30 protein-coding genes are annotated in these 48,369 nt (G+C 71.2%); 14 read left to right on the top strand and 16 right to left on the bottom strand.

The window, feature by feature from the left end:
* Together ABZ370_RS42990 and ABZ370_RS42995 are read right to left on the bottom strand one after the other, a co-directional pair.
* Positions 1 to 11,465, bottom strand: an 11,465-nt coding sequence (locus tag ABZ370_RS42990) for a type I polyketide synthase (RefSeq protein WP_358633704.1), incomplete at its 3' end; no start/stop codon positions are given.
* A gap of 47 nt (positions 11,466 to 11,512) precedes the next feature.
* Positions 11,513 to 12,082: a hypothetical protein gene (locus ABZ370_RS42995; RefSeq protein ID WP_358633707.1), complete on the bottom strand. Its 570-nt coding sequence runs from the start codon at positions 12,080 to 12,082 to the stop codon at positions 11,513 to 11,515.
* Between the two features lie 246 nt (positions 12,083 to 12,328).
* Here ABZ370_RS42995 and ABZ370_RS43000 point away from each other — a divergent pair, with 246 nt between their 5' ends.
* The gene (locus ABZ370_RS43000; protein WP_358633710.1) at positions 12,329 to 13,708 is read left to right on the top strand and encodes a M28 family peptidase; all 1,380 of its coding nucleotides are present in this window, start codon (positions 12,329 to 12,331) and stop codon (positions 13,706 to 13,708) included.
* A 93-nt stretch (positions 13,709 to 13,801) separates the two neighbouring features.
* Here ABZ370_RS43000 and ABZ370_RS43005 read toward each other — a convergent pair whose 3' ends face one another.
* The gene (locus tag ABZ370_RS43005; protein WP_358633712.1) at positions 13,802 to 15,814 is read right to left on the bottom strand and encodes a M6 family metalloprotease domain-containing protein; all 2,013 of its coding nucleotides are present in this window, start codon (positions 15,812 to 15,814) and stop codon (positions 13,802 to 13,804) included.
* A 276-nt stretch (positions 15,815 to 16,090) separates the two neighbouring features.
* Here ABZ370_RS43005 and ABZ370_RS43010 point away from each other — a divergent pair, with 276 nt between their 5' ends.
* The gene (locus ABZ370_RS43010; RefSeq protein ID WP_358633715.1) at positions 16,091 to 17,722 is read left to right on the top strand and encodes an AMP-binding protein; all 1,632 of its coding nucleotides are present in this window, start codon (positions 16,091 to 16,093) and stop codon (positions 17,720 to 17,722) included.
* A 130-nt stretch (positions 17,723 to 17,852) separates the two neighbouring features.
* On the opposite strand, the gene ABZ370_RS43015 is transcribed toward ABZ370_RS43010, so the two are convergent.
* Positions 17,853 to 18,221 (bottom strand): arsenate reductase family protein, encoded by a 369-nt coding sequence (locus ABZ370_RS43015; protein ID WP_358633718.1) that lies wholly within the window; start codon positions 18,219 to 18,221, stop codon positions 17,853 to 17,855.
* A gap of 143 nt (positions 18,222 to 18,364) precedes the next feature.
* On the opposite strand from ABZ370_RS43015, the gene ABZ370_RS43020 reads away from it, so the two are divergent.
* Complete coding sequence (locus tag ABZ370_RS43020; RefSeq protein ID WP_358633721.1) at positions 18,365 to 18,643, top strand: hypothetical protein; 279 nt, start codon at positions 18,365 to 18,367, stop codon at positions 18,641 to 18,643.
* A 74-nt stretch (positions 18,644 to 18,717) separates the two neighbouring features.
* On the opposite strand, the gene ABZ370_RS43025 is transcribed toward ABZ370_RS43020, so the two are convergent.
* Together ABZ370_RS43025 and ABZ370_RS43030 are read right to left on the bottom strand one after the other, a co-directional pair.
* Positions 18,718 to 20,052: an MFS transporter gene (locus ABZ370_RS43025; protein ID WP_358633724.1), complete on the bottom strand. Its 1,335-nt coding sequence runs from the start codon at positions 20,050 to 20,052 to the stop codon at positions 18,718 to 18,720.
* A gap of 5 nt (positions 20,053 to 20,057) precedes the next feature.
* Complete coding sequence (locus ABZ370_RS43030) at positions 20,058 to 21,056, bottom strand: 2-hydroxyacid dehydrogenase (protein ID WP_358633727.1); 999 nt, start codon at positions 21,054 to 21,056, stop codon at positions 20,058 to 20,060.
* Between the two features lie 126 nt (positions 21,057 to 21,182).
* On the opposite strand from ABZ370_RS43030, the gene ABZ370_RS43035 reads away from it, so the two are divergent.
* A complete protein-coding gene (locus tag ABZ370_RS43035; protein WP_358633730.1) occupies positions 21,183 to 22,070 on the top strand; it encodes a dihydrodipicolinate synthase family protein in 888 nt (295 codons plus the stop codon).
* Positions 22,071 to 22,187: 117 nt separating this feature from the next.
* Here ABZ370_RS43035 and ABZ370_RS43040 read toward each other — a convergent pair whose 3' ends face one another.
* A complete protein-coding gene (locus ABZ370_RS43040) occupies positions 22,188 to 25,190 on the bottom strand; it encodes a SpoIIE family protein phosphatase (RefSeq protein WP_358633733.1) in 3,003 nt (1,000 codons plus the stop codon).
* Between the two features lie 250 nt (positions 25,191 to 25,440).
* On the opposite strand from ABZ370_RS43040, the gene ABZ370_RS43045 reads away from it, so the two are divergent.
* Both ABZ370_RS43045 and ABZ370_RS43050 read left to right on the top strand, forming a co-directional pair.
* Positions 25,441 to 25,914 (top strand): hypothetical protein, encoded by a 474-nt coding sequence (locus ABZ370_RS43045; protein WP_358633736.1) that lies wholly within the window; start codon positions 25,441 to 25,443, stop codon positions 25,912 to 25,914.
* Positions 25,915 to 25,980: 66 nt separating this feature from the next.
* Positions 25,981 to 26,625 (top strand): DUF305 domain-containing protein, encoded by a 645-nt coding sequence (locus ABZ370_RS43050; RefSeq protein WP_358633739.1) that lies wholly within the window; start codon positions 25,981 to 25,983, stop codon positions 26,623 to 26,625.
* A 30-nt stretch (positions 26,626 to 26,655) separates the two neighbouring features.
* Here ABZ370_RS43050 and ABZ370_RS43055 read toward each other — a convergent pair whose 3' ends face one another.
* Together ABZ370_RS43055 and ABZ370_RS43060 are read right to left on the bottom strand one after the other, a co-directional pair.
* Positions 26,656 to 27,567, bottom strand: a complete 912-nt coding sequence (locus tag ABZ370_RS43055) for a M56 family metallopeptidase (RefSeq protein ID WP_358633742.1) — start codon at positions 27,565 to 27,567, stop codon at positions 26,656 to 26,658.
* Positions 27,564 to 27,932, bottom strand: coding sequence for a BlaI/MecI/CopY family transcriptional regulator (locus tag ABZ370_RS43060; RefSeq protein ID WP_358633745.1), 369 nt, complete (start codon positions 27,930 to 27,932; stop codon positions 27,564 to 27,566). Before ABZ370_RS43060 ends, ABZ370_RS43055 begins: the two co-directional genes overlap by 4 nt.
* Positions 27,933 to 28,172: 240 nt before the next feature.
* On the opposite strand from ABZ370_RS43060, the gene ABZ370_RS43065 reads away from it, so the two are divergent.
* The 3 genes from ABZ370_RS43065 (at position 28,173) to ABZ370_RS43075 (ending at position 32,615) form a co-directional block, all read left to right on the top strand.
* Positions 28,173 to 28,703, top strand: a complete 531-nt coding sequence (locus ABZ370_RS43065) for a TerD family protein (RefSeq protein ID WP_358633748.1) — start codon at positions 28,173 to 28,175, stop codon at positions 28,701 to 28,703.
* A 229-nt stretch (positions 28,704 to 28,932) separates the two neighbouring features.
* Positions 28,933 to 31,737, top strand: a complete 2,805-nt coding sequence (locus ABZ370_RS43070) for an alpha/beta fold hydrolase (RefSeq protein WP_358633751.1) — start codon at positions 28,933 to 28,935, stop codon at positions 31,735 to 31,737.
* Positions 31,734 to 32,615, top strand: coding sequence for an ABC transporter permease subunit (locus tag ABZ370_RS43075; protein ID WP_358633754.1), 882 nt, complete (start codon positions 31,734 to 31,736; stop codon positions 32,613 to 32,615). The genes ABZ370_RS43070 and ABZ370_RS43075 overlap by 4 nt, the downstream gene beginning before the upstream one ends.
* Positions 32,616 to 32,680: 65 nt before the next feature.
* On the opposite strand, the gene ABZ370_RS43080 is transcribed toward ABZ370_RS43075, so the two are convergent.
* Positions 32,681 to 33,838, bottom strand: coding sequence for an FAD-dependent monooxygenase (locus ABZ370_RS43080; protein WP_358633757.1), 1,158 nt, complete (start codon positions 33,836 to 33,838; stop codon positions 32,681 to 32,683).
* Positions 33,839 to 34,471: 633 nt separating this feature from the next.
* Here ABZ370_RS43080 and ABZ370_RS43085 point away from each other — a divergent pair.
* The 3 genes from ABZ370_RS43085 (at position 34,472) to ABZ370_RS43095 (ending at position 38,863) form a co-directional block, all read left to right on the top strand.
* Positions 34,472 to 36,859 carry a glycosyltransferase gene (locus ABZ370_RS43085; RefSeq protein WP_358633760.1) on the top strand — a complete coding sequence of 796 codons (2,388 nt, stop codon included), beginning with the start codon at positions 34,472 to 34,474 and terminating at the stop codon, positions 36,857 to 36,859.
* A complete protein-coding gene (locus ABZ370_RS43090) occupies positions 36,856 to 38,106 on the top strand; it encodes an acyltransferase (RefSeq protein WP_358633763.1) in 1,251 nt (416 codons plus the stop codon). Before ABZ370_RS43085 ends, ABZ370_RS43090 begins: the two co-directional genes overlap by 4 nt.
* Positions 38,107 to 38,230: 124 nt before the next feature.
* Positions 38,231 to 38,863: an extensin gene (locus ABZ370_RS43095; RefSeq protein ID WP_358633766.1), complete on the top strand. Its 633-nt coding sequence runs from the start codon at positions 38,231 to 38,233 to the stop codon at positions 38,861 to 38,863.
* Positions 38,864 to 38,927: 64 nt separating this feature from the next.
* Here ABZ370_RS43095 and ABZ370_RS43100 read toward each other — a convergent pair whose 3' ends face one another.
* The 5 genes from ABZ370_RS43100 to ABZ370_RS43120 form a co-directional block, all read right to left on the bottom strand.
* Entirely contained in the window at positions 38,928 to 39,713 is a 786-nt protein-coding gene (locus ABZ370_RS43100; RefSeq protein WP_358633769.1) for a lysozyme, read from the bottom strand.
* Between the two features lie 353 nt (positions 39,714 to 40,066).
* A complete protein-coding gene (locus tag ABZ370_RS43105; RefSeq protein WP_358633772.1) occupies positions 40,067 to 40,687 on the bottom strand; it encodes a TetR family transcriptional regulator in 621 nt (206 codons plus the stop codon).
* Between the two features lie 10 nt (positions 40,688 to 40,697).
* A complete protein-coding gene (locus ABZ370_RS43110) occupies positions 40,698 to 42,872 on the bottom strand; it encodes a xanthine dehydrogenase family protein molybdopterin-binding subunit (RefSeq protein WP_358633774.1) in 2,175 nt (724 codons plus the stop codon).
* Positions 42,869 to 43,870 (bottom strand): xanthine dehydrogenase family protein subunit M, encoded by a 1,002-nt coding sequence (locus tag ABZ370_RS43115; protein WP_358633778.1) that lies wholly within the window; start codon positions 43,868 to 43,870, stop codon positions 42,869 to 42,871. The genes ABZ370_RS43110 and ABZ370_RS43115 overlap by 4 nt, the downstream gene beginning before the upstream one ends.
* On the bottom strand, positions 43,867 to 44,463 hold the full coding sequence (locus ABZ370_RS43120) for a 2Fe-2S iron-sulfur cluster-binding protein (protein WP_358633781.1): 597 nt from the start codon (positions 44,461 to 44,463) through the stop codon (positions 43,867 to 43,869). The genes ABZ370_RS43115 and ABZ370_RS43120 overlap by 4 nt, the downstream gene beginning before the upstream one ends.
* A 50-nt stretch (positions 44,464 to 44,513) precedes the next feature.
* Between ABZ370_RS43120 and ABZ370_RS43125 the strand changes: the two genes are divergently transcribed.
* Both ABZ370_RS43125 and ABZ370_RS43130 read left to right on the top strand, forming a co-directional pair.
* Complete coding sequence (locus ABZ370_RS43125; RefSeq protein ID WP_358633783.1) at positions 44,514 to 45,665, top strand: XdhC/CoxI family protein; 1,152 nt, start codon at positions 44,514 to 44,516, stop codon at positions 45,663 to 45,665.
* A 180-nt stretch (positions 45,666 to 45,845) separates the two neighbouring features.
* Positions 45,846 to 47,132 (top strand): MFS transporter, encoded by a 1,287-nt coding sequence (locus ABZ370_RS43130; protein ID WP_358633789.1) that lies wholly within the window; start codon positions 45,846 to 45,848, stop codon positions 47,130 to 47,132.
* A 52-nt stretch (positions 47,133 to 47,184) separates the two neighbouring features.
* Here ABZ370_RS43130 and gndA read toward each other — a convergent pair.
* On the bottom strand, positions 47,185 to 48,369 hold a 1,185-nt coding region (gndA, locus tag ABZ370_RS43135), incomplete at its 5' end, for an NADP-dependent phosphogluconate dehydrogenase (RefSeq protein WP_358633786.1).

The following is a 48,369-nucleotide window of genomic DNA, read 5'->3' on the forward strand; positions in this document are numbered from 1 at the left end:
GCGGCGATGCTGACTTGGCCGTCGCTTGAGGCGAGGTCTTCGGTGAGTTCGTCGGGGGTGGCGGCGATGGTGGCCATGCCGCCGCCTTCCGGGAGCCTGCCCATGAGGGTGGCGCGGGCGGCGACGAGTCGGCAGGCGTCGGGGAGGTCGAAGACGCCTGCGATGTGTGCGGCGGCGACTTCGCCGATGGAGTGGCCGATGACGGCGTCCGGGGTGATGCCGGTGGAGGCGAGGAGTCGGGCGAGGGCGATGTGGAGGGCGAAGAGTCCGGCTTGGGCGTAGGTGGTGTGGTCCAGTAGCTGTGCTTGCTCGGGGTCCTGGTTGAAGACGACTTCGCGGAGTGGGTGTTCCAGGTGGGGGTTGAGGAGGGTGCAGACTTCGTCGAAGGCTTCGGCGAAGACGGGAAACCGGTCGTACAGTGCCGCGCCCATGCCGGGGCGTTGGCTGCCCTGGCCGCTGAAGAGGAACACCGTCTGACCTGAAACGCTCGCAGTGGCTCCGGGGTGTACGACGGCCGGGTGCGGTGCACCGTTCGCCAGGGCCTGCAAGCCCGAGACCAGCTCGTCGCGGTTTTCGCCGACGATGACGGCTCGGTGGTCGAAGAGTGAGCGGGTCTTCAGTAGCGACCAGCCCACCTCGACCGGCGTCGTGTCGTCCTCGGAACAGACGTGCTCGGCCAGGGCGCCCGCCTGCCCTCGAAGGGCCTCCGCGCTGTGCGCCGACACCAGCCACGGCACAACACCGCCCACGGCGGGAACCGGCGCTACCGGAGGGGGAGCCTGTTCCAGGATCAGATGGGCGTTGGTGCCGCTGATGCCGAAGGACGACACACCTGCCCGGCGTGGCTGTTCACCCTCCGGCCACGGGACCGGCTCGGTGAGCAGCCGTACGTCACCCTCGCTCCAGTCCGCGTGGGGGGTCGGTTCGTCGATGTGCAGCGAGGCGGGCAGGAGCCCGTGCCGCATCGCCATCACCATCTTGATCACTCCGGCCACCCCGGCGGCGGCCTGGGTGTGGCCGATGTTGGACTTGATGGAGCCGAGCCACAGTGGCTGATCGTGCGGCCGGTCCTGTCCGTAGGTGGCCAGCAGCGCCTGGGCCTCGATGGGGTCGCCGAGGGTGGTTCCGGTGCCGTGTGCCTCGACGGCGTCCACCTCGGACGGCGCCAGGCGGGCGTTGGCGAGCGCTTGCCGGATGACCCGCTGCTGCGACGGCCCGTTCGGCGCCGTCAGGCCGTTGCTGGTGCCGTCCTGGTTGACTGCCGAGCCTCGTACGAGTGCCATCACCCGGTGGCCGTTGCGACGCGCGTCCGACAGCCGCTCCAGCAGGACGAGGCCCACGCCCTCGCCCCACACCATGCCGTCGGCGGCCGCGGCGAACGACTTGCACCGGGCGTCGGGGGCCAGGCCGCGCTGGCGGGAGAACTCGATGAACGCGCCCGGGGTGGCCATCACCGTCACACCACCGGCCAGGGCGAGGGAGCATTCGCCCTGCCGTAGCGCCTGCGCGGCCAGATGCATCGCCACCAGCGACGACGAACAGGCCGTGTCGACCGTGACCGCGGGCCCTTCCAGCCCGAACGAGTAGGCCACCCGACCGGACACCACACTGCCGATGTTTCCCGTGGCGACGTAGCCTTCGACATCGCTTGCCGTATCGCCGGTGAGCGACAGATAGTCCTGGGAGGTCACCCCGGCGAAGACGCCGGTGTTGCTGCCGCTCAGTGCGTCACGGTCGAGTCCGGCGCTTTCGAAGGCCTCCCACGCGGTTTCGAGGAGCAGCCGCTGCTGGGGGTCCATCGCGACGGCCTCGCGCGGGCTGATGCCGAAGAACGCGGCGTCGAACGCGGGCGCGTCGTGCAGAAACCCGCCCTCGCGGACGTAACTCGTACCCGTGTGGTCGGGGTCGGGGTGGAAGAGCGCGTTGAGGTCCCAGTGCCGGTCGGTGGGCATCTCCGTGATGGCGTCGTGGTGTGCGACGACCAGCTCCCACAGATCCTTCGGATTGCGTGCGCCACCGGGATAGCGACAGGCCATGCCGACGATCGCGATGGGCTCGTCGAGCGCGGCCGCGGTGGGCGCGTGGGCGGCGACAGCCGTCTGCTGCCCCATGATGTCGGCACACAGATGGGTCGCGAGGGCCTGTGGTGTGGGGCGGTCGAAGATGAGAGAGGGCGGAAGGTCGAGGCCCGTGAGGGTGGCGAGCTGGTTACGGAGTTCGACGGCAGTGAGGGAGTCGAACCCCAGCTCCTGGAACGGCTGGCCGGGCGGAATGGCATCGGGCCCGGCGTGGCCCAGGATCGCGGCCGCCAGGAACTGGATCTGATGGACGAGCAGCTGATGCCGCTGGGCGGGAGTACTGGAATCGAGCTGCTGGCGCAGAGGTGTGACAGCGGACGTTGCGGACCGGGAACGGCGATGGTCCGCCGGATGCACGTCGGGCGCGATCAGACCGGAGAGCAGCGGACTCGGCCGTTGCGCCGTGAAAGTGGCGGGGAACCTATCCCAGTCGATATCCGCGATGGTGACGGTGGTGTCGCGGTGGTTGAGCGCATGCTGGAGCGCCGCGACCGCGAGGTCGGGGGCGAGCGGCGACAACCCCCGCCGCCCGTAGAAGGAGAGCGCCGTCTCGTCGGCGGCCATGCCCGCCTCGCTCCACGGGCCCCAGGCGATGCTGGTGGCGGGGAGTCCTTGGGATCGGCGGTGTTCGGCGAGTGCGTCGAGGTAGGTGTTGGCGGCGGCGTAGGCGGCCTGCCGACTGCCGCCCCAGGAGGCTGCGCCGGAGGAGAAGAGGACGAACGCGCTGAGGTCGAGTCCCCTCGTGAGGTCATGCAGATGCGCGGCGGCCAGGGCCTTGGGCTCCAGCACATGCTGGAGGCGTTCCGGCCGGAGGTCGGCGATCAGCTCGGTGTCGGAGGCGCCCGCGGCGTGGATGACGGTGGTGAGGGGGTGTTCGGCGGGGGTGGATTGGATGAGGTGGTGGAGGGCGGTGCGGTCGGAGACGTCGCAGGCGGTGATGGTGACGGTGGTGCCCAGAGCGGTGAGTTCTTCGTTGAGTTGGGTAGCACCGGGTGCGTCGGGGCCTGTGCGGCTGGTGAGGTGGAGGTGGGGTGCGCCGTTGTGGGCGAGCCAGCGTGCGAGGTGGGCGCCGAGGCCGCCGGTCCCACCGGTGATGAGCGTCGTACCGGTCGGCCGCCACGGGAGACGGCTCGCAGGTGGCAGGGGAGCGCGACTGAGGCGGCGGGCGTACGTGCCGGTGGCGCGGATCGCGGCCTGGTCCTCGGGGTCCCCGGGGTGCTCGGGTTGTCCAGGCTGCCCCGGTGCGAGAAGCGCCGCGAGACGGTCGGAGGTGTGGTGATCGATGACGGTCGGGAGATCGATCAGGCCACCCCAGCGACGGGCGTGTTCCAACGCGGCCGCACGGCCGAGCCCCCAGGTCTGCGCCTGGCGCGGATGGGGAAGCGGATCGGCGGGATGGATGGCGACGGCCCCCTGGGTGAGACACCACAGGGGCGCGACGACATCGGCGTCACCGAGAGCCTGGACGAGGGCGGTGGTGGCCACGAGCCCGGAGGGAACCGCGGAGTAGTCGGGATGCGGCTCCTGGGCGAGCGCGAGCAGGCTCACGACCCCCGTCGGCTCGCTGTCGGCGGTGAGCCGGGTGAGCGCCTCCACCAGATCACTGCGCCGGGCCTGACGGGTGTCGAGCGTGTGAGGGAGGGGCGTGGCGCCGTGCGTGGTGAGGGCCTGTACGACGGTGGCCACGGCGGCGTGGTCGGCATGGTCGGACGGGATGAGCAACAGCCAGGTGCCGGAGAGTTCGGTTGGCGCGACGGGCGCGGAGAGTTGTTTCCACGTGGTCCGATACCGCCAGGAGTCGACGACCGCCTGCTCGCGATGCTGCCGCCGCCAGGCCGACAGCGTCGGCAGCACAGCGCCCAGCATGGGCTGCTGATCGGCGGGGGAGTCCAGGGTTGCTGCGAGCGATTCCAGATCCTCGCGCTCCACGGCTTCCCAGAACGCCCGGTCCGCTTGCGCGGTCTCGGTGACGGCCGTGGCCGTCTCGGAGGAGGCGAGCCAGAAGTGCTGGCGCTGGAAGGCGTAGGTGGGGAGTTCGACGGTGCGGGGCGTCGGGACGGCGGGGAACCAGGGTGTCCAGTCGACCGTGATCCCGGCGGTGTGGAGCCGTGCGAGGGCGTTGGCGAAGGCTTGGGTTTCGGGTTGTTTGTGGGTGAGGGTGGTGGTGAGGAGGGGTGTGGGGTGGTTGTGGTGGTGGAGGGTGTGTTGGGTGGCGGTGGTGAGGATGGGGTCGGGGCCGAGTTCGAGGTAGGTGCCTGTGTTGGGTGCGGTGTGGGTGATGGCGTGGTGGAAGTGGACTGGTTGGCGGATGTGTTGGGCCCAGTAGTCGGGGGTGGTGATGTGTTCGTCGGCGGGTTGTCCGGTGAGGTTGCTGATGAGGGGAATGGTGGGTGGGTGGTAGGTGAGGTCGCTGATGGCCTCGGTGAAGGGGTCGAGGATGGGGTCCATCTGGGGGGAGTGGAAGGCATGGCTGACCGTCAGGGCCTTGGCTTTACGGCCCTTGGCGGCCCAGGCGTCGCTGATTCGGGCCACCCGTTCGGCGGGTCCGGAGATGACGGTGTTGCCGGGTGTGTTCAACGCGGCGATGGTTACGTGGCCGTCGTGCTCGGCGAGGTCTTCGGCGAGCTCGTCGGGGGTGGCGGCGATGGTGGCCATGCCGCCGCCTTCCGGGAGCCCGCCCATCAGCGTGGCGCGGGCGGCGACGAGTCGGCAGGCGTCGGGGAGATCGAAGACACCGGCTACCTGCGCGGCGGCGACTTCGCCGATCGAGTGGCCGATCACCGCATCGGGGCGCAGTCCGAGCGAGTCCAGCAACCGGGCGAGGGCGATGTGCAGCGCGAAGAGTCCGGCTTGGGCGTAGGTGGTGTGGTCCAGCAGTTGGGCCTGCCCGGGGTCCTTGCTGAAGACGACATCTCGGAGGGGGTGTTCCAGGTGGGGGGTCAGGAGGGTGCAGACTTCGTCGAAGGCTTCGGCGAAGACGGGAAACCGGTCGTGCAGTGCCGCGCCCATGCCGGGGCGTTGGCTGCCCTGGCCGCTGAAGAGGAACACCGTCTGACCTGAAACGCTCGCAGCGGCTCCGGGGTGTACGACGGCCGGGTGTGGTGCACCGGTGGCCAGGGCCTGCAAGCCCGAGGCCAGCTCGTCGCGGTTTTCGCCGATGATGACGGCTCGGTGGTCGAAGAGCGAGCGGGTCTTCAGCAGTGACCAGCCCACCTCCACCGGCGACACATCGTCTTCAGCGCAGACGTGCTCGGCCAGGGCGCCCGCCTGGCCGCGCAGCGCCTCCGTACTCCGTGCCGACACCACCCACGGCACGACGCCGCCCGACTCGGCTACCGACGGTGCGGACTCCGCCACGTCCGGGGCCTGCTCCACGATCACGTGGGCGTTGGTGCCGCTGATGCCGAAGGAGGACACCCCCGCGCGGCGCGGCCGTTCAGCCCGTGGCCACGGCACGGGCTCGGTGAGCAGCCGTACCTCACCAGCGGTCCAGTCCACGTTCGGACTCGGTTCGTCGATGTGCAGCGAGGTGGGCAGCAGCTCGTGCCGCATTGCCATCACCATCTTGATCACACCGGCTACGCCTGCGGCGGCCTGGGTGTGGCCGATGTTGGACTTGATGGAGCCGAGCCACAGTGGCTGATCGTGCGGCCGGTCCTGTCCGTAGGTGGCCAGCAGTGCCTGGGCCTCGATGGGGTCGCCGAGGGTGGTTCCGGTGCCATGCCCCTCCACCACGTCGATCTCGGTGGGCGAGAGGCGGGCGTTGGCGAGTGCCTGGCCGATGACTCGCTGCTGGGCGGGCCCGTTCGGGGCAGTCAGGCCGTTGCTGGTGCCGTCCTGGTTGACTGCCGAGCCTCGCAGGACCGCCATCACCCGGTGGCCGTTGCGCCGGGCGTCCGACAGCCGCTCCAGCAGCAGAAGCCCGGCTCCCTCGCCCCAGCCGGTGCCGTCGGCGGCGGAGGCGAAGGGCTTGCAGCGTCCGTCGGCCGCCAGACCGCGCTGGCGGGAGAACTCGATGAAGGTGGTCGGGGTGGCCATCACGGTGGCCCCTCCGGCCAGCGCCATATCGCATTCGCCCTGGCGTAGCGCCTGCGCCGCCAGATGCATCGCGACCAGCGACGACGAGCACGCCGTGTCCACGGTCACCGCCGGTCCCTCCAGACCGAAGGTGTAAGCCACCCGCCCCGACATCACACTCGGCGTGCCGCCTGCGAGGAGATAGCCCTCGACCTCCTGGGCCGACGAACTTCCGGCCGCGCCATAGCCCTGATAGGTGCCGCCCGCGAAGACGCCGGTGTTGCTGCCGCTGAGGGCGTCACGGTCGAGTCCGGCGCTTTCGCAGGTCTCCCACGCGGTTTCGAGGAGCAGCCGCTGCTGGGGGTCCATGGCAAGCGCTTCGCGCGGGCTGATGCCGAAGAACGCCGCGTCGAACGTGGCCGCGTCATACAGGAAGCCGCCCTCCCGCGCATAGCTGGTGCCCAGATGCTCCGGGTCGGGATCGAAGAGCGTGTCCAGGTCCCAGTGCCGGTCGGTGGGCATCGCCGCGACGGCGTCCCGGCCCTCGGCGACCAGCTGCCACAGCTCCTCCGGGGAGCGCACCCCGCCGGGGTAGCGGCAGGCCATACCGATGATGGCGATGGGCGCGTCATCAGCGGCCACGGCGGACGCAGGGACGCCGACAGCGGCCTTCCGGCCGGTGAGTTCGGCACGCAGAAAGGTGGCGAGCGCGCTCGGCGTGGGATGGTCGAAGACGAGGGCGGGGGCGAGTTCCAGACCGGTGGTGGCGACCAGCTGATTGCGCAGTTCGACGGCGGTGAGCGAGTCGAAGCCGAGTTCCTGGAAGGGCTGCGTGGGCGGGACCGCGTCGAGGTCGGGATGGCCGAGGATGGTGGCGGCAAGGGTCTGGATGTGGCGCACCAGGAGCTGCCGCTGTTGGTCCGCGGTGGCGGCGGCGAGCCGGCGCCGCAGCGGAGTGGCCGCGGCGATGGGTGCCGTGGTGCTGGTGTCCTCCCGGGCAGGTGCGGTCACGGGGTTGAGAAAAGGACTCGGGCGCTGTGCCGTGAAGGCGCCGGAGAACCTCTCCCAGTCCACATCGGCCACCGTGACGGTGGTGTCGTCGTGCGTCAGGGCGTGGTGCAGGGACTTGATCGCGAGATCGGTGGTCAGCGGGGAGAGACCGCGCCGCCGGAGGTGGGAGAGCGTGTTCTCGTCGGCGGCCATGCCCGCCTCGCTCCACGGTCCCCACGCGATGCTGGTGGCGGGGAGCCCCTGGCCCCGGCGGTGTTCGGCGAGGGCGTCGAGGTACGCGTTCGCCGCGGCGTAGGCGGCCTGCTGCCCGCTGCCCCAGGTTGCGGCGTTCGACGAGAAGAGCACGAAGGCGTCGAGACCGAGGTCCCGGGTGATCTCATGCAGATGAGTGGCGGCCAGCGCCTTGGAACGCAGCACGTACTGCAGCCGCTCGGGGTCCAGCTCGGCGATCGGGCCGAGGTCCATGGTTCCGGCGGTGTGGATGACGGTGGTCAGCGGGTGTTCGGCGGGGATGTAGTCGATGAGGTGTTGCAGTGCGGCGCGGTCGGAGACGTCGCAGGCGGTGATGGTGACCGAGGCGCCCAGAGCGACGAGTTCTTCGCTGAGCTGGGCAGCCCCGGGCGCGTCGGGGCCGGACCGGCTGATGAGGTGGAGACGCGGTGCGCCGTTGCGGGCGAGCCAGCGTGCGATGTGGGCGCCGAGTCCGCCGGTGCCGCCGGTGATGAGTGTCGTACCGGTCGGCCGCCAGGGCGCGGTGTTCGCGGACGATCCGGGAGCGGCGTGGCTGAGGCGGCGGGCGTACGTACCCGTGGTGCGGATCGCGGCCTGGTCCTCGGGCTGCCCGGGGACCAGCAGGGCGGCCAGCCGGGCGGCGGTGCGGTGGGTGATGGTGGTGGGCAGATCGATGAGCCCGCCCCACCGTTGCGGGTGTTCGAGGGCGGCGACCCGGCCCAGCCCCCAGACCTGGGCCTGGCCTGGGTGGGGGAGTAGATCCGTACGGCTGGTGGCGACCGCGCCGTTCGTGACGCACCACAGGGGAGCGGCGATATCGGCGTCGCCGAGCGCCTGGAGCAGGGTGACGGTGCCGATGAGCCCGGCGGGGACGGCGGAGTGTTCGGGGTGCGCCGCGGTGTCGAGGGCGAGCAGGCTGAGTACGCCCGAGACCGGGTCGTCCTCGGCCGGCCGGGTCAGCCGCTCGGTCAGGGCGTCGCGCCGCACGTCCTCAGCAGGGAGCACATGGACGGAGGCGGTGGCACCATGGGCTTGAAGCGCCTGGACGACGGTCTGGACCGTGAAGTGGTCCTCATAGCCGCCGGGGACGACCACCAGCCAGGTACCGCTCAGGGCCGCCGTGGTGGAGTCGGGCAGCTGCTGCCAGGTCGTCCGGTAACGCCAGGAGTCGATGACCGCCTGCTCGCGGTGTTGACGTCGCCAAGCCGACAGGACGGGGAGCGCGGGCAGTAGCGCGTCCATGCCGGGGCTGTTCTTCTCCAGCCGCAGTGTGCTGGTGAGGGCGTCGACGTCCAGCTCTTCGATGGCGTGCCACAGCTGTGCCTCGGCCGGGTCCGTCCCCGTACCGGTGCCGCTGATACGGGGCTGGGGCGGGGCGAGCCAGAAGCGCTGGTGCTGGAAGGCGTACGTCGGCAACGCGACGAGTCGCGGGGCTGGGGTGGCGGGGAACCAGGGCGCCCAGTCGACCGTGATCCCGGTGGTGTGGAGCCGTGCCAATGCGTTGGTGAGCGCCTGAACGTCAGGTTGTTTGTGGGTGAGGGTGGTGGTGAGGAGGGGGGTGGGGTGGTTGTGGTGGTGGAGGGTGTGTTGGGTGGCGGTGGTGAGGATGGGGTCGGGGCCGAGTTCGAGGTAGGTGCCTGTGTTGGGTGCGGTGTGGGTGATGGCGTGGTGGAAGTGGACGGGTTGGCGGATGTGTTGGGTCCAGTAGTCGGGTGTGGTGATGTGTTCGTCGGCGGGTTGTCCGGTGAGGTTGCTGATGAGGGGGATGGTGGGTGGGTGGTAGGTGAGGTTGCTGATGGCCTCGCTGAAGAGTTGAAGGATGGGGTCCATCAGGGGTGAGTGGAAAGCATGGCTGACGGTGAGCATCCGCGTCTTGCGGCCGCGTTCGGCCCAGACGGTGCTGATCTGCTGGACGAGCGCGATGGGGCCTGAAATGACGGTGTTGCCGGGTGTGTTGAGGGCGGCGATGCTGACTTGTCCGTTGCTCGCGGTGAGGTCTTCGGTGAGTTCGTCGGGGGTGGCGGCGATGGTGGCCATGCCGCCGCCTTCCGGGAGCCTGCCCATGAGGGTGGCGCGGGCGGCGACGAGTCGGCAGGCGTCGGGGAGGTCGAAGACGCCTGCGATGTGTGCGGCGGCGACTTCGCCGATGGAGTGGCCGATGACGGCGTCCGGGTGGATGCCGGTGGAGTTCAGCAACCGGGCCAGGGCGATGTGCAGCGCGAACAGCCCTGTTTGAGCGTAGATGGTGTGGTCCAGCAGTTGGGCTTGCTCGGGGTCCTTGCTGAAGACGACTTCCCGCAGTGGGTGTTCCAGGTGGGGGTTGAGGAGGGTGCAGACTTCGTCGAAGGCTTCGGCGAAGACGGGAAACCGGTCGTACAGTCCCGCACCCATACCGGGACGCTGACTGCCCTGACCGCTGAACAGGAACACCGTCTGCCCCGAAACGCTCGCAGCGTCTCCGAGGTGTACGACGGCCGGGTGCGGTGCACCGTTCGCCAGGGCCTGCAAGCCCGCGACCAGTTCCTCGCGGTTTTCGCCGACGATGACGGCTCGGTGATCGAACAGTGAGCGGGACTTGAGCAGCGACCAGCCCACCTCCACCGGCGACACATCGTCCTCGGCGCAGAAGCGCTCGGCCAGGGCGCCCGCCTGGCCGAGCAGCGCCTCCGTACTCCGTGCCGACACCACCCACGGCACGACGCCGCCCGCCTCGGCAACCGACGGTGCGGACTCCGCCGCGTCCGGGGCCTGCTCCACGATCAGATGTGCGTTCGTCCCCGAGATGCCGAACGACGACACCCCTGCCCGGCGTGGCTGCTCACCCCGAGGCCACTCCGCCGCCTCGGTCAGCAGCCGCACCGCACCCGCGCTCCAGTCCACATGCGGGGTCGGCTCGTCGATGTGCAGCGAGGCGGGCAGGAGCCCGTGTCGCATCGCCATCACCATCTTGATCACACCCGCGGCACCCGCCGCCATCTGGGCGTGGCCGATGTTGGACTTGATGGAGCCCAGCCACAGTGGCTGATCGTGCGGCCGGTCCTGTCCGTAGGTGGCCAGCAGCGCTTGAGCCTCGATCGGGTCGCCGAGGGTGGTTCCGGTGCCGTGTGCCTCGACGGCGTCCACCTCGGACGGCGTCAGACGGGCGTTGGCGAGCGCTTGCCGGATGACCCGCTGCTGCGACGGCCCGTTCGGCGCCGTCAGACCGTTGCTGGCACCGTCCTGGTTGACCGCCGAACCCCGGATGACGGCCATCACCCGGTGGCCGTTGCGCCGGGCGTCCGACAGCCGCTCCAGCAGCAGGACACCGACACCCTCGGACAGGGTCATGCCGTCGCTGTTCGCCGAGAACGCCTTGGACCTGCCGTCCGGGGCGAGCCCCCGCAGCTCGCTGAAGCCGATGAACCCGGCTGTCGACGCCATCACGGCGACCCCGCCCGCAAGCGCCATATCGCATTCGCCCTGCCGGATCGCCTGGCAGGCGAGATGCATGGCCACCAGCGACGAGGAGCACGCGGTGTCCACCGTCACCGCGGCCCCCTCCAGGCCCAGGGTGTACGCGACCCGGCCGGACACCACGCTCGCGGAGCTGCCGATGGTGAAGTACCCGGCCGAGCCTTCGGGCACCTGGGAGGCGTCCGTGCAGTAGTCGAGGTGGTCGCAGCCGATGAAGGTGCCGGTGGGGCTGGACCGCAGCGATTCCGGATCGATGCCCGCGTGCTCGATGGCCTCCCACGACGCCTCCAGGGCGAGCCGCTGCTGCGGTGCCATGCCCAGGGCCTCGCGCGGGCTGACGCCGAAGAACGCGGCGTCGAATCCCGCGGGGTCGTCGAGGAAGCCGCCCTCGCGGCAGTAGCTGGTGCCCGGGTGCTCGGGGTCGGAGTGGAAGAGGCCGTCCAGGTCCCAGTCGCGGTCCGTGGGCAGTTCCGTGATGGCGTCCCGCTCGGTGGCGACCAGCTCCCACAGCTCTTCCGGGGAGCGCACTCCGCCCGGGAACCGGCACGACATTCCCACGATGGCGACCGGTTCGTGCCCGGCCGACTCGACATCCTTCAGACGGCGCTGTGTCTGACGCAGGTCCGCCGTCACGCGCTTCAGATAGTCGAGAAGCTTTTCCTCATTGTTCGCCATTGTCGGCGCACCCACTTCCCTCGGCGAGAACCAGCGACCTCGAACCGCTATGAGCGATGGCAGTCGTAGCTGCCGCGCAACGTCGTTCCGTCGGGGAAGGTGAAGCTTGTGGCGTCCTTGAAATGTCCCGGACCGAGCACCTGGTAATCGTCCACCACGTCCATGTTCACGCCGTCGGTCTTTCCGGTGGCACTGGGCGTGACCACCTGGCTGAGCGGCCCCTTGAACACCAGATGGCCGTTTCTCCAGCCGGGCGAGGAGTAGTTCGCGGACGATCCCCAGTTGTCGTGGTACTGGACGATGAACTTTCCGTCCACGGGGTCCCAGCCGAAGGACGACCGGCCGACCAGCCGGCCGGGCTCCAGGGTCGCGTCGGTGTAGTAGTAATGCCCGCCCATGACCCGCTTCGTGGTCAGGTGCATCACCGCCGCCTTACTGCCCGGCGGAGGTGTGTAGTCGCACCTGTAGGACCCGAGGAGGAAATCCAGTGCGCGCATCTGGGGCGGTGCGGGCAGCGGGTCCGCGGGGCGCGACGGCTTGTCGGCGGCCTCGGGTTCGGCGTTCACCGGAGTGACGGCGAGCGCCACGAGACCCACGGCGACAAGGCCTGTGTGCACTGCCTTCCGGGTACGCATACGCAACTCCCATCGGTCATCGGGTTTGATCGGGCGCTGACCTGCGGCTGAGCCACCTGGCAAGCGCTGGAGCGGATACGGCGACCATCATTTGTGCCGTCCCTAAAGGTGCTCTAACGCGCGGCTTGGCGCCGCGCGTCATTAGCCCGGCTTTAGACCGGCCGCCGAGCATGAACCGGCCGAGCATGAATCGGACGTCGGGATGAGGCGGGACGAAGGAGGATGGCGATGAGCGGCTGGCCGATGCTGGAAAAGTACGTCGATCGGGCACCCACCTCGAAGGAGATGATGGGCTGGATCGAACTGATCGTCAGCCAGGGCATTCGCCGGGCGGGCTATTCCGCCGACAGCTGGACCGAGGAGTGGGCCGCCGAACAGTTCCGGGAAACGGGGCTGGACGATGTCCGGCTGGAGCCGCTGGACACACCGGTCTGGCGCCCGCGGTCCGCCGCGTTCGAGATCTGGCCCGCCGACCGTCCCGGGGAGGTCACCCGCTTCACCGGACTCGCTTTGCCGTACACCACCCCCACCGAGGGCACCGAGGGGCGGCTGGTGCGGATGGAGGACGGGGAGGTGGGCGGTGGCATCGCCGTCCAGGAGATCGGCTTCACCCAGCTGCCGCAGACGGAGGTACAGGCCCGGGCCACCGATGCCTACGACCCCGAGGGCGTCTTCCCCGACCTGGTCCAGACCGTGCCGTTCGACCTTCCGCATGTGCTGGACTTCGACATCGCCATCAAGGACGGGGCGACCGCCTACGTCGGGCTGCTCACCGGTGTGCCCTGGGAGACCAGCGACTTCTACTGGCCGTACGACGCCGAGCCGCGCTCGGTCCCCGGTATCTGGCTGAGTGGCGGCGACGGTGCGCGGGTCCGTGAGCTGATGGCTTCCGGCGCGTGCGAGGGCCGGATCATCTCCGATGCCACCATCACCGAGGAGACCACCCACAATGTGGTGGGCACCCTGCCCGGCGCCTCGGACCACTGGGTGATCATCGGGTCACACCATGACGGCCCGTGGGCCTCGGCGGTGGAGGACGCCTCCGGGGTGGCGCTCGTCCTGGCGCAGGCGAGGTTCTGGGCGTCGGTGCCCCAGGAGCTGCGCCCGCACAACATGCTGTTCCTGCTGACGTCGGGCCATATGGCCGGGGCCGCGGGAACCCAGGCGTTCATCGCGGCGCATCCGGAGCTGTTCCCGCAGGTCGTCCTCGAAATGCACCTCGAACACGCCGCCCGCCAGGCTGTCGTGGTCGACGGCCAGGTCGTGCCCACCGACGACCCGGAGGTGCGCTGGTGGTTCACCACGCAGGCGCCCGCGCTGGAGCGTCTGGTGGCCGATTCGATCGCGGCCGAGGATCTGCGCCGTTCGTGGATTCTGTCGCCGACCGCCTTCGCGCCGAACCCGGCCACCGACGGCGCGTACTTCTACTACACGGGTGTGCCGCTGGTGCAGCTGATCACCACGCCGATGTACATCTTCGACCCCAGGGACACCCCCGACAAGGTGGACCAGCAGAGCCTGGTGCCGCTCACCATGGGCGCGGCGCGGATCATCGCGGGGACGCACGGCTGCGAGCCGGACACCCTCCGGGTGCCGCTGGAGTCCTGACGGGACGTACGGGAGCGGCCCGCCGGGGTTTCCCGGCGGGCCGCCCTCACATTTCCGTACCCGCGGCTGCCGCCCCTACCGTGTGCGCAGCCCCTACCGTGTGCGCAGCGCGCACGTGGCCCTGGCCGTCTTGCGCGGGTCGCTCTCGGAGCGGGCGGTGAGGACGACCTTGCCGTGCCGGTCGGCCCCGCTCTTCGCGGTGACGGCCACGTCCACGTCGGCCGAGGCTCCGGCCTTGGCGGTGGCGAGCTGGTTGGGCAGCCACGCGGACCAGCCCCGGCCGGTGGCCGTGGCCGACAGCCGGTAGACGTCCGCGTCCAGATGGGCACCGGCGTTCCCGGCCCGGCCGGTGTTGGTGAGGTCGAAGGTGCACATGGCGCGCCCCTTCGAGGGGTGGCCCTTCGCCACGCCACGGTCCAGGTCGACGCCACGCCGCTGTGGCCCGGAGCCGTCCAGGGATTTGACGGCGAGGGTGTACGAGAGCACCCCGGACCGGTCCCGCTTGAGGTCCAGGACGTAGAAGTGCAGCCGGTTGGCCTTGTCGATGTACTCGTACTGGCTGCCGGAGTTGGCCCCGGCGTGGAAGAGCGCGTCGCTGAGCTGCCGGTAGTCGCCCATGGTGATCTTCTGCGTGGTGCCGTCGGGGCGCTGGAAGTCCGTCATGCCGATGTCCTCGGGGTGGGCGTCGACCACCCAGGCGAACGGGGCCTGGTCCTTGTTCTTCGTCTTGCTGATCAGCACACCGTTGTCCGGGGTGAACGAGTCCATGCCCATGCGGTCCACGACCTCGACGGTGTAGTTGTCGTAGCCGCCGCCGTCGCACAGGGGGTCGGTCTTCCGGTCGCAGGTCGGCGAGAGGTCGCCGCCCAGGGTGATGTTGACGCCCGCGAGCCCCTTCTCGCCCGGTGGTGCGGAACGTGCCGTCACCCGGGCGACGGCGACTCCGGAGTCCTTCAGGGTGTTCCGGTCCAGGCGCAGGACGTTCTTCTCGTCCACGATGCCCAGCTTCAGCTTGTCGCGCAGCACATGCTGGGCGCCCATCGACCCCCCGGCGGTGGCGGGTATCCGCCACCGGGTGTGCGGGCCGCCGGGGCCGTTGAACGAACCGCGGGAGAGCATGCCCCAGATGCCGGTGTAGGAGCGGCTGAGGGGAGTGCCGTAGGGGTTGTTGTAGTTGTCGCCTATGCCCAGGATATGGCTGAGTTCATGGGCGTACACGGCCATGCCGGAGCTCTCGGTCTGGAGGGACGAGCCGTCCGTCGCGTTGGGCCAGATGCGGGCCGCGGCCTGCCACGACGTCCACGGTACGTAGCGGGTGGCCGCCGCGTTGCCGCCGGTCCCGATGGGAAGCGGCGGGCCCCACACGGCCGGTACGTCCTGCCGGTCGGCGAACTTCATCTGGCCGAACTCCTGCCAGGTGGACGACTCGTCCTGGCCGGCCGCGAGGTAGAAGACGAAGTCGAACTTCCCGGTCTCCCCGGCGCCCACGTCGGCGGTCCATGCCGCCTTTCCATCAGCCCGGATGTCCTTGTCGCAGGTGTCCCCGGCCGGGCAGGCGCCCGGGTTCATCGAGTCCTCCACCCCGTACTGGTAGGACTTCGACGGCATCCGGTACACACCGAATGCCGTCAGGTCGACGCCGATGCGGCCACCGGAGTCCTCCATCCAGTACTCGTTGATGGTGTGACCGTTGTTGAGCGCACCGGGCTTGTTGAGGAAGTCCTCGTAGAACCGGGGCAGGCGGTCGCGCGGTATGCCGGAGGCGGAAGGCTGCGGATTGCCGAACAGCGTCGATCCCGCCGGTTGGCTGACCGTGAACTCCTCGTCCGGGTAGTCGAGGAGCACCAGCGCGCCCTTGAAGGTGCGCTGGGTGGGCTCGACATCCGGGTCGGCCCAGCGGGTGCCGGGGACCGCGCGGTAGTCGGCCCACGTCATGTCGTCGGGGTTGCGCCAGCGCTGGGGGTCGATCGGGTCGACGAGGGGCGGCCGGGCGCTCGGTGTGCGGTCGGGCGCGGCCCCCGCGGGCCCGGCTGCGACGGCGGCCAGGGCGGCGAGGAGCGTGGCGACGACCGTTAATCGGCGGACTCGTCTTCGGCGGAGGAACAAGGCTCACCTCTTGTCCGGAAGTTGTGCTCAGACAGGACCAGCCGTGCGGATGACTACCGCAGCCACGGTAGGCCGGGGGCCGAGGTGACGCCAGAGTGCCGTTGTGGCACCGGCGAGGGAAACCGGGCGTGTTCACACCGCGCTGACGAGCCGGAATCGCACCGCACACGGCTGCGGAAGCACATCGAAAAGCGCGATAGCGTGTACAGGCCAACGGGAAGGTACCGCCGACCTCCTGTATGGCGCGACGTGTGGAAACCAGCCCAAGGAGCCCTCTTGACCAGCCCAGAACAGCGCATGGCTGACCTGCTCAAGACCTTCGGTGAGCCAGCGGCGTGCACCGCGTACCTGCTGTGCGACCGGCACCCGGTCGACGACGTGGCGTTCACCGTGGTGAGCAAGGACCTGACCAGCCATGACATGACGTTCAGCGAGCTCCGCGACCGCTCGTCGCGCATGGCGAGTGCCCTGGCCGCCCAAGGCGTCGGGGCCGGTGACCGGGTCGCCACCCTGATGGGCAAGTCCGCCGAACTGCTCATCGTGTCCCTCGCCATCTGGCGGCTCGGGGCCGTCCAGGTGCCGCTGTTCACCGCGTTCGCCCCACCGGCCGTCGCGCTGCGCATCAGTGGCAACGGCACCAAGGCTGTGATCACCGACGCCGACCAGCGCCCCAAGCTGGACCCGGAAGCCGGTTTCCCCGGTGAGCGGCCCTGGCAGATCATCACGACCGGTCCGGCCACCGGCACCGACCTCGCCTTCTCCGAGCTGCTGGCGTCGTACGACCCGCAGCCCGAGCCGGTGGCGGTGGGCGGCGACGCCACCATCGTGGAGCTGTTCACCTCCGGCACGGCGGGCTCCCCGAAGGCCGTGCCGATCCCGCTGAACGCCATCGCGGGCTTCGCGATGTACCAGGAGTTCGCCCTCGACCACCAGCCCACCGACGTGTTCTGGAACGCCGCCGACCCGGGATGGGCGTACGGCCTGTACTACGCCATCATCGGACCGCTCGCCCTCGGCCGCCGCAGCCTGCTGTTCAACAGCCTCTTCTCCGCCGAGGACACCTGGACGGTGCTGTCCCGCTACGGCGTCACCAACTTCACCGCCGGGCCCACCGTCTACCGCAAGCTGCGCGCGTCCGGCGCCGCCCCCGGCGACCTGCGGCTGCGCAGCGCCTCCGCGGCCGGTGAACCGCTGCCCCCGGACGTCGTGGAGTGGGCGCGGGAGGCGCTCGGTGTCCCCGTACGCGACCACTACGGCCTGACCGAGACCGGCATGGTCATCGCCCACGCCTGGAACCCGGCGCTGCGCACCGAACTCAAGACCGGCTCCATGGGCCGTCCGCTGCCCGGCTGGTCGGTGAAGATCCTGCGCGAGGACACCAACTCCGCCGAGGCGGCGACGGGCGTCCCCGGCCGGGTGGCGATCGACGTCGCGGGCAGCCCGCTGATGTGGTTCACGGGCTACCTCGGCGCCCCGGAGCGTACGGCCGAGAAGTTCAGCCCCGACGGGCGCTGGTTCTACACCGGCGACACCGCGGCGCAGGACGAGGAGGGCGTGCTGTTCTTCTCCGGGCGCGGCGACGACGTCATCCTGATGGCGGGCTACCGCATCGGCCCCTTCGAGGTGGAGAGCGTGCTGCAGGAGCACGACGCCGTCACGGAAGCCGCCGCGGTGGGCATCCCCGACGACGAGTACGGCGAGGTCATCGAGGCCTTCGTCGTCCTGGGCCCCGGGGCCCGGCCGGGCGAGGCGCTCGCCGCCGAGCTGCAGCAGGTCGTGCGGGACCGGTTCGCCAAGCACGCGTACCCGCGGCAGATCCACTTCGTGGACGCGCTGCCCAAGACCTCCAGCGGCAAGACGCAGCGCTTCCTGCTGCGCCCGCAGCCGACCACCGGCCGGGGCCGCTGAGGCGGCGGCGACACCACAGCCTTGGGCCCTGGTCCCCGTGTGCGGCACGGGGCCAGGGCCCAAGGGGTCTGTGAGGGAGGGGCGAAGGGGGCAGTGGCGGGGCCGCCCAACGGTCAGTGGCGCGCCACGGTCACCCCGTGGAGCGCGACAGCGCCTCCCGCACCGCCTCCTCCGTACGTCCCACCACCGCGGAACCGTCGTCGGCGGTGATGATCGGCCGCTGGATCAGCTTGGGGTGTTCGGCGAGCGCCGCGATCCAGCGGTCGCGCGCGCTCTCGTCGCGCGGCCAGTCCTTCAGCTCCAGCTCCTTCGCCGCGGCCTCCTGCGTCCGGGTGATGTCCCACGGCTCCAGTCCGAGCCGGGCCAGCACGCCGCGGATCTCGTCCTGGCTCGGTACGTCGTCGAGGTAACGGCGGACGGTGTACCCGGCCCCCTCCGCGTCGAGCAGACTGAGCGCGCCGCGGCACTTCGAGCACGCCGGATTGATCCAGATCTCCATGGCGCAACCGTACCGCGAGACCCCTCCCGGCACACCTGTCGAATCCGGGTCACGTGGCGCCTGACCAGGCTGCTTTGTCAGTGCCCCACCGTAGAATGGAGGCATTGGAAGAGAGCGTTACCGACCGTCCCAGGAGGATGCCGATGGCCGCTGCCGCTACCCCTCTCCCGGACCTGCCGAGCTTTACGACCCTGCCGAAGAAGCGCATGCCCGCCGGGCGTCCGCGTGAGTGGTACGAGACCCACAACCGCCGGCTGAAGGCCATGCGCCTGGCCGTCGCCCTGCTCAACTCCGGTGTGTACCGCCCCGAGCAGGCGCGCAACCGCAAGATACGTGCCACCGCCGTCCGGATCGGGGTGCACCCGCCGTCCAACACCACGTGCCGCATGGTGCGTTCGCTCCTTCAGGAGAGCGACCGCTGACCGATCCGGGCCCCCGCCGCGCCATCTCCCGGCGCGGCGGGGGCTCCCCGTCCCCAGCACTCCGCTTCCCGCTCTCACCCCGCCGGCTTCAGCCGCTCGACCTTCGGCAGCAGGAACGCGTAGGTGGCGGCGCCGAGCAGGGCCACACCCCCCGCCAGGGTCAGGGGCAGCACGAACGAGTGGGTGATGCCCTTGAGTACCCCGAGCAGCAGCGGGGAGAGGATTCCGGCGATGTTGGCCGCCGTGTTCTGGATTCCGGCGATCGAGCCGACGTGGGCGGCCGTCGGGGCCACGTCGGCGGGCAGCGCCCAGACGCTCGCCGCCGCGAAGGTGGAACAGAAGTAGGAGACCGACAGCGCGGTCAGCGCCGTGCCGATGCCCGGTGAGATGACCGCGAGTGCGATCACCGAGGTACCCAGCAACCCGCCGACCAGCGGGATCTTCCGCGCCTTCGTACGCTCGGTGCCGCGCCGCACCAGCCAGTCGGAGAACAGGCCACCGGACCAGCCGCCCAGCATGGACGCGAGACCGGGAATCATGCCGAGGAACCCGAAGGACAGTGCGTCGAGGTGGTATTCGTCCACCAGATAGGTCGGGAACCAGGTGATGAAGAAGTACGCGACGAAGTTGACGCAGAAGAAGCCGAGCATCATCGCCCAGATCATCCGGAACCGGAACAGGTCCCGCCAGCCGATCCGGGCGCTCGCCGCGGCCTCCTCGGCCGTCTCCTTCTCCTGTCCCGATTCGATGTACTCCCGCTCCGCGGCGCCGAGCTTCGGGTGGTCCTCCGGGTCGCGGTAGTAGAGCCACCAGCCGATGGCCCACAGCGCGCCGAGGCCGCCCGCGACGGCGAACGCCCAGCGCCAGCCGAGACCGGTGACCACCAGGGTGACCAGCGGGATGGACAGGGCGCCGCCGACCGCGTTGCCGTTGTTGAAGGTCGCCGAGGCGAAGCTGCGCTCGGAGGCCGGGAACCAGCGGGAGACCACCTTGGCGCTGGACGGGAAGCTGGGGGCCTCGCCGATGCCGAGCAGGGCGCGCAGGCCCACCAGCGACGTCACACCGCGGGCCAGCCCCATCGCCGCGGTGGCCAGCCCCCACCACAGGCTGGCGATCGCGAGCATGATGCGCGGGCCGACCTTGTCGGCGAGCCAGCCGCCGGGCATCTGGCCGAAGGCGTACGTCCAGAAGAACGCCGACAGCAGCAGTCCGCCGACCCCGTCGGACAGGCCGAGGTCATCGGTGATGTGCGGAAGCGCGACACTGAGCGTGGCGCGGTCGATGTAGTTGATGGTGATGCCCGCGAACAGCAGCCCGAGGACGACGAAGCGGACCTTGCCGGTGCGTCCCCCCGGTCTCTTCGGCGCGGCGGTGGCGGGCGCCTCCACGGAGGTCTTGCCGAGAGCCATGGCGCTCACACCCCCGCGGGCGGCCGGACGCCGCCGCTGCCACTGATGACACCGTTGACCACATTGCGCGGGGCCTCGCCGGACAGCACCCGGTCCACACTCTCCACCAGCCGCGCCCGGATGGCGTGGTACGCCTCGACCGTCACCCCGGCCGTGTGCGGGGTGAGCAGCACATCGGACCGGCCGCGCAGCGGGGAGTCGGCGGGCAGCGGCTCCTCGGCGAACACATCGAGTGCGGCGCCCGCCAACTGCCCCGAGTCCAGCGCCTTGACCAGCGCGTCCTCGTCCAGGACACCGCCACGTCCGGCGTTGAGGACGTAGCCGCCACGGGGTATCCGGGACAGCAGTTCCTCGCCGACGACACCACGGGTGGCCTCGTTCAGCGGCATGTGCAGGGTCAGCACGTTCGAGCGGGCGGCGAGGTCGTCCAGGCTCACATACGTACGGTCCGGCTCGGAGGGCACCGGATCGTGCACCAGGACGTCGCTGCCGAACCCGTCGAGGCGGCGCGCGACGGCGCGGCCGATGCTGCCGAACCCGGCGATGCCCACGGTGAGCGCGGACAGATCGCGCCCCCGCAGCCCCTCGGGCCCCCAGCCACCGTTCTCGATCTTCGCGTGCCCGGCCGCGTAGTGGCGCAGGAGGGAGAGCAGGGCGCCCACGGTCCAGTCGGCCACCGCGTCGGTGTTGAAGCCGGGGAGGTTCGCGACCGGTATCGAGCGTTCGGCGGCGGCGAGGTGGTCGACGCCGTCGAAGCCGACGGCCACCGACTGCACGAGGCGGCAGCGCTCCATCCCGTCGAGCAGCTCCGCGGAGATCCTGCGCTCCTTCTCCAGCGGGGCGAGCACGATGGTCGCGTCGGCCAGTGCGTCCCGGTGGTCGTGCGGATCTTCGTCCGGCCCGATCTCGGTGACGCGCAGATCGGGGTGGCCGGGCAGCAGCCGGCGCAGCTCGTCGGCGCCGAGATCGTTCAGGTGGTACAGGGTCACGAGATGTTCGGACATCACATGCGGCTCCTGGAGTGATGTTGTGGGGCCCTGGGGGGTGGCATGAGTTTTCGCCACGGTTACGATCGCTGTCAACGGTTAACCGACAACGGATAACGGTTTTCCGAGTGAGGAGTCAGGCACATGGACCGTCAGCGCACCGTCGTCACCGCGCTCACCACGCCGTTCACCCCGAGTGGCGATCTCGACCTGGACGCGGCCCGCGCCCAGTACGGCTTCGCCGCCCGCACCACCGGACAGCTGCTCGTGGCCGGAACCACCGGAGAGTTCCCCGCGCTGAGCGAGGGCGAACGGCTGCTGCTGGTCGAGACCGCGTTGCAGGAGGCCGGCGCCGACGGCGTGATCGCGCACATCGGCGCCGCCGACGCGCACACCGCCGTCCGGCTCACCCGGGCCGCCGTGGCGGCCGGTGTCCGCCGCATCGCCGCGCTCACCCCGTACTACCTGCCCGCGAGCACGGACGAACTGGAGGCGTACTTCAGCCGTGTCCGGCTCGCCGCCCCCGACGCCCAGCTGTACGCGTACCTCTTCCCCGAGCGCAGCGGTCTGACGGTCGGGCCGGTGGAGTTCGGCAAGCTGGCCGCCTCCTGCGGGCTGGCCGGCGTCAAGCTGAGCGGTACCCCCTCCACCGAGGTGGCCGCGTACCGCGCCGAACTCCCGGCGGAGTTCGAGGTCTACTCGGGCAACGACCAGCGGCTCGCCGACGTCCTGTCCGCCGGTGGCGCCGGGGTGGTTTCCGGCTGCTCGGCCGCCTTCCCCGAACCCTTCCTCGACCTGGCCGCGGCGCTGCGCGACGACACCACCGACCAGGCACGGCTCGCCGCCCTCCAGGACCGGGTGGACCGTACCGTCGGTCTCCTCGGCCCCAGCATCGGCCGGATCAAGCACGCCCAGACGGCCCGCGGCCTGCCCGCCGGAACCTCCCGGATGACCGTCGGCGACCCGGACCGGGCGACCGCCGCCGACATCGAGGCACTGGCCCGCGAGGTGTCCGGCCACCCGGCTCCCTGAGCCACGTGGGCTCCCTGAGCCACGTGGGCTCCCTGAGCCACGTGGGCTCCCTGAGTCACCCGGGCTCCCTGAGCCGCTCGGTTTCCCCGGGCGGCTCGGCTTCCCGGGCGCCCGCGATCAGCTCGTGGGCAGCGGCTGCTCCGCCCAGATGCACTTGCCCGTCGGGGTGAAGCGGGTGCCCCAGCGGTGGGAGAGCGCGGAGACCAGCTGGAGGCCCCGCCCGCCCTCGTCGGTGTCGGAGGCCCGGCGGATGCGCGGTGTGGTGGGGCTGCCGTCGGACACCTCGCAGATCAGGCTGCGGCTGCGCAGCAGGCGCAGCCTGATGGGGCCCTTGGCATGCCGCACCACATTGCCGACCAGCTCGCTGACCAGCAGCTCGGTGGTCATGGCCAGCTCGTCCAGCTGCCAGGCGCCGAGCTGGTCCCGGACATGGTGGCGGGCCTCCCCGGCGGCGATCGGCGCGTCGGGCAGCCGCCAGGACACGATGTTGTCCGCGGTCATCGAATGCGTCCGGGCCACCAGCAGCGCCGCGTCGTCCTGGGTGCGCGACTGCTCGGGCAGCAGCGCGGCGACGAGGGTGTCGCACAGCCGGTCGAGATGGCCGAGGACACGGCCGTCGCCCCCGGCCACCTCCGTCCCGCCACCGGTGGCGGGACTGCGCGGCAGCAGGTCCGGCGTCCTGGCCAGCGCGTCGGCCAGGGTGCGGGAGAGGTACGCCATGCCGTGGTCGATGTCGCGCGTCGCCGACTCGATCAGCCCGTCCGTGCACAGCACCAGGATGCTGTCCTCCGGCAGCTGCACCTCGATGGTCTCGAACGGCGGGGTCGCGGCGCCGAGCGGCGGGTCCGGCGAGAAACCGGGGGAGTGCACCGTGCCGTCGGGGTGGATGATGGCGGGCGGCAGATGTCCCGCACACGCGAAGGCACAGACGCTGGTGGTCGGATCGTAGATGGCGTACAGACACGTGGCGTAGAAGTCGTCGCCGAGCGCCCCCACGAGATCGTTGAGGTGGGTCAGCAGCTCATCGGGCGGCAGCTCCAGATCGGCCAGCGTGTGCACGGCGGTGCGCAGCCGCCCCATGGTGGCCGCCTCGGACAGCCCATGGCCCATGACGTCCCCGATGACCAGCGCGACCCGCTCCCCGGACAGCGGAATCAGGTCGTACCAGTCCCCGCCCACCTCCATGCCCTCCCCGGCGGGCAGATAGCGCGCGGCGGCCGTGACGGCGGGCAGCGCGGGCAGCGTGCGGGGAAGCAGCCCGCGCTGCAGCTCCTGGGCGCGGGTGTGCTCGGCGTCGTACAGCCGGGCCCGCTCCAGCGCCTGGGCGACCAGCCCGCTGATCGCGGTCAGCAGCGTGCGTTCCTCCTCGCCGAAGTGGCGCGGCCGGTCGAAGGAGACGACGCAGTAGCCGGTCCGGTGGTCCGAGGCCACCAGCGGGAGGAACGCCCAGGCCTTCTTGCCGCTCAGCGGCAGATAGCCGACCACCTCCGGGAAACGCTTGGCGTAGTCCTCGGGCGAGGAGATGAACAGCGGGCTGCGGGAGCCGAGGACCTGGGTGACGGGCGAGCTGACCGGGGCGTCCGGCGGCAGCGGAACGTTGTCGAGGAAGCTCAGAAAGGTGTCCGAATAGCCGGTGGAACCCACCACCCGCAGCCGCTTCTCCTCGATGAGCTGGCAGATCAGCCCGGTCGCCCCGAACGGCGGCAGCACCCGGTCGGCGACCGCCTTCACCACGTCCTGAGTGGTCAGCGCCTCGGCGAAGGCGCTGGTCAGCTCGGCGATCCGGGTGGCGCGCTCGGTGGCGGCGTGGACGGCGGCCGAGCGCTCGGCGTCCAGCGCCCGGCGGTCGGTGACATCGGTGATGTGCACGGTCATCCCGTCGGGCACCGGGACCAGCCGGATGTGGTACCAGCGGTTGGTGCGCGGCCAGCGGGCATGGAAGTCGATGGGCGCCCTCGCCGACGCCGCCCGCCGGAACCGCGGCTCCACGCCGATCGCCCGCGCCCTCGGAAGCTCCCACAGCACCTGGCCCCGCAGCTCCCCGGAGGCCCCGAGGAAACGCTCGGCCTCGACATTGCCGTACGTGATCCGCCCGTCCTCGTCGACCACCAGGAACCCGTCGCCCATGTACCGCAGGGCGCGGCTGAAGGCGTCCCGGGAGCGGCGGGTCTCGGTGACGTCCCACAGCGTGCCGACCACCCGGACCGGAACCCCGTCCACCCGGGCGGCCACGGTCCCGCGGGCCTGCACCCAGCGGTACGCCCCGCCGGGCTGCCGCACCCGGTACTCGACGCTGTACTCGCTGCGGCCGCGCAGCGACTCGGCGCTGGAGACCGCCTGCACCCAGGGCATGTCCTCGGGGTGGATGGCGCCCAGCCAGGTGTTGACCTGGCCGTCGAAGGCGCCGGGCTCGAACCCCAGCAGCGTCTGCGCCTGATCGTCGCAGGCCAGGGTGGCGCCGCGGAGATCCCACTCCCAGGCGCCGATCCGCGCCGTACGCAGCGCGCGCTGCAGCCAGGGTCCGGACCGCGGCTCCTCCGGCAGCTGGGCCCGCCCGGCGTCCGGCGTGGCCGTCGCCACCCGTCGCAGCCGCTGGGCCAGCCAGCCGGTGATCGTCCGGGCCAGATCGCGCTGGGCCGCGTCCCCCGCCCGCGGTGTGGACGTCAGCACCGTCAGCACCGCGAGCGGTGGACCGGCGTTCATCGGTACCGGGATGGCCGCCATGCATACACCGGGCGGAAAGCTCCGGGCGAGCGAGCCGCGGCCGACCGGGTCGGCGGCCCAGAGGGTGGCGCCGCCGTGGAAGGCGGCCATCGGAGCGACCGACTCGCCCCACTCGATGGTCTGCCACGCACTGAGCAGCGGACCGCTGAGGCCGCTGGTGGCCACCAGCCGCAGCCCCAGCCCGTCCGGCCTGCGCAGATGCGCCATACCGCCCAGGCCCTGGAGCCCGGCCACCAGATGGTCGAGCGCCAGCCGCAGCAGCTCCGCGTCCCCCAGACCTCCGCTCGCTGCTTCGAGCAGAACCAGCCGGGCCCGTTCCGCCTCCCGGAGCGGGGCGGGGGCGCGCTCCTGCGCCGGGGCGTGGTTCTGTGCCGGGTGCCGGTCGTTTACACCCACGCGATCACCTGCGCTCTGCGAGGCCCGGACGGACCGGCTCGACCCTCCGGGCCAGTCTCTCTCTAAGAATATGTCCGCATTTTCAAGTGTTTCACCCTCCATGGCGGCATCCGTTCGCCACGGAGGGGGTTCTGTGATGACCCGGGGCCGCGTCGTGTACTAATCGCCTTAGCAGTAAGGTGAGGGCGACGGGCTACCCGTCATGGTCAATTGTCGTCGTCGGCATTGTTGGCATCGTCGGAGGAACAGCGTGAACGCGAGTGGACGTGTACGGGCGGGTGGTGTCCTGCGACGCCTCCTGTTCGTCGTCGTGCTCGTGCTCGGTGTGCTGATGATGCACTCCATGGGCCACCCCGACGGCGGCTCGGGCATGGGCTCGGGCTCCGCCGTACACGCCTCCGGCGGGACGCATGAGGTCATGCGGGGTGATGCGCGGGCCCATGAGCCCGCCATGACCTCGCACGACGACGGCCCCCGGGCCGTCGCGGCCGTCCCCGTCGTGGCCGCGCAGCACACGCCGTCCGCGCCCATGACCGGGATGGACATGGCCTCGCTGTGCGTGGCGGTGCTCGGCGCGTGGGTGCTCACGGCCGTGCTGCGGGCCGCCCTTGTACGGCGCCGTGGCCCGCCACCGCCCCGGTCCGCCCCGGTGGCCGCCGTACCGCGGCCCGTTCCTCCTCTGCCGAGTCCTGACCTCACCGCCCTGTCGGTCCTGCGGATATAGGCCGTACCCGCGCCACTCCGCAGAACGCAGAACACCGACATCACACACGGCATGAGGTACATCGGCATGACCCACTACAAGAACGCACCGCGCCGCCTGGCGGTGGCGGGCATCGTCGCCACCGGCGCACTGCTGCTCACCGCCTGCGGCGGGAACGACGACATGAAGGGCATGGACCACGGGAGCAAGGACTCCTCCGCCTCCGAGAAGGCCACCGCCTCCGCCGCACCGGGCGGCTTCAACGACGCGGACGTCTCCTTCGCACAGATGATGATCCCGCACCACCAGCAGGCGCTGGAGATGGCCAAGCTGGCGGACGGCCGGGCCGGGGACAAGCAGATCGCCTCCCTGGCCGGGAAGATCGAGAAGGCCCAGGACCCCGAGATCACGACCATGAAGTCCTGGCTGAAGGCCTGGGGCAAGCCGGTGTCGCCGTCCTCGGACAGCATGCCCGGCATGGATCACGGATCGGGTGGCATGGACGGCATGATGTCCCAGAAGGACATGGACCGGCTGAAGGCCGCCAAGGGTGCCGACTTCGACCGCGCCTTCGCGCAGATGATGATCGACCACCACAAGGGCGCGATCACCATGGCCGAGGACGAGCAGAAGAGCGGCCGCGACGCCAAGGCCAAGAAGCTCGCCGGGGACGTCGTCAAGAACCAGTCCACCGAGGTGACCACCCTGCGGAAGATCCTCGACCGGCTCTGAACCGCTGGAACCGCGGCGTTCCGGAGGCGCCTACAGCATCCCCGGGACGCCGCAGACCACCACGGGGAGCAGCGGGAGGACCGCGGCGGCCGTGGCCACCGCGAACCGGAGAGCCGGATGCGGGCGGCGGCACGGGCCCAGCATGCGGTGCAGCCGGACCAGGGCGCCGGGGCCACCGGCCGCGAAGGCCCCGCGGGGAGCGCGGCCCGCCGCCATCTCGTACAGCGCCGTGGCGAGCGTCTCGCGGGGGTGACGGCGCAGCGCACGGTCGTCCGCCGCCATCTCCAGCAGCATCGCCGTCTGCTCCCGGGCGGCGCGGGCCAGTGGCAGCCACCGGAAGGCCCGGGCGAACGCCTCGGCGGCGGCCAGCGCCAGATGGTGGCGGCCCGCGATGTGCGCGCGCTCGTGGTCCAGTACGGCGTCGAGCTGGGCCCCGGACAGCGCGCGCAGCGCGCCCGTGCTCACGACCACCCGCGGGCAGCGCCCCGGCAGGCAGTACACGGCGGGCAGTTCATGGTCGAGGACGGTGGCCCGCAGCCGCGCCGAGCGCCGCCCGACCAAGTCCAGTACGCCCATGTGGCGGGAGCGGGCCCGCCGCGCCCGCAGCACCTCGTGGCCGACGCGGGCGAGCACGAGCAGCGCCACGAGGAGCGGCAGCACGGCGGCCCGGACACCGAAGGGGCCGGGCGCCGGGATGCGGGCGTTCCACGTCAGCCCGCAGAAGTGGACTAAGTCGGACATTCCCGTGTCGAGGTGTCCGGTCGGGACGGCGAGGTGGTACGCGGCCAGCGCCAGCGCGACCGTGAACGATACGGCCAGTCCCTGCCAGGCGGCCACGGCGAGCGCGGGGGAGCGGTGCGGCCAGGCGCTGCGCAGCAGGGCCCGCGGGGCCAGGGTGCCGACCGCGGCCGCGTAGCAGGCCAGGGCGAGCGCCGGAATCACTCCTGGTGCCGCCGTCCGGCCGACCGCAGCGCCTTGCGCAGGGCGCTGACCTCCTCGGGGCCCATCTGCTCGACGAAGTGGGCGAGCGCCGCGGGGCGGTCCTGGCTGGTGCCCAGCGCGTCCTCCATCAGCGCGGCGGAGTACTCCTCACGGCTGCGTACCGGCGAGTACAGCCAGGCCCGGCCCTCTTTGCCGCGCTGCAGCCAGCCCTTGTTGTAGAGGATGGTGGCCACGGTCATCACCGTGGTGTAAGCGACCGGCCGCTGTGTGTTGATGTCGTCGACGATCTCGCGCACCGTCGCCGGACGCTGCCACATCCACAGACGGTCCATGATCTCCGCCTCGAGATCCCCCAGCCGCCGCATGGACGCTTCCTTCCGCCGTCAGACGCTTACCTCCGTTAGTACGGAGGCCCATAGTAGAGAGCCGCCATCGCGGGACGGACACCGGGGGGAATGGCGGGCGGCCCGAGAAGGTCGTGCGGAGATCGCCGATCATGCGGAGCGCCGGGTGCTCCGCCCCTGGCCAAAGCCTCAACTGGCCTTGCACACGATAGGATTGACCGGACGCGTATTCAACCCGGGTAAGGCGAAAGGGAAGTCTGGATGAGTGGTCTGAGCAAGGGGCTCGGGAAAATCGAGGTGGCGCTCAAGTGGGATCCCAGCCCCAGTGGTGAGCCGGCCAATGACCTCGACATCGTCGCCGGGACCTACCTGGCGACCGATCCGTATGGTGACCCCGCGTATCTGGTGCACTTCGACAGCCGGTCGCCCGACGGCACCATCTATCTCAACCGGGACAGCCGCACCGGCCAGGGGCTGGGCACCGACGAAGCGATGACGCTGGAGTTCGAGCGGCTGTCCGAGGAGTACTCCCGCGTCGTGGTGGGGGTGGCGATCCAGCAGAGCGCCGGGCCGAAGACCTTCGGCGATGTCCGGAATGCCAGCGTCCGGATTGTCGAGGGATACACCGAGCTGCTGGAAGGCGATTTCACCGCAGTCCCCGGAGCCACAGCGGCCACGGTCGCGGAGTTCACGCGGGACGAATCGGGGGAATGGGGAATCCATGGCGTCACCCGTGGATTCGCCGTCGACCCGGAAACCTTTACGGATGTGATGGGCAAGGATTATTCCTGACCGTGCTTGTTTCCGGCCGCGTCTCATTTCCGAACGTGCCGTAACGTGCCGTCAGGAGCGCCCCCGGCTCCGGGCTCGCCACCTGCCGCCACGCCGCGCGGGCGGGACGGCGTGATCCGCGGCGTACCGCGTCCGGTGTACGGCCCGTTGCCGCGTACTCCCTGAGAAGGGGGACGGAATCCGTCTGATGTCAGCGCTGGCGTCGGCATCTCATGCCTAGGGTTCTGTCATGGATCTCCGAAAGACCCGGCCGCGCGGACGGCGGCTGCTCGCGACGGTGGCCGCCGTCGCCGTCCTCGCGGGTACGGGCACCTGGGCCGCCGCCGTATCCGCCGACGACCGGCCGACCGTGCACCGTGCGGACCGGGTGCTGGACATGCCGGGGACACGCCTCGACACCTCGTACTTCACCGCGGGCCCGGGCCGCCGTCCCGCGGTGCTGCTCGCCCACGGCTTCGGGGGCAGCAAGGAGGACGTCCGGGAGCAGGCCGAGGAGCTGGCCCGGGACGGCTACGCCGTGCTGACCTGGTCGGCGCGCGGCTTCGGCAGAACGACCGGCAAGATCGGGCTCAACGACCCGGACCATGAGGTGGCCGACGCCCGGCGGCTGATCGACTGGCTGGCGAAGCGGCCCGAGGTGCGGCTCGACGCCCGGGGCGATCCGCGGGTGGGCGTCGCCGGTGCCTCGTACGGCGGCGCGCTGTCGCTGCTCGCCGCGGGGTACGACCGGCGGGTCGACGCCATCGCGCCCGAGATCACCTACTGGAACCTGGCCGACGCGCTCTTCCCGAACGGCGTCTTCAAGAAGCTGTGGGCCGGGCTCTTCTTCACCACCGGCTCGGCCAACCTGTCCGGAGGTCAGCAGGGCGGCCAGCAGGGAGGCCAGGAGGGCCAGGACTCCCAGGAGGGGTCCGGCTCACAGGGCGGCGGAGGCGGCCAAAGCGGCGGCCAGGGCAGTCAGGAAGGCCAGGGCGGCCAGGCCGCCCCGAGTGCCCCGCCCGCCACCGACGGGCGGAACCAGGGCTGCGGACGGTTCGAGAAGCAGCTGTGCGCGATGTACGAGCGCGTCGCGGTCGCCGGAAAGCCGGACGACGCGGCCCGGCGCATGCTGGAGGCCCGCAGCCCGTCCGCCGTGGCCGACCGGATCAAGGTCCCGACGCTGATCTTCCAGGGCCAGTCCGACTCCCTCTTCCCGCTCGGCCAGGCCGACGCGATGGCGAAGGCGGTCAAGGGCAACGGCGCCCCGGTCGACGTCGACTGGACCGACGGAGGACACGACGGCGGCGACCGCGAGACCGGGCGCGTCCAGTCCCGCACCCGCGACTGGTTCGACCGCTACCTCAAGGGCGACCGGGGCACCGACACCGGGCCCGCCTTCCGGGTCACCCGCACCGGCGGCGTCGACTCGACCAACGGCGCTGTCCAGTTGCGCGGCGCCACCGGCGACCGCTACCCGGGCCTGGAGGACGGTAGGCGGACCGTGGCGCTGCGCGGCCGCGAGCAGTCGTTCGCGAACCCGCCCGGCGGCGGACCGCCTTCGATCTCCGCGGTGCCGGGCATCGGCGCGCTGTCCCAGGCCTCCTCGTTCGGGATCGGCCTCTCCCTCGACATCCCCGGCCAGTTCGCCCGTTTCGACTCCGCACCGCTGAAGCAGCCCCTGCGGATCACCGGGGCGCCCGAGGCGAAGGTCCGGGTGCGGGCGGACACCGACGACGCCGTGCTGTTCGCCAAGGTGTACGACGTCGGGCCGGACGGACAGCAGGTGCTGCCCTCCCAGCTCGTCACCCCCGTCCGCGTCACCGGCGCGAAGCAGGGCAAGACCGTCACGCTCCGGCTGCCCGCCGTCGACCACGAGATCACCGCGGGCCACTCGCTGCGGCTCGTGCTCGCCTCCACCGACCTCGGCTACGGCTCCCCGGACCAGCCCGCCACGTACCGCGTCGCGCTCGCGGGCGACGGCCTCACCGTGCCGACCGCGCCGGGTGTGCACACCGAGCCCGCGTCGCTTCCCTGGTGGGTGTGGGGGCTGCCGCTGGGCGGCGCCCTGGTGGCGCTCGCCCTGTTGCTGACCGGCCGGCGGCCTACGTCCACGCCGCCGCCCGACCCCGAACTCACGGACGTACCACTGCAGATCACCGATCTGAGCAAGCGCTACGCCAAGTCCGCCGACCGGTACGCCGTACGCGACCTCTCCTTCCGCGTCGAGAAGGGGCAGGTGCTCGGGCTGCTCGGGCCGAACGGCGCGGGAAAGACCACCACGCTGCGCATGCTGATGGGGCTCATCAGCCCGGACGGCGGGGAGATCCGCGTCTTCGGCCAGGCCATCAGGCCCGGCGCGCCCGTCCTGTCCCGGGTGGGCGCCTTCGTCGAGGGAGCGGGCTTCCTGCCGCATCTGACCGGACGCGCCAACCTGGAGCTGTACTGGCGCGCCACCGGACGGCCCGCCGCCGACGCGCACCTGGCGGAGGCGCTGGAGATCGCGGGCCTCGGCGACGCGCTGGAGCGCGCGGTCCGTACGTACTCCCAGGGCATGCGGCAGCGGCTGGCCATCGCCCAGGCCATGCTGGGCCTGCCGGATCTGCTCATCCTGGACGAGCCGACCAACGGCCTCGACCCGCCCCAGATCCGCGAGATGCGCGAGGTGATGATCCGGTACGCCGCCGAAGGCCGCACGGTGATCGTCTCCAGCCATCTCCTGGCCGAGGTCGAACAGTCCTGCACCCATCTGGTCGTCATGGACCGTGGCCGGCTGGTGCAGGCGGGCCCGGTCGGGGAGATCACCGGCACCGGGGAGAGCCTGCTGGTCGGCCACGAGGGCGAGCTGAGCGACGCCTTGGTCGACAAGGTGGGCGCGCTGCCCGGCATCACCTCCGCGGCGCGCACCGACGCCGGGCTGCTCGTCCTGGTCGACGGCGCCACCCCGGCGCGGCTGCTCGCCGAGCTGATGCGGCTGGAGGTCCCGGTGACCAGCTTCGGGCCCAACCGGCGCCTGGAAGACGCGTTCTTGACGCTGATCGAAGGAGGCTCCGCATGAGCGGCTCCGTGACGGACCCCGTGACGGCCCCTGTGACGGAGGCGGCGCCCGGCTACCGGGCGCGCCACACCCTGCCCCTGCGGGTCGAGGCGGTACGGCAGCTGCGCCGGCGCCGCACCCTGGTGATGGGCGCGGTGCTGGCCGCGCTGCCGTTCGTCCTCGTCGCCGCGTTCGCGATCGGCGGCACTCCCGAGGGGCGGAACAACCGGGTCACCCTGATGGAGACCGCCACCTCCTCGGGCGCCAACCTCGCGGCCACCGCGCTCTTCGTCTCGGCGGCCTTCCTGCTGGTCGTGCCCGTGGCGCTGTTCTGCGGTGACACCGTCGCCTCGGAGGCCAACTGGTCCTCCCTGCGCTATCTGCTGGCCGCGCCCGTGCCCCGGGCCCGGCTGCTGGCCGGAAAGCTGGCCGTGGCGCTGGCGTTCAGCGCGGCCGCGATGGTGCTGCTGCCGCTCGTCGCGCTGCTGGTGGGGACGGTGGCGTACGGCTGGGGGCCGCTGAGCCTGCCCACCGGCGGCGAGCTGGCGACGGGGGACGCGCTGATCCGGCTCGCCCTGGTCGTCGCGTACATCTTCCTGTCCCAGCTGGTCACCGCCGCCCTCGCGTTCTGGCTGTCCACCGTCACGGACGCACCGCTGGGCGCGGTGGGCGGCGCGGTCGGGCTGACCATCGTCGGCAATGTGCTGGACGCCGTCACGGCGCTGGGCTCCTGGCGTGAGTTCCTGCCCGCGCACTGGCAGTTCGCCTGGGCCGACGCACTCCAGCCCCAGCTGGAGTGGGGCGGAATGCTGAAGGGGACCGCGGTGTCCGTGGCGCTCTCGCTGGTGCTCTTCGCCCTCGCCTTCCGCGGCTTCGGCCGGAAGGACGTGGTGTCCTAGCCCGGGCCCTGACCGGTGCGCCGTGACGGGTGCCGCCATGAGGTGTGTGCCATGGCGGCCGCCGGTCAGTAGTCCTTGAGCGTCAGCGAGTTGACCACCTTGTAGAAGTGCTCGGTGTAGATGTCCTGGTCGTCCCCATCGACCTCGGCCTTCATCCGCGCCTGGTTGCTCAGGGCCAGCTCCTGGTTGGCGGTCACGAAGTCGCGCATCTCGCGCTCGTAGGCGGCGAAGGCCGTGGTGTGGTCACCGCCCGCGGCCTTCAGCTCGCCCGCCAGGACATACGCCCCGATCAGGGCCATGGAGGTGCCCTGGCCGGAGGCGGGCGAGCCGCAGTAGCCCGCGTCGCCGAGCAGCGCCACCCGGCCACGGGACCAGGAGTCCATATGGATCTGGGCCACCGCGTCGAAGTGGAAGTCGGGGGCGCCCCACATGTACTCCAGCAGCCGTGGCATCTCCCAGCGCGCGTTCGCGTACCGCTCGGCCACCAGCCGCTTGTGCTCCGAGGGGGTCCGGTCGCCGAGCACCCGCGCGGGCGGCTCGTCCGAGTCGAATCCGACATAGACCCGGGCCTCGGTGTTGTCGCGGACGCTCATCATCATCCCGCCCCACGCCCCGCCGTCGTTCATCAGGTAGGCCACCTGCCAGCGGTCGAGACCGAGATAGTTCGGCACGGTCCACACCGCCAGATAATTCCCCAGCGGGCGCAGGAAGTTCTCCTCGGGACCGAAGACGAGCCGACGGGTGCTGGAGTGCACCCCGTCGGCGGCCACCACGAGATCGAAGGTGCGCGACACACCGCCGCGGAAGGTGACGGCCACCTCGTCGGGGCCCTGGGCGAGCGAGGCGATCGAGTCGTCGAAGAGATATTCGACGCCCTTTCCTCCCGCGCCGACGAGAATCGTCGCCAGATCGTCGCGGAGAATCTCCACGTCGGGACGGTCGACCTGGCCGCCGCTCATGGTCCATTCGGTGGTCCTGGACAGTTCCTTTCCGTCGTCGTCGACCGTCGACATACCGCGCAGCCCGGTGCGGTGGGCGCGGATCTCCTCCAGGACTCCCATGCGCTCACACACCTCCAGCGCGGTGCCCCGGACATCGATGGCCTGCCCACCGGGCCGCAGCCCGGCGTAGCGCTCCACCACGGTGACCTCGTATCCGTAGCGGTCCAGCCAGTACGCCAGAGCCGGTCCGGCGACACTCGCCCCGGAAATCAGGACTCTCATATTCCGCATCGTGCGCTCCCTTTCCGTCCCCCCGAATTCCTTCTTCTCCTCAGAGTGCGCGATGCCACCGACACCGCGCCGACGCACCGCCTACGCGCCACCGACAGGGCGCCGACAAGGCCGAACGCCGCGCAAGCCACCGGGGCGCAGTGATCGATTAATGAGAGTGTTACCTGATGGTGTTGTGCGGTTCTGTTGTCATCGAAGAGACTGGGGGTTCCGACTGGCCCGTACAAAAAGCCGGTTGGTCGCACTGGTGACGTTCGGTCCTCCCCCCACGATCCGAACAAGGATGGGACCCATGCACACTTCGCTGGAACACGCTCGCGTGTCCCGCGGCCCGGCAAGAGCGGTACGCGCCTGTTCCGGGCGGCGCCGGAGACCCTGTCCTCGCGGCAGCGGACCGGCCACGGCCTCCGCGTAGCAACTCCACACCCTCACGCGAAGCCTCACCAACGGCGATTCGCCACCCCATAAGCGCCCTCGGGCAGTAAGACGGCCACGCTCGGCACGTCCCCGCGCGAACAATCCCCGCGCGGACGTCCCCGCGCGGACGGGATGTCCGCGTGCCCGGCAACGCGCCCCGGTGGCCCGTTCGGTGACGCACGACCTGGCAAGGAAGGAACTCCTCAGGTGCTCACTTCGCACCATGCGCGGTCACTCGAATCATTCGAAGCATCATCCGAAGCATCTTTTGAAGAACCGTCCGAACCCGGCGAGTCCGGGGCGCCCCGGACCGCCGCCGACGGTCCGAACGGCCATGTGCTGGCGGTCGGCGCGCCCGGCCCGGGAATCGACCGGCTGACCCGGACCCTGGTGTCCGCGGGCCATGGGGTGAGCCACGCCCGGCCCGGCGACGTCGGACGGCAGCTCCGGCAGACCCCGCCCGACGCGATCGTCGCCCTCGACGGCAGCCTCGACGGACTGGAAGTGATCCGCGAGGTCCGTGCCGCTCCCGCCGGGCGGGCGCTGCCCCTGCTCATGGTCACCACGGACTCCGGACCCAGTGGCGTCGCCGACATGCTGCGCGGCGGCGCCGACGACTGCGTACCGGACACCTCCGACCCCGTCGAACTGTCCGCCCGCATCGAGGCCAAGCTGCGCCGGGTCCCGGTGCCGGTCGAGAACCTGCTGCTGGACCCGCGTACCGGCCTCTACTCCCAGCCGCACCTCCTGGGCGAACTCGACCGGGAACTCAAGCGCGCCGACGACAGCCGCAGTGGCGGCGTCGTGGCCATGGTCGGCGTCGCCGAGATGGCCGCGCTGGAGGCCCGTCTCGGGCCCCGGGTGCGCCGCGAGGTCGCCGAGCGGCTGGCCGGGGTGGCGGAGAAGCTGGGCGGGGTGTGCGACCGGCTCGGCTGGGACGAGGACGGACGGCTGCTGATGCTGATGCCGGGCGTCGACGAGGACACCGCGCGCCGCGCCCTGCAGAAGTTCGCGAACACCGTGGCCGGTACCCGCTTCGTCGTCGCCGACGAGAACGTCCGGCTGACCCCGGCCATCGGCTGGACCCCGCTCACCGACTGCCCCGACCGCCACCAGGCCGTGGACCAGGCCCGGGACGCGGTTGCCGAGTCCATCCGCCACCGGGATCTGCGCCCGGTCAAGTACGCCGCCTGGATGGCCGGCGCGCCCCGCGGACGGCGCCGTTTCACCATGGCGGTACAGGCCCTGCTCTCGGCCCTCTCGCCCTTATTCGTCCTCGTCCTCGGCGTGGCCATCCCCTTCGTGTTCTACCAGCAGATGTACGAGCTGGGCTGGGACGTCGGATCGGCTGCCTACTGGGTGGTGGTCTCAGGACTCATCGTCTCCGCGGTGCTCATCGTGCTGGAATGCCTCTTCTCGCTCGACGCGAAGTCCCGTCCCGAGCGGCCCGCACAGCCGTATCCACCGGCCAGCGCCGTCATCGCGGCCTATCTCCCCAATGAGGCCGCGACCATCGTCGACACTGTCGAATCGTTTCTGCGGCTGGACTATCCCAACGAGCTCGAAATCGTGCTCGCCTACAACACTCCGCATCCCATGCCCGTCGAGGACACCCTCCGGGACATGGCCCGCCGCGATCCGCGCCTGGTGCTGCTGCCGGTGGCGGGTTCCACCTCCAAGGCGCAGAACATCAACGCCGCCGTCACCCGGGTGCGCGGCGACATGGTCGGCATCTTCGACGCCGACCACCACCCGGACCCCGACGCCTTCCGGCACGCCTGGCACTGGCTGTCGCACGGCTACGACGTCGTCCAGGGCCACTGCGTGATCCGTAACGGTGACAGCTCCTGGGTGGCGAAGCTGGTGGGCGTGGAGTTCGAGGCCATCTACGCCGTCAGCCACCCCGGCCGCACCCGGCTCTACACCTTCGGTGTCTTCGGCGGCTCCAACGGCTTCTGGCGCACCGATCTGCTGGCCCGTACCCGGATGCACGGCTCGATGCTCACGGAGGACATCGACGCCACCATGCGCGCGCTCCACGAGGGTGCCAAAATCGCCACCGACCGCACCCTCGTCTCCCGTGAGCTGGCCCCCACCACCGTCAAGGCGCTGTGGAACCAGCGGTCGCGCTGGGCGCAGGGCTGGCTGCAGGTGTCGCTCAAGTACCTGTGGCACGCGATGCGCTCGCCGGACTTCACCTTCCGCCAGAAGGCGGGGCTGTTCGTCCTCCTCGGCTGGCGTGAGGTGCAGCCGTGGCTGACCCTGCAGATCCTGCCCGTCCTGCTGTACGCGGCCTGGCGCGCGGGCGGTCCCGCGCAGCTCGACTGGGCGGTGCCGATCTGCCTGCTGGCCACGCTGTTCACCCTCTCCGCCGGAGTGGTGCAGGCGCTGTTCGCCTGGCGGCTGGCGATACCCGAACTGCGCCGCCGCAAGGTGTGGTTCTGGCGGTATCTCCTGGTGTCGACCTTCTTCTACAGCCACTTCAAGAACATCGTGGCCCGCCAGGCGCTTCTCAAGGAGGCGCTGCGGGACCACCAGTGGCGGGTCACCCCGCGGTCCGGCGGAGACCAGGACAAGGCGGTGCCCCGCGCATGAGCACCCTGTCCACGGTCAACAACCACCACGGCCACCCCGCCGCGGCCACCGCCGTGAAACCGGCGCGGGCCACGACCGCCCGCCGCCGCAACGGTGAGATCCAGGGCTACCGGGGGCTGGCCGCGATGGCCACGGTCGTCTTCCACGTGTGGCAGCAGTACTTCACGTACGACGCGAACGGCTCGCATCCGCCGGTGGCCAACCGTTACGCGAACGCGTTCGTCTCTCTTGAGGTCATCGACTTCTTCTTCGTCCTGTCCGCGTATCTGCTGACGCTGTCGTACGCGCGGGCCGCGATCGACGGCGGCTCGACCAAGCCCGCCCGGGTGTTCCTGTTCCGGCGCGCCATCCGCATCGTGCCGCTGTATTTCCTCGCCATCACGTTCATCTGGGCGACCCGCAACCCGTCCCTGCCCGGTGACTGGGAGGACCTGCTGCGGCATCTCACCTTCACCCAGGTCTTCGACAAGGAACAGATCTTCTACACCATCGGCCCCACCTGGTCGCTGTCGCTGGAAATCATGTTCTACCTGGCGCTCGTCGTGCTCGGCCCGCTGGCCGCCCGCGCCTGCCGACTGCTGAACAGCCGGGCCGCGCGGGTGGCGGTGTGCGCTGCCGGATGCGCGCTGCTGTACATCGGGCCGATGGTCTGGATCGCCGTCGCGCACTACGGGTTCGAGGTGCCGCACACCGAATGGCCGGTGTACTTCGGGCCGCAGGCCCGCTTCGGCGGGTTCGCGGCGGGCATGGGCCTCGCGGTGCTGACCGTCGCGCTCGGCGAGCGCGGGCGGCTCGGCCGGAAGGTGACGATCCCGCTGCGGCTGGCGCCCCTCGTGGGCCTGTACGTGCTGTCGCTGCTCAGCGCGGACCCCGAGGACTTCGCCACCACCTTCTACCACCCGCTCTCCGGTCTGCTGTGGACCGTGCTGCTGTTCGCCACCCTCCATGTGCGGACACCGGGGCGGTGGGCGGCCTGGCTGTCGGCCCGGTGGCTCACCACGATCGGACTGGCCAGCTACAGCCTCTTCGTCTGGCACGAGCCCATCATGCTCGGCCTCTACGAGGCCGGACTGCTGCCGTCCGCGGGGCAGGAGGGCTTCCCGCTCGCCGTGCCGATCGTGCTGGTGGTGGCGGTGGCCGCGGCGATGGTGAGCTACTGGGTCATCGAGTATCCGGCGAGCCTGCTCGGCAAGCTGAAGGACGCCAAGGGGCGGCCGAGGGACTTCTATCCGGAGGTGGCGCGGTAGCGACCTGCCACCGTAAGTGCCGGTGTGTCATGGGTTGTCCCCGGAGTGCGGGTCTTCGCACACCGGGGGCTCATGACTATGATCTGGCTTGTTCTTGACGCAATGACGGGGAGACATCAGCGATATGGGCCGACACAGCCGCCCCACCCCTGCCCAGCAGGCCCGAGCCACATCCCTCAAGGCGGCCGCCGCCCTCGGAGTGGCCGGGACCATAGCGTTCGGCCTTCACTCCTCCGTCGGGGGCGACAAGTCCGCCGAGGCCCGTTCCGATGTGCAGATGCAGCAGAAGCGGGTGCCGAACACCGATCCCGCCACTGATACCACCGCCGATGACAAGCCCACCGGCAGCCATGTTTCGCCGTCCGAGTCCGCGAAGCCGCGGCCGCTGCCGGACCGGACGGAGCAGGCGGACCGCACGGGCGGCGCGGACGGCGCGGGCGGCGGCGGTACGGAGTCCTCCGCGGCGGCCACCCCGTCGCACACGCCGAGCGCGGCCCCCTCCACGCCCGCGCACACCGATGTGGCCACTACGCCCACCCAGCGTGCCGACCAGACCCCCACCGACTCCTCGTCGCCCGCCGGGACCCCCAGCGGTGACCCGACCACTCCCGGCACCCCGAGCGGGCAGCCCAGTCAGTCGCCGCAGCCCGGCAACGGCAGTGGCGACGGGAAGGGCGTGGTCGGCGGTGTGGTGGACGGCCTCGGCGACACCCTGGACGGTGTGGTCGGCGGCCTGACCGGCGCACTCGGCGGCTGACCGCCCGCCGCCTCGCCCCGCCCCGCCCCGGACCGGGGCGGGGCGGGGCGAGGCGGTGCGCGGTCTACCCCTTGGCCAGCGCCTTCAGTGCGGACAGACTGCCGTTGAAGCGGTTGTGGTCACCCACCACCGCGCCTACGGAGGTGTACTGCCAGAAGGTGTGCGTCTTCCACCCCGTCGGCAGCGCCCCCGGCGAGGCGGCGTAGCGCGCCACCCACAGCGGGTTCTTCGAGGCGAAGGCGCCGCTGTTGCCGGTGCAGGACCGCCACCAGCTGGTGGTCGTGTAGATCACCGGATCGCGGCCGGTACGGGACTTCACCCGGTCGCTGAAATCTTTGATCCAGCTGACCATCTGTGCCTTCGTCTTGCCGTAGCAGGGCGTGCCGTAGGGGTTGTACTCCATATCCAGCACGGGCGGCAGCGTCTTTCCGTCGTCCGACCAGTCACCGCCGTTGCGCACGAAGAAGTCCGCCTGCTGGGCGCCGCCGGACTTGTTCGGCAGGGCGAAGTGGTACGCGCCGCGGATCATGCCTTTCTTGAAGGCGCCGTTGTATTGCGAGGAGAAGGCCGGGTTCTTGTACGTCGTGCTCTCGGTGGCCTTGACGTAGGCGAACCGGACGTTCTTGTTCCAAAGGGATGTCCAGTTGACCGCGCCCTGGTGGTTGCTGACGTCGACGCCTTCCACCGTCCCGGCGCGGGGGGTGGCCGCCGGGGCCGCCTTCTCGTGCGCGGAGAGCGTCGAGCCCATCCAGTCGCGCTCGGGGTGGGGGACGGACGAGGACGCGGCGGACTTGGGGGCGGACCGGGGGACGGAGCCGGTGTCGGTGTCGGAGTCGGTCGTCGTAGCCATCGCGGGTACGAGAGTGGCGAGCACGGTGGCGCCGACCGCGGCCCCCAAACCGCCGATGGCATACGGCGAGCGCCAGCGCGAGGGGGCCCTGTGCGCGCCCTTTCCGGCTTTTAGGGACATCTGTTCCTCCGGAATTGGTGCTCCGTGGGGAGAGCGGTCCGCACCGAAGGTACGCGCGTAGATCAAACACATGGAAGAGATTGTGGAAATTCCATGGGTCCAACTCCCGTTCGCACAGGCCATCTTGGCGATATAAGCGGCGATGAATGGCGATGCATGGCGATGAACTGCGATCAGCGGCGATGAACGGTGATACCGGCGATAAAGCGGAAAGCCTTGAATTTCCGAGAAAATCAGCCGTCCGCGGGCGCGGTGGCATATCCCGCCACCAGGGCCCGCGCCGACCGCGTCGCCCGGGCGGCGACCTCCTCCACCATCTCGTCCGGGTCCCCGAACACGCCGTCGAGCAGCATGGTCGTGTACCCACGGGCCAGCGCCGCCAACGCCTCCAGCAGCGCCACCGCCGCCCCGCGCTCCTCCGGCACCACCTCGAAGGCGCTCGGCAACAGCAGGTCCACGAACTCCCGCTTGCTGGTCAGCACCTCCTGGTCGGCGGTGCGCACACCGGGGGAGTAGAGGAGTTCGTATCCGCCCCGGAAACGGGCGGCACCGCGCACGATGCTGCCCGCCATGGTGGCCAGCCGCTCCTGCGGCGACTCGACCGTGGCCACCGCCTCCAGGTAGCTGGTCCGCAGCCCGCGCGAGACCTCCAGCGCGGCGGCTGCCAGCAGCGCGTCGCGGTCGGGGAAGTGGCGGTAGGGCGCGCCGGGGCTGACGCGGGTGCGGCGCGCGGCCTCCGCGACGGAGAAACCGCGCACCCCGACCTCGTCGACGATCTCCAGCGTCGCCCGCACCAGCGCCGCGGCGAGATCGCCGTGGTGGTACGTGCCGCGCCCTGTGCGGGTGGTTCCCATCCGGGCGACCCTACCCGACCGTTTTCCCCTGCTCCGCCGCCCCCGGCCTGCGCTTCTCGGCCTCGGCGCGCGCCGCCCGCAGGGCCTCACGCGAGCGTTCGACGCGGATCGGCAGATCGCGTACCCGCTGTCCGGTCGCATGGTGGAAGGCATTGGTGATCGCCGCCGCCGCGCCCACGATGCCCAGCTCGCCGATGCCCTTGCCGCGCACCGGATTGGGGCTGTCGTCCCGCTCGTCCAGCCAGACCGCCTCCAGCTTCGGGACATCGGCGTTGGCCGCGACGTGGTAGCCCGCGAAGTCGTGGTTGGCGAAGTCGCCGAAGACCGGGTCGACCTCGCCGATCTCCAGCAGCGCCATCGACAGACCCATCGTCATGGCGCCCAGGAACTGCGAACGGGCCGTCTTCGGATTGACGATCCGCCCGGCGGCGAACACGCCCAGCATCCGGTCGACCCGGATCTCGCCGCTGTCGGTGTCCACCCGGACCCGCGCGAAGTGGGCGCCGAACGAGTGGCGGGAGAACGACGCCCGCAGCTCCATGTCCTCGGTGGTGTCGGCCCGCACCTCCAGCCCCCCGTCCGGGACGACGCCGCCGTAGCCGTCCAGCTCCGCCAGCAGCGCACGGCACGCCTTGTCCACCGCCCAGCCCCAGGAGGCCGTGCCCAGCGAGCCGCCCGCGAACGGCGCCGGGCCGAGCGACGCGCGCCCGATCTCCAGCCGCAGCCGCTCGACCGGGATACCGAGGGCATCCGCCGCCAGCTGGGTCAGCGCGGTGCGCCCGCCGGTCCCGATGTCGACGGCGCCGACCCGTACCGTGAACGTCCCGTCGGCCTCGGCGCGCGCCGTCGCCGACGAGGGGAACGTATAGTCCGGGTGGTGTGCGGAGGCGACGCCGGTGCCCACCAGCCAGCGCCCCTCGCGCCGGATGCCGGGCTTCGGATCGCGCAGCGCCCAGTCGAAGCGGGCGGCGCCCTCCCGCAGACACGCCACCAGACCGCGGCTGCTGAACGGCTTGCCGCTCTCGGGGTCGACACCGGTGTCATTGCGGACCCGCAGCTCGACGGGGTCGATCTCCAGCTCGGTGGCCAGCTCATCCATGGCCGACTCCAGCGCGAACATGCCCGTCGTGTGGCCGGGCGCGCGGAACCACGCCGGGGGCAGCACATCGAGCGGCGCCACCTTCACCGTCGTACGGACATGGGGCGCCGCGTACATCATCCGCGTCGAGGACCCCGCCTGGTCCGCGAACTCCACCATCGCGGAGCGCTGCTGCACCACCTCGTGGTCGATCGCGGTCATCCGCCCGTCGCGCCCGGCGCCGAGCCGGACGCGCTGGATGGTGGGTGCCCGGTAGGGGATCAGCTGGAACATCTGCTGCCGGGTCAGCGCGATCTTCACCGGTCGGCCGAGGTGTTTCGCGGCGAGCGCCGCCAGCACGGTGGGGGAGCGCGGAATGCCCTTGGAGCCGAAGCCGCCGCCGATGTACTCCGCGATGACCTCCACCGCGCCCTCTTCGAGCCCGAACACCGCCGCCAGCAGCTGGGAGGACATGAACGGGCCCTGGTCGGAGTTGTACAGCGTCAGCCGGTCCTCCTCCCAGGCGGCGATGGTGGCGTGCGGCTCCATCGGGCTGGTGTGCTCGACCGGGGTGGTGTACATGGCCTCGGTCCGCACCGGCGCGGCCGCCAGCGCGCCCTCGGTGTCGCCGCGTTCGACGAACCCGGGGCTGCCGTCGGTCACCGTCTCGGCGACGTGGGCCCGCTCGTGGTCGAAGCGCAGCACCACATCGTGCGGCTGCTGTTCGTAGCTCACCCGCACCGCCGCCGCGCCCTCGCGCGCCGCCTCCAGCGAAGTGGCCACCACCGCGGCCACGATCTGGCCGTGGTACGCCACCTCCGGGGACTGCAGCACGAACAGATCGGGGCTCGCCGGCGCCTCCGTGTTCAGCCGCGGGGCGTTGCCGGAGTCCAGCACCGCCAGCACACCGGGCCGGGCCAGCGCCGGGGCGCCGTCGACCTCGGTCACCCGGCCGCGGGCGATGGTGGCCTGCACCGGCCAGACGTAGCCGACGTCCGGCGTCGGGAACTCATACGCGTACGTCGCCGCGCCGGTGACCTTGGCGAGGCCGTCGACCCGGGTCATCGGCGTGCCGACGGTCTGCCGGGTGGTGGTCGCGGTGGTCATGCGCGGTCCTTCCTCACAACGAGATCGCGGATGACCGCGACGATGAGATCGGTGGCCAGGTCCACCTTGAACGCGTTGTCCGGCAGCGGGCGCGCCGCGGCGAGTTCGGCCCGGGCCGCCTCGCGCAGCGTCTCCTCGTCCGGCCGCCGGCCCCGCAGCCGCTCCTCGGCGGTCCGGGCGCGCCAGGGGCGCGGCGCCACTCCGCCGAGCGCGAGCCGCACCTCCGCGAGCGTGCCGTCCTCCGCCACCGACACCGCGGCCGCCACGCTCACCAGGGCGAACGCATACGACCAGCGGTCGCGCACCTTGCGGTACCGCATGGCCGCGCCGCCCGGCGGCGGGGGCAGCTCGACGGCGGTGATGAGCTCGCCGTGGCCGAGCACGGTCTCCTGGTGCGGGGTGTCGCCGGGCAGCCGGTACAGCTCCGCCACCGGGACGGTCCGCGTCGCGCCGTCCACCGACCGCAGATGCGCCACCGCGTCCAGTGCGACGAGCGCCACCGCCATGTCGGAGGGATGGGACGCCACGCAGTGGTCGGAGGTGCCCAGTACGGCCAGATCGCGGTGCGCGCCCCCGATGGCCGGACAACCCGACCCCGGCTCACGCTTGTTGCAGGGCTTGGACACGTCCTGGAAGTACACACAGCGGGTGCGCTGCAGCAGATTGCCGCCCACCGTGGCCACCGTGCGCAGCTGCCCGGACGCACCCGCCAGCAGCGCCTGCGCCAGCAGCGGGAAGCGCTCCCGGATGCCCGGGTCGCCCGCCAGATCGCCGTTGCGCACGGTGGCGCCGATCAGCACCGAACCGTCGGCGCGGTGCTCGATCCGGTCGTACGGCAGCCGGGACACGTCGACGAGCAGCCCCGGGTCCGTCACCCCGAGCTTCATCAGGTCCACGAGATTGGTCCCGCCGCCCAGATAGGTGGCGTCGGGCCGCTCGGCCATCAGCGCGGCGGCCTCGGCGGCGTCGCCCGGACGGGCGTAGGCGAACTCCTTCACCGCACACCTCCGGCGGCGCTCGCGGACCGGGCACCCTCGGAGCCCCCGGCTCCGGCCGCCTCCATGACGGCGTCCACGATCCCGCCGTAGGCGCCGCAGCGGCACAGATTGCCGCTCATGCGCTCGCGCACCTCCGCCTCGTCCAGCCCCGTGGCGCCCGGCACCCCGGCGGCGGTGTCCTCGGTGACATGGCTCGGCCAGCCGCGCCGCGCCTCGCCGAGCGCCCCGATCGCCGAGCAGATCTGGCCCGGGGTGCAGTAGCCGCACTGGAGGCCGTCATGGTCGAGAAACGCCTGCTGCACCGGATGCAGCCCCTCGGCGTCCGCCAGCTCCGCCACCCCCTCGATCGAGACGATCTCCCGACCCTCGGCCGCCACCGCGAACATCAGGCAGCTGTTCACCCGCTCGCCGTCCATCAGCACCGTGCAGGCGCCGCATTGCCCGTGGTCACAGCCCTTCTTGGTGCCGGTGAGGCCGACGCGCTCGCGCAGCATGTCGAGCAGCGTCGTCCGGTTGTCGATGGTCAGAGCGTGGGTCGTGCCGTTGATCCGCAAGCTGATGTCGCTACTCGGAGAGCGATGTGAGAGGCTCATACATTGAATGTATCAACCTCTTACATTCGCGGCGAGGGGAATGGAGTTCCATGCGAGACGTCGAAGCGGAGATGCACCGATGGTGGCGCGCCGGCGAGCCCTTCGCCCGGGCCACGGTGGTCGCCACCTGGCACTCCTCACCGCTGCCACCGGGCACGACCATGCTGGTCGGACCGGACGGCTCGGCCGTCGGCAGCGTCTCCGGAGGCTGTGTGGAGGGCGCGGTCTACGAACTTGCCCAGGAGGTCACCGAAAGCGGCACCCCGGTCCTGGAGCGCTACGGGGTCAGCGATGACGACGCGTTCGCGGTCGGCCTGACCTGCGGGGGAGTCATCGACGTGTTCGTGGAGCGCGTCGACCGCGCCGCATTCCCCGAATACGACGACATGGCCGCCGCGGTGCGCGAGGGCGAACCGGTGGCCGAGGTCCTCTGCGTGGCGGTCGACGGCCCCGACCCGGCCGGGCGGCTCGGCCGTCGGCTGGTGGTCCGGCCGGACACCGCCACCGGCTCCCTGGGCTCGGACCGGCTGGACGCGGCGGTCGCCGAGGACGCGCGCGGACTGCTGGCGGGCGGGCGCACCGGCACCCTGCGCTACGGCTACGACGGCGTCCGTACCGACGAGGAACTGACCCTGTTCGTATCGGTGCACGCCGCACCGCCCCGGATGCTGGTCTTCGGCGCCGTGGACTTCGCGGCGGCCATGGCCCGTATCGGCGGGTACCTCGGCTACCACGTCACCGTCTGCGACGCGCGGCCCGTGTTCGCCACGAAGCGCCGCTTCCCCGAGGCCCACGAGGTGGTGGCCGACTGGCCGCACCGCTATCTGCGCACCGAGGCCGAGGCGGGCCGGGTGGACGGGCGGACCGTGGTCTGCGTCCTCACCCACGACCCCAAATTCGATGTGCCGCTGCTGGAGGAGGCGCTGCGGCTGCCGCTGGCGTACGTCGGCGCCATGGGCTCCCGCCGCACCCACGAGGACCGGCTGCGCAGGCTGCGCGACACCGGGATCGGCGAGGACCGGCTGGCCCGGCTCGCCTCCCCGATCGGCCTCGACCTCGGCGCTCGCACCCCCGAGGAGACGGCCGTCAGCATCGCCGCCGAGATCATCGCCGACCGCTGGGACGGCAGCGGCGCCCGGCTGACCTCGCTCACCGGCCACATCCACCGGCCCCACGCGGTGCGCCCCGCGGCCGAGGGCTGAGACGGGCTCACGGTCTTGGCCGTGGACCGTCACAATGGTCTCCGACCGAAGTGGATGTAGGAGGAAATCAAAACCGCCGTGGAGACCACGCGAGGCACCGACGACGCCGGAGAACCACGTCAGGGCGAGACAGCCGCGGACACAGCCGCCGACGCAGCCGCGGACCCGCCCGCCGGTACGGTGGCCGCCCCGGCCGACAGCACGGCCGCCCCGCCGAAGGGCGGCTGGCGCCGCTGGGTCATGGACACCCGGCCGCTGCGCCACCGCCCGTTCCGGCGGCTGTGGACGTCCACCACCGTCACCGCCGTCGGCAGCCAGCTGACCGCCGTCGCTGTCCCCAAGCAGATCTACGACATCACCGGCTCCTCGGCCTGGGTCGGCTACGCGAGCTTCGCGGGGCTCCTGCCGCTCGTGGTGTTCGCGCTGTGGGGCGGCGTGGTGGCCGACCGGATGGACCGGCGCACCCTGATGCTGGTCACCAACGCGGGGATCGCCGTCACCTCGGTGCTGTTCTGGGCGCAGTCCTTCGCCGGCCTCGACTCGGTGCCGCTGCTGATCGTGCTGCTCGCCTTCCAGCAGGGGTTCTTCGGTATGAACTCCCCGGCTCGCAACGCCTCCATCGCCCGGCTCGTCCCCGCCGATGAACTGCCCGCCGCGGGCGCCCTGCAGTCCACCGTCGCCCAGACCGGCATGATCGTCGGCCCGCTGCTGGCAGGCGCGCTGATCCCCGTCGTCGGACTGCCCGCCCTCTACCTGGCCGACGCCATCGCGCTCTGCGTCACCCTGTGGGCCGTGTGGCGGCTGCCCGTGCTGCCGCCCCAGCCATCCGGGAAGGAGAGCGGGGACGGCAGGTCACGGGCCGGATGGCGCGACGTGACCGACGGCTTCCGCTACATCACCGCCCACCGTGTGCTGCTGCTGTCCTTCCTCGCGGACATCATCGCCATGGTCTTCGGCATGCCGCGGGCGCTGTTCCCGCAGCTCGCCTCGCACACCTACGCGCCCTGGGGCGAGGGCTTCGCGCTCGGCCTGCTGTTCGCCGCGATCCCGATCGGGGCGGTGGCCGGCGGGCTGCTGTCGGGCACCTTCTCCCGGGCCCGCCGCCACGGCCTCATGGTCATCGTCGCCGTGCTGGCCTGGGGCGTGGCCATCTGCGGCGTCGGCCTCAGCTCAAGCCTGTGGTGGGCCGCCGCGTTCCTCGCGGTCGCGGGCGTGGCCGACATGGTGTCCATGGTCTTCCGCGGCGCGATCCTCCAGTCCGCGGCCACCGACGACATGCGCGGCCGGATGCAGGGCGTGTTCACCGTGGTGGTGGCGGGCGGCCCGCGCATCGCCGACCTGCTGCACGGCACGGCGGGCTCCCTCCTCGGGCCCCGCACCGCGGTCGCCGCGGGCGGAGCGCTGGTCGCCGTGCTGATGCTCGGCCTGGCCGTCGCTGTGCCCGACTTCCGGCGCTACACCGCCTGACGGCCGCCCGTGCGCGCGCCCACTCGCGGGCGCGCGCACGGGCCCCGGCCACTCAGGCCTCGCGCTCGCTGCGGTCCTGGCCCCAGAGGGTGTGGAACGAACCGTCGCGGTCGGTGCGCCGGTAGGTGTGCGCGCCGAAGAAGTCCCGCTGCCCCTGCACCAGCGCCGCCGGCAGCCGCTCCGAGCGCAGCGCGTCGTAGTACGCCAGCGCCGCCGAGAAACCGGGCGCCGGGACACCCAGCTCGACGGAGGTCGAGACCACCCGCCGCCAGGCGTCCTGCGCCTCGCCCAGCGCCTGCGCGAAGTACGCGTCGGTCAGCAGCGTGACCGGCTTCCGCTCCTTGCCGTACGCCTCGGTGATCCGGTTCAGGAACCGGGCCCGGATGATGCAGCCGCCGCGCCAGATCCGGGCCACCGCCCCCGGGTCGATGTCCCAGCCGTACTCCTGGCTGCCCGCCTCGATCTGGTGGATGCCCTGCGCGTACGCCACGATCTTCGACGCGTACAGCGCCTGCTCGACCTCGTCGGCGAACCGCTCCGCCGCCTCGCCCGTGAGCTGCTCGGCAACGGGCCCGGGCAGCCCCTGCCCGGCCTCCCGCACATCGGCGTGGCCCGACAGCGAGCGGGCGAACACCGCCTCGGCGATACCGCTCACCGGAACGCCCAGGTCCAGCGCGGTCTGCACGGTCCAGCGGCCGGTGCCCTTCTGCTCGGCCTGGTCCTGCACGACGTCCACGAACGGCTTGCCGGTCGCCGCGTCGGTGTGCCCCAGCACCTCGGCGGTGATCTCGATCAGATACGACTCCAGCCGCCCGCCGTTCCAGGTGCGGAACACCTCCGCGATCTCACCCGGGGTGAGCCCCAGCGCGCGGCGCAGCAGGTCGTACGACTCCGCGATGAGCTGCATGTCCGCGTACTCGATGCCGTTGTGCACCATCTTCACGAAGTGTCCGGCACCGTCCGGGCCGATGTGGGTGCAGCACGGGGTGCCGTCCACCTTGGCGGAGATGCTCTCCAGTAGCGGCCCGAGAGACTTGTAGGATTCCACCGATCCGCCGGGCATGATGCTGGGCCCGTTGAGCGCGCCCTCCTCGCCACCGGAGATGCCGGAGCCGACGAAGTGCAGCCCGCGCTCGCGCAGGGCGGCCTCCCGGCGCCGGGTGTCATCGAAGTGCGCGTTGCCCCCGTCGATGATCACGTCGCCCTCTTCGAGGAGGGGTGCGAACTCCTCGATGAC

Origin of the sequence: Streptomyces sp. NPDC005962, assembly GCF_040629205.1 — a bacterium.
Classification (GTDB): Bacteria; Actinomycetota; Actinomycetes; order Streptomycetales; family Streptomycetaceae; genus Streptomyces.

Bases quoted from the DNA above. Each gene is read 5' to 3' on its own strand.
- ABZ370_RS43100 (WP_358633769.1), bottom strand. From the start codon at position 39,713: ATGGCTACGACGACCGACTCCGACACCGACACCGGCTCCGTCCCCCGG.
- ABZ370_RS43120 (WP_358633781.1), bottom strand. From the start codon at position 44,463: ATGAGCCTCTCACATCGCTCTCCGAGTAGCGACATCAGCTTGCGGATC.
- ABZ370_RS43035 (WP_358633730.1), top strand. From the start codon at position 21,183: ATGGACCGTCAGCGCACCGTCGTCACCGCGCTCACCACGCCGTTCACC.
- ABZ370_RS43105 (WP_358633772.1), bottom strand. From the start codon at position 40,687: ATGGGAACCACCCGCACAGGGCGCGGCACGTACCACCACGGCGATCTC.
- ABZ370_RS43070 (WP_358633751.1), top strand. From the start codon at position 28,933: ATGGATCTCCGAAAGACCCGGCCGCGCGGACGGCGGCTGCTCGCGACG.
- ABZ370_RS43095 (WP_358633766.1), top strand. From the start codon at position 38,231: ATGGGCCGACACAGCCGCCCCACCCCTGCCCAGCAGGCCCGAGCCACA.
- ABZ370_RS43065 (WP_358633748.1), top strand. From the start codon at position 28,173: ATGAGTGGTCTGAGCAAGGGGCTCGGGAAAATCGAGGTGGCGCTCAAG.
- ABZ370_RS43050 (WP_358633739.1), top strand. From the start codon at position 25,981: ATGACCCACTACAAGAACGCACCGCGCCGCCTGGCGGTGGCGGGCATC.
- ABZ370_RS43110 (WP_358633774.1), bottom strand. From the start codon at position 42,872: ATGACCACCGCGACCACCACCCGGCAGACCGTCGGCACGCCGATGACC.
- ABZ370_RS43125 (WP_358633783.1), top strand. From the start codon at position 44,514: ATGCGAGACGTCGAAGCGGAGATGCACCGATGGTGGCGCGCCGGCGAG.
- ABZ370_RS43015 (WP_358633718.1), bottom strand. From the start codon at position 18,221: ATGGAGATCTGGATCAATCCGGCGTGCTCGAAGTGCCGCGGCGCGCTC.
- ABZ370_RS43000 (WP_358633710.1), top strand. From the start codon at position 12,329: ATGAGCGGCTGGCCGATGCTGGAAAAGTACGTCGATCGGGCACCCACC.
- ABZ370_RS43060 (WP_358633745.1), bottom strand. From the start codon at position 27,932: ATGCGGCGGCTGGGGGATCTCGAGGCGGAGATCATGGACCGTCTGTGG.
- ABZ370_RS43080 (WP_358633757.1), bottom strand. From the start codon at position 33,838: ATGAGAGTCCTGATTTCCGGGGCGAGTGTCGCCGGACCGGCTCTGGCG.
- ABZ370_RS43075 (WP_358633754.1), top strand. From the start codon at position 31,734: ATGAGCGGCTCCGTGACGGACCCCGTGACGGCCCCTGTGACGGAGGCG.
- ABZ370_RS43025 (WP_358633724.1), bottom strand. From the start codon at position 20,052: ATGGCTCTCGGCAAGACCTCCGTGGAGGCGCCCGCCACCGCCGCGCCG.
- ABZ370_RS43030 (WP_358633727.1), bottom strand. From the start codon at position 21,056: ATGTCCGAACATCTCGTGACCCTGTACCACCTGAACGATCTCGGCGCC.
- ABZ370_RS43090 (WP_358633763.1), top strand. From the start codon at position 36,856: ATGAGCACCCTGTCCACGGTCAACAACCACCACGGCCACCCCGCCGCG.
- ABZ370_RS43020 (WP_358633721.1), top strand. From the start codon at position 18,365: ATGGCCGCTGCCGCTACCCCTCTCCCGGACCTGCCGAGCTTTACGACC.